55 protein-coding genes and 1 pseudogene (1 of these 56 running past the window's edge) are annotated in these 55,265 nt (G+C 69.6%); 31 read left to right on the forward strand and 25 right to left on the reverse strand.

Annotation, left to right across the window (positions count from 1 at the left end):
* A pseudogene (locus ACWD0F_RS31900) lies at positions 1-204 on the reverse strand (MarR family transcriptional regulator); the annotation flags it as partial.
* A 145-nt stretch (positions 205-349) separates the two neighbouring features.
* Between ACWD0F_RS31900 and ACWD0F_RS31905 the strand changes: the two are divergent.
* Complete coding sequence (locus ACWD0F_RS31905; protein WP_449881958.1) at positions 350-2,392, forward strand: BTAD domain-containing putative transcriptional regulator; 2,043 nt, start codon at positions 350-352, stop codon at positions 2,390-2,392.
* 2 nt (positions 2,393-2,394) lie between these two features.
* Here ACWD0F_RS31905 and ACWD0F_RS31910 read toward each other — a convergent pair whose 3' ends face one another.
* The 5 genes from ACWD0F_RS31910 to ACWD0F_RS31930 form a co-directional block, all read right to left on the reverse strand.
* Positions 2,395-3,120, reverse strand: a complete 726-nt coding sequence (locus ACWD0F_RS31910; RefSeq protein ID WP_449881961.1) for a VOC family protein — start codon at positions 3,118-3,120, stop codon at positions 2,395-2,397.
* Between the two features lie 140 nt (positions 3,121-3,260).
* Positions 3,261-4,961: a hypothetical protein gene (locus ACWD0F_RS31915; RefSeq protein WP_449881964.1), complete on the reverse strand. Its 1,701-nt coding sequence runs from the start codon at positions 4,959-4,961 to the stop codon at positions 3,261-3,263.
* A 536-nt stretch (positions 4,962-5,497) separates the two neighbouring features.
* Entirely contained in the window at positions 5,498-6,070 is a 573-nt protein-coding gene (locus ACWD0F_RS31920) for a hypothetical protein (protein ID WP_449881967.1), read from the reverse strand.
* Positions 6,071-6,396: 326 nt separating this feature from the next.
* A complete protein-coding gene (locus ACWD0F_RS31925; protein WP_449881970.1) occupies positions 6,397-7,356 on the reverse strand; it encodes a hypothetical protein in 960 nt (319 codons plus the stop codon).
* A 292-nt stretch (positions 7,357-7,648) separates the two neighbouring features.
* Positions 7,649-8,809, reverse strand: a complete 1,161-nt coding sequence (locus ACWD0F_RS31930) for an erythromycin esterase family protein (RefSeq protein ID WP_449881972.1) — start codon at positions 8,807-8,809, stop codon at positions 7,649-7,651.
* 273 nt (positions 8,810-9,082) lie between these two features.
* Between ACWD0F_RS31930 and ACWD0F_RS31935 the strand changes: the two genes are divergently transcribed.
* Both ACWD0F_RS31935 and ACWD0F_RS31940 read left to right on the forward strand, forming a co-directional pair.
* Positions 9,083-9,799: a hypothetical protein gene (locus ACWD0F_RS31935; protein ID WP_449881975.1), complete on the forward strand. Its 717-nt coding sequence runs from the start codon at positions 9,083-9,085 to the stop codon at positions 9,797-9,799.
* 2 nt (positions 9,800-9,801) lie between these two features.
* A complete protein-coding gene (locus ACWD0F_RS31940) occupies positions 9,802-10,830 on the forward strand; it encodes a methyltransferase (RefSeq protein WP_449882361.1) in 1,029 nt (342 codons plus the stop codon).
* Positions 10,831-10,884: 54 nt separating this feature from the next.
* Here the strand turns inward: ACWD0F_RS31940 and ACWD0F_RS31945 are convergent, their stop codons facing one another.
* The gene (locus tag ACWD0F_RS31945) at positions 10,885-11,541 is read right to left on the reverse strand and encodes a CatB-related O-acetyltransferase (protein WP_449881978.1); all 657 of its coding nucleotides are present in this window, start codon (positions 11,539-11,541) and stop codon (positions 10,885-10,887) included.
* Between the two features lie 120 nt (positions 11,542-11,661).
* Here ACWD0F_RS31945 and ACWD0F_RS31950 point away from each other — a divergent pair, with 120 nt between their 5' ends.
* From ACWD0F_RS31950 to lexA, 3 genes are all read left to right on the forward strand, one after another.
* Entirely contained in the window at positions 11,662-12,306 is a 645-nt protein-coding gene (locus ACWD0F_RS31950) for a TetR/AcrR family transcriptional regulator (protein WP_449881980.1), read from the forward strand.
* Positions 12,307-12,365: 59 nt separating this feature from the next.
* Positions 12,366-13,022 (forward strand): maleylpyruvate isomerase N-terminal domain-containing protein, encoded by a 657-nt coding sequence (locus ACWD0F_RS31955; RefSeq protein WP_449881982.1) that lies wholly within the window; start codon positions 12,366-12,368, stop codon positions 13,020-13,022.
* A 97-nt stretch (positions 13,023-13,119) separates the two neighbouring features.
* Positions 13,120-13,788: a transcriptional repressor LexA gene (lexA, locus tag ACWD0F_RS31960; protein WP_449882364.1), complete on the forward strand. Its 669-nt coding sequence runs from the start codon at positions 13,120-13,122 to the stop codon at positions 13,786-13,788.
* 420 nt (positions 13,789-14,208) lie between these two features.
* Here lexA and ACWD0F_RS31965 read toward each other — a convergent pair whose 3' ends face one another.
* Entirely contained in the window at positions 14,209-14,685 is a 477-nt protein-coding gene (locus ACWD0F_RS31965; protein ID WP_449881985.1) for a MarR family winged helix-turn-helix transcriptional regulator, read from the reverse strand.
* Between the two features lie 92 nt (positions 14,686-14,777).
* Between ACWD0F_RS31965 and ACWD0F_RS31970 the strand changes: the two genes are divergently transcribed.
* A complete protein-coding gene (locus ACWD0F_RS31970) occupies positions 14,778-15,422 on the forward strand; it encodes an FMN-dependent NADH-azoreductase (protein WP_449881988.1) in 645 nt (214 codons plus the stop codon).
* A 41-nt stretch (positions 15,423-15,463) separates the two neighbouring features.
* Here ACWD0F_RS31970 and ACWD0F_RS31975 read toward each other — a convergent pair whose 3' ends face one another.
* Entirely contained in the window at positions 15,464-16,054 is a 591-nt protein-coding gene (locus ACWD0F_RS31975) for a TetR/AcrR family transcriptional regulator (RefSeq protein ID WP_449881991.1), read from the reverse strand.
* A gap of 94 nt (positions 16,055-16,148) precedes the next feature.
* Between ACWD0F_RS31975 and ACWD0F_RS31980 the strand changes: the two genes are divergently transcribed.
* Positions 16,149-17,354, forward strand: coding sequence for a glycosyltransferase (locus tag ACWD0F_RS31980; RefSeq protein ID WP_449881994.1), 1,206 nt, complete (start codon positions 16,149-16,151; stop codon positions 17,352-17,354).
* 224 nt (positions 17,355-17,578) lie between these two features.
* On the opposite strand, the gene ACWD0F_RS31985 is transcribed toward ACWD0F_RS31980, so the two are convergent.
* The 5 genes from ACWD0F_RS31985 to ACWD0F_RS32005 form a co-directional block, all read right to left on the reverse strand.
* Positions 17,579-18,283: a MerR family transcriptional regulator gene (locus ACWD0F_RS31985; RefSeq protein ID WP_449881997.1), complete on the reverse strand. Its 705-nt coding sequence runs from the start codon at positions 18,281-18,283 to the stop codon at positions 17,579-17,581.
* A 44-nt stretch (positions 18,284-18,327) separates the two neighbouring features.
* A complete protein-coding gene (locus ACWD0F_RS31990; protein ID WP_449882000.1) occupies positions 18,328-18,849 on the reverse strand; it encodes an ABC transporter permease in 522 nt (173 codons plus the stop codon).
* 121 nt (positions 18,850-18,970) lie between these two features.
* Positions 18,971-19,663, reverse strand: coding sequence for an ABC transporter ATP-binding protein (locus ACWD0F_RS31995; RefSeq protein WP_449882003.1), 693 nt, complete (start codon positions 19,661-19,663; stop codon positions 18,971-18,973).
* A 113-nt stretch (positions 19,664-19,776) separates the two neighbouring features.
* Positions 19,777-20,877: a winged helix DNA-binding domain-containing protein gene (locus ACWD0F_RS32000; protein ID WP_449882006.1), complete on the reverse strand. Its 1,101-nt coding sequence runs from the start codon at positions 20,875-20,877 to the stop codon at positions 19,777-19,779.
* Positions 20,874-21,299, reverse strand: coding sequence for a VOC family protein (locus tag ACWD0F_RS32005; protein ID WP_449882009.1), 426 nt, complete (start codon positions 21,297-21,299; stop codon positions 20,874-20,876). Before ACWD0F_RS32005 ends, ACWD0F_RS32000 begins: the two co-directional genes overlap by 4 nt.
* A gap of 104 nt (positions 21,300-21,403) precedes the next feature.
* Here ACWD0F_RS32005 and ACWD0F_RS32010 point away from each other — a divergent pair, with 104 nt between their 5' ends.
* Complete coding sequence (locus ACWD0F_RS32010; protein ID WP_449882012.1) at positions 21,404-22,402, forward strand: helix-turn-helix transcriptional regulator; 999 nt, start codon at positions 21,404-21,406, stop codon at positions 22,400-22,402.
* Positions 22,403-22,467: 65 nt separating this feature from the next.
* On the opposite strand, the gene ACWD0F_RS32015 is transcribed toward ACWD0F_RS32010, so the two are convergent.
* Together ACWD0F_RS32015 and ACWD0F_RS32020 are read right to left on the reverse strand one after the other, a co-directional pair.
* Positions 22,468-22,878, reverse strand: coding sequence for a VOC family protein (locus ACWD0F_RS32015; RefSeq protein WP_449882015.1), 411 nt, complete (start codon positions 22,876-22,878; stop codon positions 22,468-22,470).
* A 10-nt stretch (positions 22,879-22,888) separates the two neighbouring features.
* Entirely contained in the window at positions 22,889-23,323 is a 435-nt protein-coding gene (locus tag ACWD0F_RS32020; protein ID WP_449882018.1) for a helix-turn-helix transcriptional regulator, read from the reverse strand.
* Between the two features lie 147 nt (positions 23,324-23,470).
* Between ACWD0F_RS32020 and ACWD0F_RS32025 the strand changes: the two genes are divergently transcribed.
* Both ACWD0F_RS32025 and ACWD0F_RS32030 read left to right on the forward strand, forming a co-directional pair.
* A complete protein-coding gene (locus ACWD0F_RS32025) occupies positions 23,471-23,896 on the forward strand; it encodes a hypothetical protein (protein ID WP_449882021.1) in 426 nt (141 codons plus the stop codon).
* A 229-nt stretch (positions 23,897-24,125) separates the two neighbouring features.
* Complete coding sequence (locus ACWD0F_RS32030; RefSeq protein WP_449882024.1) at positions 24,126-24,590, forward strand: hypothetical protein; 465 nt, start codon at positions 24,126-24,128, stop codon at positions 24,588-24,590.
* Positions 24,591-24,658: 68 nt separating this feature from the next.
* Here ACWD0F_RS32030 and ACWD0F_RS32035 read toward each other — a convergent pair whose 3' ends face one another.
* Entirely contained in the window at positions 24,659-25,888 is a 1,230-nt protein-coding gene (locus ACWD0F_RS32035; RefSeq protein ID WP_449882027.1) for a serine hydrolase domain-containing protein, read from the reverse strand.
* Between the two features lie 33 nt (positions 25,889-25,921).
* Here ACWD0F_RS32035 and ACWD0F_RS32040 point away from each other — a divergent pair, with 33 nt between their 5' ends.
* From ACWD0F_RS32040 to ACWD0F_RS32050, 3 genes are all read left to right on the forward strand, one after another.
* The gene (locus tag ACWD0F_RS32040; protein ID WP_449882030.1) at positions 25,922-26,089 is read left to right on the forward strand and encodes a hypothetical protein; all 168 of its coding nucleotides are present in this window, start codon (positions 25,922-25,924) and stop codon (positions 26,087-26,089) included.
* Positions 26,086-26,745, forward strand: a complete 660-nt coding sequence (locus ACWD0F_RS32045) for a helix-turn-helix domain-containing protein (RefSeq protein ID WP_449882033.1) — start codon at positions 26,086-26,088, stop codon at positions 26,743-26,745. The genes ACWD0F_RS32040 and ACWD0F_RS32045 overlap by 4 nt, the downstream gene beginning before the upstream one ends.
* 158 nt (positions 26,746-26,903) lie before the next feature.
* The gene (locus ACWD0F_RS32050) at positions 26,904-27,659 is read left to right on the forward strand and encodes an SDR family oxidoreductase (RefSeq protein ID WP_449882036.1); all 756 of its coding nucleotides are present in this window, start codon (positions 26,904-26,906) and stop codon (positions 27,657-27,659) included.
* A 41-nt stretch (positions 27,660-27,700) separates the two neighbouring features.
* Here ACWD0F_RS32050 and ACWD0F_RS32055 read toward each other — a convergent pair whose 3' ends face one another.
* A complete protein-coding gene (locus ACWD0F_RS32055; RefSeq protein ID WP_449882039.1) occupies positions 27,701-29,404 on the reverse strand; it encodes a hypothetical protein in 1,704 nt (567 codons plus the stop codon).
* A 276-nt stretch (positions 29,405-29,680) separates the two neighbouring features.
* On the opposite strand from ACWD0F_RS32055, the gene ACWD0F_RS32060 reads away from it, so the two are divergent.
* A complete protein-coding gene (locus tag ACWD0F_RS32060; RefSeq protein WP_449882042.1) occupies positions 29,681-30,004 on the forward strand; it encodes an STAS domain-containing protein in 324 nt (107 codons plus the stop codon).
* A 43-nt stretch (positions 30,005-30,047) separates the two neighbouring features.
* Here ACWD0F_RS32060 and ACWD0F_RS32065 read toward each other — a convergent pair whose 3' ends face one another.
* From ACWD0F_RS32065 to ACWD0F_RS32075, 3 genes are all read right to left on the reverse strand, one after another.
* Positions 30,048-30,368: a hypothetical protein gene (locus ACWD0F_RS32065; protein ID WP_449882045.1), complete on the reverse strand. Its 321-nt coding sequence runs from the start codon at positions 30,366-30,368 to the stop codon at positions 30,048-30,050.
* Between the two features lie 77 nt (positions 30,369-30,445).
* The gene (locus ACWD0F_RS32070; RefSeq protein ID WP_449882048.1) at positions 30,446-31,702 is read right to left on the reverse strand and encodes an alpha/beta hydrolase; all 1,257 of its coding nucleotides are present in this window, start codon (positions 31,700-31,702) and stop codon (positions 30,446-30,448) included.
* A 30-nt stretch (positions 31,703-31,732) separates the two neighbouring features.
* Complete coding sequence (locus ACWD0F_RS32075; RefSeq protein ID WP_449882051.1) at positions 31,733-31,942, reverse strand: hypothetical protein; 210 nt, start codon at positions 31,940-31,942, stop codon at positions 31,733-31,735.
* 11 nt (positions 31,943-31,953) lie between these two features.
* On the opposite strand from ACWD0F_RS32075, the gene ACWD0F_RS32080 reads away from it, so the two are divergent.
* Positions 31,954-34,344 (forward strand): ATP-binding cassette domain-containing protein, encoded by a 2,391-nt coding sequence (locus tag ACWD0F_RS32080; protein WP_449882054.1) that lies wholly within the window; start codon positions 31,954-31,956, stop codon positions 34,342-34,344.
* Between the two features lie 21 nt (positions 34,345-34,365).
* Here ACWD0F_RS32080 and ACWD0F_RS32085 read toward each other — a convergent pair whose 3' ends face one another.
* Entirely contained in the window at positions 34,366-34,596 is a 231-nt protein-coding gene (locus ACWD0F_RS32085) for a hypothetical protein (protein WP_449882057.1), read from the reverse strand.
* 594 nt (positions 34,597-35,190) lie between these two features.
* On the opposite strand from ACWD0F_RS32085, the gene ACWD0F_RS32090 reads away from it, so the two are divergent.
* The 4 genes from ACWD0F_RS32090 to ACWD0F_RS32105 all read left to right on the forward strand — a co-directional run bounded on the left by ACWD0F_RS32090 (position 35,191) and on the right by ACWD0F_RS32105 (position 38,743).
* On the forward strand, positions 35,191-35,628 hold the full coding sequence (locus ACWD0F_RS32090; protein ID WP_449882060.1) for an ester cyclase: 438 nt from the start codon (positions 35,191-35,193) through the stop codon (positions 35,626-35,628).
* 172 nt (positions 35,629-35,800) lie between these two features.
* A complete protein-coding gene (locus tag ACWD0F_RS32095; protein ID WP_449882063.1) occupies positions 35,801-36,334 on the forward strand; it encodes a hypothetical protein in 534 nt (177 codons plus the stop codon).
* A gap of 52 nt (positions 36,335-36,386) precedes the next feature.
* Positions 36,387-37,406, forward strand: a complete 1,020-nt coding sequence (locus tag ACWD0F_RS32100) for a hypothetical protein (protein WP_449882066.1) — start codon at positions 36,387-36,389, stop codon at positions 37,404-37,406.
* Positions 37,407-37,411: 5 nt separating this feature from the next.
* Positions 37,412-38,743: a Dyp-type peroxidase gene (locus tag ACWD0F_RS32105; protein WP_449882069.1), complete on the forward strand. Its 1,332-nt coding sequence runs from the start codon at positions 37,412-37,414 to the stop codon at positions 38,741-38,743.
* A 16-nt stretch (positions 38,744-38,759) separates the two neighbouring features.
* Here ACWD0F_RS32105 and ACWD0F_RS32110 read toward each other — a convergent pair whose 3' ends face one another.
* Positions 38,760-40,877, reverse strand: coding sequence for a protein kinase domain-containing protein (locus tag ACWD0F_RS32110; protein ID WP_449882072.1), 2,118 nt, complete (start codon positions 40,875-40,877; stop codon positions 38,760-38,762).
* Positions 40,878-41,070: 193 nt separating this feature from the next.
* Between ACWD0F_RS32110 and ACWD0F_RS32115 the strand changes: the two genes are divergently transcribed.
* Together ACWD0F_RS32115 and ACWD0F_RS32120 are read left to right on the forward strand one after the other, a co-directional pair.
* Positions 41,071-42,570, forward strand: a complete 1,500-nt coding sequence (locus ACWD0F_RS32115; protein ID WP_449882075.1) for an FAD-dependent monooxygenase — start codon at positions 41,071-41,073, stop codon at positions 42,568-42,570.
* A complete protein-coding gene (locus tag ACWD0F_RS32120; protein WP_449882078.1) occupies positions 42,567-43,052 on the forward strand; it encodes a VOC family protein in 486 nt (161 codons plus the stop codon). Before ACWD0F_RS32115 ends, ACWD0F_RS32120 begins: the two co-directional genes overlap by 4 nt.
* Before the next feature lie 46 nt (positions 43,053-43,098).
* On the opposite strand, the gene ACWD0F_RS32125 is transcribed toward ACWD0F_RS32120, so the two are convergent.
* Positions 43,099-44,436, reverse strand: a complete 1,338-nt coding sequence (locus ACWD0F_RS32125; RefSeq protein ID WP_449882081.1) for an ATP-binding protein — start codon at positions 44,434-44,436, stop codon at positions 43,099-43,101.
* Between the two features lie 155 nt (positions 44,437-44,591).
* Here ACWD0F_RS32125 and ACWD0F_RS32130 point away from each other — a divergent pair, with 155 nt between their 5' ends.
* Genes ACWD0F_RS32130 through ACWD0F_RS32140 form a run of 3 tightly spaced genes read left to right on the forward strand, consistent with a single transcriptional unit; the run spans position 44,592 to position 47,083 of the window.
* Positions 44,592-46,043, forward strand: coding sequence for an ankyrin repeat domain-containing protein (locus tag ACWD0F_RS32130; protein ID WP_449882084.1), 1,452 nt, complete (start codon positions 44,592-44,594; stop codon positions 46,041-46,043).
* 15 nt (positions 46,044-46,058) lie between these two features.
* Positions 46,059-46,367, forward strand: coding sequence for a muconolactone Delta-isomerase family protein (locus ACWD0F_RS32135; protein ID WP_449882087.1), 309 nt, complete (start codon positions 46,059-46,061; stop codon positions 46,365-46,367).
* A gap of 23 nt (positions 46,368-46,390) precedes the next feature.
* Positions 46,391-47,083: an EthD domain-containing protein gene (locus ACWD0F_RS32140; protein ID WP_449882090.1), complete on the forward strand. Its 693-nt coding sequence runs from the start codon at positions 46,391-46,393 to the stop codon at positions 47,081-47,083.
* A gap of 45 nt (positions 47,084-47,128) precedes the next feature.
* On the opposite strand, the gene ACWD0F_RS32145 is transcribed toward ACWD0F_RS32140, so the two are convergent.
* Positions 47,129-48,211 (reverse strand): IS701 family transposase, encoded by a 1,083-nt coding sequence (locus ACWD0F_RS32145; RefSeq protein WP_449882093.1) that lies wholly within the window; start codon positions 48,209-48,211, stop codon positions 47,129-47,131.
* 298 nt (positions 48,212-48,509) lie between these two features.
* Here ACWD0F_RS32145 and ACWD0F_RS32150 point away from each other — a divergent pair, with 298 nt between their 5' ends.
* The 6 genes in view from ACWD0F_RS32150 to glgX are tightly spaced (at most 6 nt apart) and all read left to right on the forward strand, a layout consistent with a single transcriptional unit that may run on beyond the window.
* The gene (locus tag ACWD0F_RS32150; RefSeq protein WP_449882096.1) at positions 48,510-49,337 is read left to right on the forward strand and encodes a type 1 glutamine amidotransferase domain-containing protein; all 828 of its coding nucleotides are present in this window, start codon (positions 48,510-48,512) and stop codon (positions 49,335-49,337) included.
* A 6-nt stretch (positions 49,338-49,343) separates the two neighbouring features.
* Positions 49,344-50,978 carry a thiamine pyrophosphate-binding protein gene (locus ACWD0F_RS32155; protein ID WP_449882098.1) on the forward strand — a complete coding sequence of 545 codons (1,635 nt, stop codon included), beginning with the start codon at positions 49,344-49,346 and terminating at the stop codon, positions 50,976-50,978.
* A complete protein-coding gene (locus tag ACWD0F_RS32160) occupies positions 50,975-51,529 on the forward strand; it encodes a DJ-1/PfpI family protein (protein WP_449882101.1) in 555 nt (184 codons plus the stop codon). The genes ACWD0F_RS32155 and ACWD0F_RS32160 overlap by 4 nt, the downstream gene beginning before the upstream one ends.
* Entirely contained in the window at positions 51,526-53,325 is a 1,800-nt protein-coding gene (locus ACWD0F_RS32165) for an AGE family epimerase/isomerase (protein ID WP_449882104.1), read from the forward strand. Before ACWD0F_RS32160 ends, ACWD0F_RS32165 begins: the two co-directional genes overlap by 4 nt.
* Positions 53,322-53,666 (forward strand): STAS domain-containing protein, encoded by a 345-nt coding sequence (locus tag ACWD0F_RS32170; protein ID WP_449882107.1) that lies wholly within the window; start codon positions 53,322-53,324, stop codon positions 53,664-53,666. The genes ACWD0F_RS32165 and ACWD0F_RS32170 overlap by 4 nt, the downstream gene beginning before the upstream one ends.
* Positions 53,663-55,265 carry the 5' portion of a glycogen debranching protein GlgX gene (glgX, locus tag ACWD0F_RS32175; RefSeq protein WP_449882110.1) on the forward strand. Its footprint extends 515 nt past the window's final position, so only the first 1,603 of its 2,118 coding nucleotides appear in the window; its start codon is at positions 53,663-53,665; the stop codon falls past the right edge of the window. Before ACWD0F_RS32170 ends, glgX begins: the two co-directional genes overlap by 4 nt.

Here is a 55,265-nt window from a genome sequence, read left to right on the forward strand (position 1 = left end):
CGTGGTCTTGTCCATGTCGCCGATCTCGGCGAGCTGGATCTGCGTCCGCTCCTCCTGCAAGGCGTGGACCAGCACACAGTGCATACGCGCCGTCAACCCGATCTCGGCCAGCGCCGCGGCCATCCGGGTGCGCAGCACATGGCCGGCGTGGTCCAGCAGGAACGACAGGTCCGGTTTGGTGGGAGCTGGTGCCATGGCAGTCATGGCCTCAGTCTACCGAGCAGATCCCGTTCCGGATTATCTGCCAGAAACCTACAGGTGGGAGGCCGCTCTTGCGCCGGCCGGCGTCGGTGATGAACGATACGGATGCTGGACCTGCACATGGGGACCCGGGGGCTGTGAGGTCGTTGTGGTTCGTCTGGAACTGCTCGGTGGTTTCCGCGTCACGATCGGGACTCTGGTCGTCCCCGACGCCACGTGGCGGACCCGCAAGGCGGCTGCGCTGATCAAGTTGTTGTGCCTGGCCCCGCGCCATCGGCTCCGCCGTGAGCAGATCATGAACCTGCTGTGGCCGGAGCTCCCGCCGCCGGCCGCCGCGGCCAATCTCCGCAAGACCGTGCACCTCGTCCGGCAGATGTACGCGGGCAGGTATGAAACCCAGCCGGTGGTGTCACAGGGAGATCTGCTGAGCCTGCCGGTGGGCCACATCTGGGTTGATGTCGTGGCGTTCCGGTCGACCCTTGCTCAGGCCAGGGAAAATCGCGACATCCAGGCGTACGCCGCCGCGATCGAGCTTTATCGCGACGGCCTGCTGCCGGAGGACGGCGACGAATGGGCCGACGCCCCCAGGATGGATCTGCGCAACGACTACGTCGCGATCCTGGACGAATACGCCGGGATTCTCGAAAGCTCAGGTCTGCTCGACGAGTCGGCTCGCGTGACCCGGCTGCTCGTCGCCGCGGATCCGCTGCTGGAGGACGCCCACGTCCGGCTCATGCGGGTGCTGGCTCTGGCGGGGCGGCGGGCGGAGGCGTTGCGCCAGTTCGAGGTGCTGCGTGACCTGCTGGACGGGGAACTCGGGATCGAGCCCGGTCCCGAGGCCCAGCGTCTCCACGAGGAGGTGCGCGCCAGGAGGGTTCCCGAGGCACGGCACACCGTGATGGTGTGGCAGCGCATCGGCGACCTGCGGATGGGCTCCGGCGATGCGACCGGCGCCGTCGCGGCGTACGAGGCGGCGCTGAAGCCGGCGTACGAGGCGGCGCTTGAGCCGGCGCACGGGTCAGTGCCGAAGCCGGCGTCGGCGGCGTCCGACACCGCCCGGCTGCATCGGCTCGCCGCCGCCGCCTACCTGGGCGAACACCGGCCGGACCCGGCCGGCCACCATCTCGTACGCGCGGAGTCGGCGACCGTGGACCCGGCTGAGCGGGCCCGGCTGGTCTGCCTGCGAGCCGAGCAGGCATGGCTGCGCGGCGACCTTGAGACCGCGCTGCTCAGGGCGACCGAGGCGCGTGAGCTCGCGGTGGCGCACGGCACGCCCGACGATGTCGCCCGAGCGGAAGAGGCGATGGCCGTCGTGACCCACATGCGGGGCGAGTGGCGACGCGGCCTGGAGATCGAGATCGGTCGCAGCGGGGACGGCCTCGACGCCGAGACGTTCAGCCGTGCCTTCGACATTCACCAGTGCATCGGTCAATACCATCTGTACTCCGACGAACTGAGCCGCGACGTCGAGCACTACGCGAGGCGGACCCTCAGCCGCGCGACGCATGCGGGGATCGTACGGGCCCAAGCCTTCGCCTGGTGCCTGCTCGGTGAGTCGCTCCTGCTCCGCGCGCACTGGGATGAAGCGGCCGGTTGCCTGCAGCAGAGCGCCGAGCTGCACGCCGGCCTCGGATCGGCGTCCGGTGCGCTGCCCTGGCAGCGACTCGCCGAGCTGGCCGCCTGTCAGCGCCTCTTCGACGAAGTCGGCCCGGCGTTGCGGCGAGCCTCCGCCATCGCCACGGTGTCGCCCATGGCCCGGCACCAGTGGGGACGCATTCATGCGACGGCCGCGTTCGCCCGGCTGCAGCGCGGTGAACCGGACCTCGCGGCGCAGTCGGTCCGGGCCGCCGCGGCGGCAGCGGCCCGCTATGGCGGCTGTCCCACCTGCGGCGCTCTCCTCAACCCGGTCGCCGCTGAGGCGTATGCGGCGCTCGGCGACGCCGAGCGGGCCCGCGCCCATGCGGTCGCCGCGGCCGGCACGGCCGGCGCGTTCGGTGGATCCGCGTGGCGGGCGATGGCCGAGTCGGCCGCCGGCAGCGCCGCCTCGGCGGAAGGCGACCAGGACCGCGCCCGTACCTGCTTCGCGACGGCCGCCGACCTCTACACCAGGGTCGGCCACGTTTACTGGGCCGATCGGTCGCGGCACCAGGCTGACATCCTGGCCGGTACGACCGGGGTGCGCGCCACTTGAGCTCACGCTATTGGGGGCAACACGCAGAACTCGTTGCCATCGGGATCGGCCAGCACCACCTGACCGGCCCCGTGCGGGCCGATGTCGATCCGGGTCGCTCCGAGGGAGACGAGACGGTCGACCTCCGCTTGCTGATCACCGTGCACGGGTGGAGTGAGGTCGAAGTGCAGCCTGTTCTTCCCCGTCTTCGGCGCCACCGGCGGACCGCCCCACGTGATCTTGGGACCGCCGTGCGGCGAACGGATCGCGGTCTCCTGGTCCTGGTCCCAGACCAGCGGCCAGCCCAGCGCCGCGCTCCAGAAGTAGCCGACCTCCTGCGAGCCGTCACACGAAAGCGCGCCGATGAGTCCGCAGTCGGCGAGGAACTTGTTGTCCGGCTCGATGACGCAGAACTCGTTGTCTTCGGGGTCGGCGAGCACCACATGACTGGCGTCCGGGCCTTGCCCGATGTCGATGTGCCGCGCACCGAGCTCGAGCGACCTGGCCACCGTCTGCCGCTGGTCATCGAGGGACGTGCTCGTCAGATCGAAATGTAGCTGGTTGGCGCCGGTCTTCTTCTCCTGAGCCGGAAGAAATCGTATCCGGAACCCCGTGTCATCGCTCGGCAGGAGCACGATGCCGTCGTGGGGATCGTCGGCCGGCTCCCAGCCCAGGACTCCCGCCCAGAAACGCGCGAGGCCGAGTGGGTCGTTCGCATCGAAACAGAGTGCGACGAGCTGAGAAGTCATCCCGCGTCTCCATCTGTTGACCAAAGGCGCAGGCAGGGCAGGTCCTCCCGGCGCATGACGGGAGGAACGCTAACCCACCCGAGGACTGCGCCGCCAACGCTTATCGGTCAGCGGAGGCGCAGCGCGTCCATGATGTCGATCTAGCGGTTCTGGGGACGTAGCCCGTCGAAGGCGACGGTGAGGGCGCCGACGCAGACGCGGCGCCGGTTGTCGGGCTGCGTTGCCCGGCTCGGACCGTGCCAGGGGCCGGCGAGGGCGGCGAGGACCACGTCGAGGACGATGTCATCGCGTACGACCCTGGCCTTCTGAGCGGTGATGAGAAACTCTTCGAGCGCGTCCCACAGAATCTTGGCCGGCCGCGCGGTCAGAACGTCGTTGCGCAGGTTGTCGAGGATCTCGCGCATGTCGTCGAAGGTCTGTTTGTTCGCCGCCTGCTCGACCATGGTGTCAAAGATGGTGGACCACACCGCGGCGGGCGAGGCCGTCGTGTCGCTCGCCGTCTGGGCGAGGCGCAGCGTGAGCTCCGTCCTTCTCCTGTGTGCCACCAGGTCGACCCCGGCATGGCGGCCGTAGAGCGCGGAGAGCGCCGGCGACAACGCCACGTAATGGCCGTTCCCCGTGGCGTCGTGGATCAGGGCGGCCTCGGCGGCGGCGTAGATGAAGCCGCTGTCTTGCTCCGGCCACGTGCCGGGAAGCGGAACCGGGACGGCCTGCACGAGCAGGTCGCGCAGGCTGTCAGAGGGGTTCTTCGCGTATCGCTGCAGCAGGTGCGTCACCAGTTCGTGCGGGGTGAGCAGCACCTGAGGCGGGCCGCCGTGCTGGACCACCACGTAGTCGTCCTGCTTGATGTGGTGGTACCGGGCGTTGCGGTAGACGATGGCGGCCTGATCCGTGAGCAGGTGGTTCAGCGACCAAGACAGGACGTTGAGGGCGCTTACGCCCTTGACCTCTTCGACAGCGCTCTTGCCCAGCAGGATGACGACGGTCAGCTCACCGGGGTCCGCCAGGTTGGCGCCGGCGTCGGCCGCCTGCGCCAGATACTCGGCGACGTGAGCGGCCACGATGCCGGGGGAGGTTTCGGCGTCCGTGTGCGACAGGTAGGACAGGCCGGCGGTCCTGCTCCACATCGCGAGCGCGGCGCAGGTCACCACGTTGGTCGTCCAGGCCATGGTGGCGTTCGGGCTTTCGGCGGGGAAATAGCGGGCCTGGTCCGCGTCTTCCTTGGATTTGGTGCCCATGGCGATGTAGGTGCCGAGCCGCCGCAGGTCGGCGGGCACGGGACGCGTGAGATCGGTCACGTCCACCTGGCGTTCCGGAGTCTCAAGGTTCCGGGTCAGGGCGTCCAGGGAGAGCACTGCTTGGTCGGCGACCGTGAAGTGCACCCTGGTGCCGTTGGGGTAGACGTCGATCAGCTTGTCGGGCAGCGGGACTCGTTCGTGTTGCGTGGTGACGTTCTTCCCTTCGATGATTCCCTCGGATATGCCCTTGTTGCGATACATACGTACGGACCGGAAGGGCGCGGCGGCGGAGGAGCTGCCCGGCATCTGCCGGGGCGCGTTCGTGCCGCCATCAGCGGAAGACAGGACCGGGAACCGCTGGCGCTTGTTCTTGCTGAGCGACGTCCCGCCGCTGTCGGGGGGACGGTCGCGTGGAATCTGCGGGGTCTTGTCGCGCCACGACCCGCCGCTGTCAGCGGGACGGGCGCGTGGAATCTGCGGGGCTTTGTCGCGCCACGACCCGCCGCTGTCGGCGGGACGGGCGCGTGGAGTCTGCGGGCGGGTGTTCTGGTCCGGCGGCCGTAACTTGTTGCGCGGCGGTTGATTGCCGGGGTTCTGTTTCATGTCGGATCCCCTCCAGTCTTCGCGCACACTCGCGCCGTCATCGGGCGCCGGCCGAGGTTCTCATCGGCGGCCACGGTTGCGGAAGACGTTAGGAATCGCGCGTTCCCTGAGCGTTCCTCAGCGAGTTGGAGCAGCTCGGGAGGCCACGGCGCTCGGTGTGCAGCCTAACGATCCGTGCCGGCACGGCGCAGTAGGAGAGTGAGGAAACCCAGCACCTCCCGGTAGCCGCCGAGCCACAGGTCGCGGTGGTCGCGGGCGGCGGCCGCGGCCGTATCCCCGTCGGGGCGGTCGAGGGCCCAGCGGGTCAGCGTGCGACGTCCAGGACCGCTCGTACTCGTCCCACTCGGCCAGGGTGCTGGTATGGCCATAGATCGTGGCGAAGCCGGCGCTCTCCATGCGGGCCACCGTGGTCACCATGGGCGGCATGGCTGATCAGGTCACGATTAACCGGCCCGATCCTGCCGGAGATCGGATGGGAAGCCAACGGTATTTCTGGCGCGTTTCTCCTGCTCGTCGCAGGTGACCTGCCGGTGGGCTCAGCCGCCGGGGCCGGTGGGCTGGATCGGGGCGCCGTCGCCGTCCTCGGGCAGGTCGCCGCGCTCGACCGGCCCCAGCGAGGGAGCGGGCGTCCCGTCGCCGCGCTCGACCTGGCCCGGCGGGGGAGTGGGCGTCCCGTCGCCGACGGCCGGCCGGGCGCCCTCTGCCGCCTGCTTCAGCACGGCCCGGTCCACCTGCCCGGCCGGGCAGGCCAGCCGCACGTAATGGCCGGGGCGCACCGCGACGTACTCCTGCCGGCCCTCGTGCTCGGTGTACCAGCCGCCGCCGTCCCGCTCGCACGTGCCGGCACACGTGTACGGCCCCCGATCGACCCGCATCTCCACCTGCTTGCCGTCGGACGCGGTGTAGAAGGCGCCGAACCCCTCCTCGTTGACCGCGCCCACCGACTGCTCGGCCAGCTCGTATCCGGGCAGATCCACCACGTACATCAGGTCGGGCGCCACGCCCTGCCGGGTGGCCTGGTCGATCACGGCCTGGCTCAGCGCCGAGGCGGAGCCGCAGCCGGACAGGACGATCAGCGCCAGCAGCGCGAGCACAGGACGTAGCGACATCCTCCCAGTGTGTCGGACGCAGGCGCCGTTCAGGTCGCGTACCGGCTGTCGTCGGTACGATCGGACCCACGAAGGTCGACTGCGGTGCCGTAGCTCGCTAAGGTGAGGCGCTCCTCTCGCTCGATCCGCAGGACGGCATCGCCGTCCCGGCGTCCGGGATCCTGCTGACGGTCCGGCCGGCCCGGTCCGCCCACGACCTCGCCGATCCGCACGCCCGAGCGGCTCCGTCCCCGCCGCGGGCTCGGTCGGCCCGCACCGTCCGCTCACGACCCGGCGGCGACCTCAGGGCTCTGCCATGAAACCTCGTGATGACGTGCTGGTCGAGCTCACTGGACGCGCCAGTGCTCCTTCCGCGGCGGGTAGGCGAAGGTCTGGGTATCGGCCCAGTCCTGCCCGGCGACGCGGTAGTCGTGCGCGGCTTCGCTCGCGCTGTGGTCGCGGCCGATGTCGACCGTGTCGGCGGTCGACCAGGCGCCGTTGACCTGGTGCTCCACGGTGTAGTGAAACTCGTTGAAGCCTGAGGAGCCCACGCACGTGTTGACGATGGTGAGCGAGCGTCGCCCCGTCGTCAGATGCGGCGGGATGGCGACGATCTGGTTCCGCCATTTGTAGACGCTGTCCTCAAGCAGTGGGCGCCAACTCGCGGCCGGGGTTCCGTCAACGGTGATGGTGGCATGTTGCAGACCGACGCCTACATCCAGCCGGCGGATCAGCCGTACGCCGGTGTTGGCCGGGTTGACGGTCACGGTGAACCGGCTCGACCCGCCACGAGGGAACGCCCGGCCGTCGTCACTGACGATGTGGGCGGGGCCCACGACGTGGTCCGGCACCTCTTCGGACGGGCCGGGCCGCGGCGTTTCTCCCTGAGCGATGACGCTGAGGCTCACCGCGGCCATCGGTACGGCCACCACGGCGATCAGGACGGCTTGGCGCCACCGTAGGCCGGCGGCCCGGGCGGTTCCCAGGTCGCCGGATGTGGCCATCATCTGGGGGGCGAGCGCTGTGTCAGCGGCGGACTCGACGCCGCGATACTCCGTGGAGCCTGCGGGCATCTGATGGACACGCACCCGCTCCCAGGCCCGTTCCCACGCCGGGAGCTGATGGTCGGGGACGCGACACCCCCGCAGGAACGCCACCATCACCGCCTTCTTGGGAAAGCGCCGACCGGCCAGCATGTCGGCGCAGGTCGTGCGGGGCAACCGCGTTCCGCCTGCTCTGTCCGCCCGTGTCTGCAGCTCTCGAAGGGAGACGTCGGCCCGCGCGAACTGCTCGGCCAGCAGCTTCACCAAATCCTCGTGACAGGTCACCGACGCCGGCCCGCTGTCGGGCGCCTCTCCGGCCGGCCGAGAGTCTTGTCCGCCTTGAGGGGCCTCGCTCGTCATCGCCCAGACCTGACCTCTCCTGACCCTCACCGGTTCGCGTCAGACAGTGTACGAGCGATTGCCGAGCGTGTCCGGGCTGCCGGTGTGGCGGCCGTCTCAGCCGGGATGGGTCAAGGGCCGGGCGTGGCAGCCGGCTCGATCCGGACCGTGACCCGCCGGCCCGCCTCGGCGAGCGTGTCCAAGCCGGTCTCGACGGTCATGCGCCGTTGACGGACTCCTTGAGGAAGACAATGCCGTCGATCATGCCGAGGTGGGCCGGGTCCAGGGGGAAATAGGCGTGGTCCGGCGAGATGCGCGGGCTCGGCCGTGTGACGGCGTCGGCCAGGTGGCGGGCGTCGATGAGGGAGCGGCCCCAGGGGAGTTCGGACAGGATGCCCTCCACCGTGTCCGGGGGCGGGACGTCGGCGTCGAGCGTGCCGATGGCCGAGGCCAGGAAGGCGTACCGGTCGCCCAGGTGTGTCCCGGCGATCGCCCCCGCGCTCCACCACTCCAACGTCTGGTCGTCGCCGAACCGCATCAAGCTCTTGTTCCGCTGCAGGTGGAGGTTGTGGGCGAAGACCAGGGCCGGACCGTGCCCGGCGACGGCACGCAGGTTGCCGGCCATCATCGCGTCCCGCAGGGCCGACAGCCGCATGATCCGTGCCGGGGACGTGTCGGCCATCCCGTGGTGGTAGCGGAGCAGGCCGACGGCGGTGCGTCCGTACAGTGCCGCCCGCTTCCCGTCCGCCGCGCTCAGCCGTGGCGTCTGCATGTCGAGCAGCGCCACCAGGTCGTCGGCGATCAGCCGCAGTCGCCGGGCGTCGGCGGACCGCCCGATCGACTGGGACGGATCCATGACCGTGGCCTCGTTCGACCACCGCTCGTCCGGGCCCAGCAGCGTGTCGAGGGTCTCCCGGGTGCAGGGGAGCGGGCCGTCGAGGAGGCCGTACAGGGCGGTGAGTGCCTGGCGCGGGCTCGCCGCCCAATACTCCAGCGGCCCGTCGAACCCGAAGAACCTGAGCTTTCCGTCATGCTCCTCGTTGTACGCCCGCATCCAGCGGACGAGCTCGCGGTTGGCCGGTGACGCGCCGAAGCCGTGGCTGAAGCCGCGTTCCATGACGTCGTCGAGCGTGCCCGTGCCCGTCGTGACGTAGTCGTCCACGATCAGGCCCATGAGACAGTCGCTCTCGATCGCGATCGACCGGTAACCCTCGTGCTCGACGAGGTGCCGGAGGATCTCGTTGCGCAGCTCGGGCAACGCCGCCACGCGATGGGTGGCCTCACCCAGGCCGAGCAGCAGGGGCCGGGCAGGCAGCGACCGCAGGAACGCCGAGACGCTCGCCCCGTCGAGCGGACGGGCTGTGTCCTTGATGTCCATGGCTTCAACGGTATCGTTGAACTTCCGGTGTGAACTTTTTACGTGAAACCCCGCTTCTACCGCGCTGAACCTTCAATCGCTGATGAGCCCAGCTCAGCATCTGAAGTAAGCGAGGCGAGTCCTTGGCGCTATAGACGCCCGAAGCCTCTAGTCACTATCTGTAGTCAGGCAATTGCTCAAGCCGACATGCGGAGGTGGCACCATGGACGCTCATCTGGCTCGGATCAAGGTCGTGTTCGACGCACTCGACACGAACGCCACGGCTGGAGCCTGATGGCCACCCCCGCGGATCGGCTGGTCCAGGCGGCGCTGGACCCGGACGACGAGGACCGCCTGGACCGACGGACGGCCGAACTGCCGACGCTGACCGGCCTGGGCTTCATGCTCGGCGGAGTGCGTTCCCGCTCTCCTCACCTGGCGGCGATCGACCGGCACTGCCGGCCTGATCATGCTGCGGTGCTGCTGTTTCCGCACGCACAAGGCGATGTCGCGGCGGCTCTGGCCGTCCGAGGTTTCCAGCCGATGCGGACGGCGCCCAGCACGGTTGTCCGCAACCGGCTGGCCGGCCGCTACCACCTGGAGGCCACGGCCCTCGACGTCACCATCGTCCATGCCCGGCACGCCGACCACGGCGCCGGCCTGGAGGTCTTCGTCCTGGTCAATGACGCCAGCCCGGCGATCGCCCAGATCATCGCCGGTGAGCGTGCCCACGAGCACGAGTCGCACTACGCCTTCACCGTCCCCGACGCCGATGAGGTGATCCTGCATGGTCTTCGGGAAACCCTCACCCGAGAATGCGGGTTCATCGCCGACGGCGGCGGGTTCAACCCCCACGACGGTGAGCACGCGGCAGGCAAGACCGTTCTGTACTTCACCCAGCGCACGCCGCCCGATCGCCCGCGGCGACTGGAGCTCACCTGCGGCGGCCACCACCCATCCGTGCTGCGTACGCACCTGAACCATCGCACACCTCACACACAGACCTGGTGACCATGCCGACCGACCACGACCAACATCGGATGCTGACGCTGCTCACCGGCGCCTGGACCACGCAGGCTCTGGCCACCATGGCCCAGCTCGGCCTGGCGGAGGCCCTGCGGAACCGGCGCCTGACCAGCACCCGGCTCGCCGAGGTCAGCGGCACCCACGCACCGTCACTGCGCCGGCTGCTGCGGTTCCTGGTCAGCCATGACGTCCTGGACGGCGATGACAACACCGGGTACGGCCTCACCCCGCTCGGCGAGCACCTGACCGCCGCCCACCAGTGGTCCCAGCGCGATCTGGCCCTGATGTACGGAGGCCCGTTCTACACGGCGTGGGCGGACCTGACCCATGCCGTCCAGACCGGCGATTCGGCCTTCGAGCACGCCTTCGCCGCCCCGTTCTTCGACTATGCCCGCCACAACCCGCAGATCGGCGAACTCTTCGATCGGGCGATGGCCTGCGGCTCCGGCTTCTTCGCCGCGGTGCCGCAGGTCTATGACTTCCGCGCGACCCGCCACGTGGCCGACCTGGCCGGCGGCAACGGCACCCTGCTGGCCGCCGTACTCACCGCACACCCCCATCTACAGGGCACCCTGTTCGACACCGCATCCGTGATCGACCGGGCCCGCACTCACCTGCACGACCTCCGGCTGGACCAGCGGTGCGCCTTCGTCGCAGGCGACCTGTTCACCGAAGTCCCCGCCGGCGCCGACGTCTACCTGCTGTCTCGGATCCTGCACGACTGGGACGATGAACAATGCGCCGTCCTGTTGCGCAACTGCAGGCAGGCGATGCGCCCGGGCGACCGCCTTCTCATTCTGGAACGGCTGCTCCCAGCCGACGGCTCTACCGACGGCTCCACCGCGCTCACCCTGGCCTGGGATCTGCACATGCTGGTGATCAACGGCGGCGGCCGGGAACGCACGCTCACCGAATACCAGAAACTGATCGAAACCGCAGGCCTGCGCCTGACCGACCGCCGGCCCCTGCCCCTGCCCCTGGAGATGAACATCCTGATCACCGAACCAGCCCGCTGATGCCCGAGCGGTACCTTCTGGGCCAGGCCGCCACGGAACGCGGACGGCGCCCCGTCACGTGCGGCGGGTGTCCGGGGCGGCGGCTTCCAGGTCGGCGATGCCGCCCGACATGATCGTCCGCACGTGCTCGGTGATGTGCTCCGCCGGCCAGTCCCACCAGGCCACCGCCAGCAACCGGGCGACGTCCTCGTCGCTGTAGCGGGTGCGGATGAGACGGGCCGGGTTGCCGCCGACGATCCCGTAGTCGGGCACGTCCGAGGCGACCACGGCGCCGGCCCCGAGGATCGCGCCGTGTCCGATCCGTACGCCCGGCAGCACCGTGACGCCGTAACCGAACCAGACGTCGTTGCCGACGACGGTGTCCCCGCGGTTGGGCAGGCCGGTGAGCAGGTCGAAATGGTCGGACCACGAGCCGCCCATGGTGGGGAAGGGGAAGGTCGAGGGGCCGTCCATGCGGTGGTTGGCGCCGTTCATGATGAAGCGCACCCCCGTGCCCAGCGCACAGAACTTGCCGATGACCAGCTTCTCCGGGCCGTAGTGGTAGAGCACGTTGCGCGTCTCGAACGCGGTCGGATCGTCCGGGTCGTCGTAGTAGGAAAACGCCCCGACCTCGATCAACGGGGACGTGACCAGCGACCGGAGCAGCACCACCCGCGGCTGCTCGGGCATGGGATGCACCACGGTCGGGTCGGCTGGAACATGAAGCGTCATGGATCGTTTCCTCTCAGTTCCTGCCGCTTCGGCAGAGCATCAACATCAGCTACTAATGCGACAGTTGCTACATTAAGATGGTGTCATGACGCTGTCTGCTGGGCAAACGGAATCCGGGCGATGACTTCCACGGTGCCACCGTCGGAGGGCGGCCCGCCGGCTCAGCGCCGCCCGGGGGGCCGCACCAGTCGCATCCGTACGCAGGTTCTCGACGCGGTCCGCGCTGAGCTCGGCGAACGCGGCTACGACGAGCTCAGCATGGAGGGCGTCGCGGCCCGGGCGGGCGTGCATCGCGCGACGGTGTACCGGCGCTGGCGGGACGTCGGCGGCCTGCTCGCCGACGTCTTCGAAGCGACGAGCGACGACGACTGGCAACCCCAGGACACCGGTTCCCTGGAGGGCGACCTGGCGGCACTCAACCACGAGAACCAGGCGGCCCTGACCGCGCGGCCGTCGGTCGCCACAGCCCTGATCGCGGCCTCGTTCCGCTCCGCGGAAGCCGCCCGCGGCGTGCGCCGGCTCTGGGAGGACCGGTACGCCCGCTGCGAGGTCATCGTCAGCCGAGCCGTCCGGCGCGGCGAACTCCCGCCGGACACCGACGCGCGGCGCCTGCTCATCGCCGCCACCGCGCCGCTGTACCACCAGTTGGTGCTGCTCCGCCTGCCACCCGACCCGGACCTTCCCGGCCAGGCGGCCAGGACCGCCGTCCTCGCCGCATCCGCCGGCGCCTTCGTCACGTCCCCGCCGGTCGGCGACCCCTCGTAGCGCGCGAGGCTCTCCATCCGCGCTTGTCCGCTGTCGGGGCGCCGCACTACCTTGCCGAGGTGGACCTCTTTTCACGCTCTTGGACGGCATTGCGCACGGCGGTGGCCGAACTCCCGGACGAGGCTTTCGCACAGCCGTCCGGCTGCACCGGCTGGCTCGTGCGCGACCTGGTGTGCCATCTGATCATCGACGCTCAGGACGTGCTGATCACCCTCGTGACCCCTGCGGAAACGGAGCCGACCCGCGACGCGGTGACCTACTGGGACGTCTCCGGAACCCCGCCGACCGGCGACGACCCGCTCGACGCGCTGACCGTCCGCCTGGCCGCCGCGTACGAGGAGCCTCGCCTGCTCAAATTCCACCTCGACGACGTCGGCTCCGCCGCCGGCCGCGCCGCCGAACTCGCCGGCTCTAAGGCCCGGGTCGGCACCCGCGACGAAGTGCTCACCGCGGGCGACTACCTCTCCGCGTACGTCCTGGAGTGGACGCTGCACCACCTCGACCTGGTCGCGTACCTTCCGGACGCGCCGGGACCGCCCGCGCAGGGGCTTGCCCACTCCCGCGAACTGCTGGAGCAGATCGCGGGAACCGCGTTCCCCGCGTCGTTCTCCGACAAGGACGCACTGCTGGTCGGCACCGGACGGCGCGCCCCGACCGGCGCGGAGAACACCGAACTGGGCGAGCTGGCCGCGAGACTCCCGTTCGTCCTCGGATGATCGTCGTACCGGTGACGCCGGGTTCAGTGCGTGAGATCCGGTTCCAGGCCCGGCCTCAGCGGAGTGCTGTACGCCTGCGACCCCGCTGCCCCCTAACATTTCGCACGTGACCACCTACGACGATCCTGACCCGTTCGAGTACCTGGACGTCTCGGCCCTGCCGCAGCGCCAGCAGCGGATCCTCGCCACGATCCGGGACTGGGTGGTCAGGCACGGATATCCGCCGAGCACCCGCGAGCTCGGCCACGCCGTCGGGCTGCGATCGCCCTCGTCGGTGTCCAAGCACCTGAGAAGCCTGGAGGAGCTGGGGTTCCTCCGCCGGGGCGCGGCCATGACCCGGCCGATCGACGTGCGTCTGTTCCTGCGGCCCCCGGCGCCGGAACGGGCCGCGGACCTGGTGTCCGTGCCCGTGGTCGGAGACATCGCCGCCGGCGTTCCCATCCTGGCCGACGAGCACCTGGACGACACGCTGACCCTGCCCCGCGACCTCACCGGGCGCGGCACGGTGTTCGGCCTCCGGGTGCGGGGCGATTCGATGATCGACGCCGCCATCTGCGACGGCGACATCGTCGTGGTACGTCAGCAACCCGAGGCGCACTCGGGCCAGATCGTCGCCGCGATGATCGACGGCGAGGCCACCGTCAAGGTGTACCGCCGGCGCGACGGGCACGTCTATCTCGAACCGCGCAATCCCGTCTACGACGTCATCGACGGCGACGGCGCCGTGGTGCTGGGCATCGTGGTCTCCGTCCTGCGCAGCGTCTGAGCACACCGCGAACAGCGCCGCATTCAGCGATCAGCTCACTCTTCGTGGCCTGACGGCACGGTGGGGGTGGCTGATCGGTGGTCAGGATCAGTCGTACGCCGGGCTTGGGCTTCCCCTGCTGGCCGACACCCTGCCCCACCTCCCTGCACCAGCCATCGGCCGGCCGCCGGTGCGCCCGTGGCCGGATCTGGCCGCCGATCTGGCTGCCGGCCCGCCCGAGCTGCCGCAGGCGTTCGATAACGCGCTGACCCCGCAGATGACCGCGCTGCTGGACCCGCTGCAGGTGGCGGCCGGACAACAACGCACGGCCGGCTCCCATCCCGAACACCATCTGGTGCAGCACGAACGCGGCTACCTGCACCGCGTCGCCGCCGCCCACCATCTGCTCGATGCCGGCGCAGTTTCCGGACAAGCGCCCGTTCACATGAGGTCTTCGGCGACCTGGCAGAGGTCGATGGTGTGGTCGGTGGAGTTGAGATGGCGGGCGAGGGTGCAGAGGAGGGATTGGAAGGTGCCGGCGTCGTCGCCCAGCACGGACAGCAGGCGGGACTCCAGGGTGCGCAGGGCGGTTTGGCGCTCTTCCCAGAGAGTGCGGCCCTTGTCGGTGGCGACGATGCGGCGCTGGCGGCGGTCGGCGGGGTCGGGGCGGCGCTCGACGAGGCCGGCTGCTTCCAGGTCGTCGATGAGGTAGGTCAGGACCGTGCGGTCTATGCCCAGTTGCTGGGCGAGAGTGCCCTGGTTGGCGGGGGTGTCACTGGTCGCCGCGGTGAGGATCTGGTAGCCGCGGGGGCCCCCGGGCACGTCGCTCAACAGGTGGCCCGCGGCTTTGGCGTAGGCGCGGAAGGACGCGCCGAGCATCCAGCCGAGGTCGCCTTCGACCCGGGTTTCGTTCACCATGAGTCGATCATAACATTTTCTGCTTCGCCAATAGTCTGCTATACAACATATCTGTGAAGCCACACGTTAGGTGGCTGTGAAGGGGAGCAGACATGCGCATGTTCAGGATCGACGCGAGCATCCGGGCAGAGGGCTCGGTGACGCGCGAGGTGGCCGACACCGTACTGAGCGCCTGGCGGGAGTCGCATCCGGACGGCACGCTGGTACAGAGGGACCTGCTGGCCGATCCGGTGCCCGCCGAGGCGTGGCAGCGTGCGCTCGGGATATCGGCGTCGTCCGACGAGACGGCGGAGGCCCGGTCACTGGCCGGGAGACTGGCGGGCGAGCTGGTGGACGCCGATGCGTACCTGTTCGCCATTCCGCTCTACAACTGGGGGCCCTCGCAGCATTTCAAGGCCTGGGTGGACATGATCTTCACCGACCCGCGCTTCGCGCCCGGCGGGCCGCGGCCGCTCGAAGGGCGTCCCGCGGTCCTCGTCACCGCGCGCGGCGGCGGCTTCGGGCCGGGCACGCCCAAGTGGGGCTGGGATCACTCCACGCCCTGGCTCGTCCGCGTACTGCAGGACGCCTTCGGGCTGAACCTGCACGTCAGCGAGGCCGAGCTCACCCTGGCCGAGGTGACGCCCGCGATGGCCCCGCTGCGTGGCCTGGCGGCCGAGTCGCTGGAGGCGGCGCACCGATCCGCGCGGCGCCACGGCGAGCTCCTCGCGGCACACGCGCCGGCCGCAGTGGCCTGACCCTGTGTGGTGGTGAGCTGGGCGCCTGAAGGCCGCGCCGGTCACTCCGCGCGGAGGCGCGCCAGGTGGTAGTCGAGTGCCGCCACGACCTCCTCGGATGTGTAGTGCCCGACCAGGGTGGCGTTCACGATGCCCTGCGCGAAGGCGTACAGGATGCTCGCCTCCTTGTCGGCATCCAGGTGGGCGGCGAGCTGTCCGGCGGCCTGGGCGGCCCTGATCTGCTCGGCGAAGAAGGACAGCAGGTGCGGCAGCCCGAGCCGCATCGCCGCCGCCTGGTCGCCGGCCACCACCGAGCTCGCCTGGAACGCCAGCCCGATGCGGTTCAGGTAGCTGCGCTCGTCGTCCAGCGGCAACAACTCCAGCACGGTCTCCCGCAGCAGGCCGAGCGGCGTGGACTGGCGCGCGACCACGGCTGCCACCCGGATCCCGATCCAGACCCTGAAGTGCTCCAGCGCCAGCAGCAGCATCTGGTTCTTCGTCGTGACGTAGTACTGCACCGTCCCCATGGACATGCCGGCCCCGGCGGCGACCTCCCTCAGGCTGACGCTCTCCATGCCCTTGTCGTGGATGATGCGGTGCACGGCCTCGGCGATGTGCCGCCGCCGGGCGTCATGGTCGACGATCTTGGGCATGTCCCGTCACTTTCTCATGCGAGTGCATGGTAAAAGCCGGTCGTCTCGTTTATCGTGCGAGTGCATGATAAACGAGGCGGGCGGGGTGATGAGGATGCGGGTTCTGATCGTCGGGGTCGGCACACAGGGGGACGTGGCACCCTACACGGCGCTGGGGGCGCGCTTACGCGAAGCCGGGCATGAGGTGGCCATCAGCGCGCACGAGCCGTACGCGGAGCTGGTGACCGACGCGGGCCTGGAGTATCTCCCACTTCCCGGAGACCCGCTTCCCGTGCTGACCGGCCGCCTCTCCATCAGCGCGTTCAAGGCGTACGGCGAGCAGGTCATGGAGGGCCTGATCGGGATCGCCGAGCGAGAGGCCGACCTGCTCCTGCTCGGCGTGGCGGGTGCGCTGGGCTCTCACGTCGCCGAGGCGATGGGCGTGCCGAGCATGGGGGTGCACCTGCAGCCGATCGATCCCACGGGGGACTTTCCGCCGGTCATGAGCCTGTTCCACCGGTCGCTCGGGCGGTGGGGGAACCGCAGGGCGGCCCGGCTCGCGTTCGAGTTGCCGCTGCTCGCCGGGGCGAGCGCGAAGCTGCGGGCCCGGCTGGGACTGCCCCCGATGAGCCCGCGTGCCCTCTACCGGCGTCGGGAGCGCACGAACTGGCCGGTCTTCCACGGGGTCAGCCCGCTGGTGCTGCCGCGCCCGGCCGACTGGCGGCCGGGGCTGGAGATCACGGGTTACTGGTGGCCGCTCCGGCCGCGGGGCCGGCAGCCGGATCCGGTGTTGCGCGACTTCCTGACGTCGGGGCCCCCGCCGGTCTTCGTCGGCTTCGGCAGCCTGGCGAGTACGCGGGCCGAGCAGTACACCGAGCTGGCCGTGCACGCGCTGCGGCGGGCCGGGCTGCGCGGCGTGCTGCAGACCGGTCTGCGGGGACACGTCTCGGACGACGTGCTCGCGGTCGGCGACGTGCCGCACGACTGGTTGTTCCCCCGGCTGGCCGCCGTCGCCCACCACTGCGGCAGCGGTACCACGGGGAGCGGGGTGCGGGCAGGGGTGCCCGCCGTGGCCGTGCCGGTCATGAACGACCAGCCGTTGTGGGCGTCCAGGCTGACGGCACTCGGTGTGGCTCCGGCCGCGATCCCGTTCCGCCGCCTGACGCCCGCGCGGCTGGCCGCTGCGCTCACCACCGCGGTCACCGACCCGGCCTATCGGCAGCGGGCCCAGGCACTCTCGGCCCGGATCTCGGCGGAAGACGGCGCGGCGCCCGTCGTCGAGGCGGTGAACCGGCTCCAGGTCACCGGCCGACCAGGGTGACCGGCCGGACTGGAGGGCTCGCCACATGCTGGTGCCGCCGTAGCCGCGTCATTCGGCGTGGCCGGTGACGGGCACCATGCGCGATCGTCGCCTCGGCAGCGGATCCCGGCGCCCAGAGGTCAGGCGGGCGGCTCCGCCAGCCGGATCCCGGCGCCCGGAGGTTCAGCCGGGCGGCTCCGCCAGCCGTTCCAGCCGGGTCCAACTGGCCCAGCCGCGCTCGCGCATCAGGTCCAGCAACCGCTTCGCCCGCGGGTCGTACTCGACGGCGAGTGCGTCCAGAAGGTTGAACGGGAGAGTGTCGTACGCCACCTCGCCGGAGGCGACTGCCTCCTCGGCCAGGCCGGCGGCCATGATGTCGGCGACTTCCTCCAGACGCGGGTCATCGTCTGCGCCACTTTCCGACATCTCCGACAGGACCCGAAGAGCCGAACGAATCGCGGGTCTTGGAGCTGCGCGAGTTTCATGGGCATGACCTCGCGGATGTTGTCGGGCCAGCGAGCCGCAACCAGGATCCACCCGTCCCGCTCACCCTCCACCAGCCGCTCTGACACCCCGATCTCCCGAAGCCGATCCAGGAAGGCGACCACCTCCGGCGGAAGCGCCAGGCTGTCCCCGGCAGCGAGCTGCGCGATCTGCTTGCGGCTGGTGTCCAGCCGTTCGATCTCCTCGCGCAGGTGGCTGTCGATCTTGCGGACCGCTTCGGCGAAGGTCGACGGGTCGGCTTCGAGCATCTGACCGATCCGAGACAGCGGCACGCCGGCGTTGGCGAGGGCACGGATCTTGATGAGGGACACGACTGCCGTCGCGCCATACCGCCGGTAACCCGAGGCATCCCGCTCCGGCTCGGGCAGGAGCCCGATCTGGTGATAGTGCCGCACCGCCCGCACCGTCACGCCGGCATACGCCGCCAGCTGACCGATCGTCAGCATGCCCTGATTCTGCCCTCAACTCACCGTGCCCGGTTGACGCCCGCTCAGGAGAACCGGCGACGGTAGGAGAGGTCGGCGAAGACGTAGGCGACGATGAGGATGCCGACGCACCAGGCGAGGGCGGTCCAGATGTCGGTGCCGACCGGTTGCTGGGTGAGCAGGCCGCGGATCGTGTTGACGATGGAGGTCACCGGCTGGTGCTCGGCGAAGGCGCGCACGGGGCCGGGCATGGTGTCGGTGGGTACGAAGGCCGAGCTGATGAACGGCAGGAAGATGAGCGGGTAGGAGAACGCGCCCGCGCCGTCCACGCTCTTCGCGGTGAGGCCGGGGATGACGGCGAGCCAGGTCAATGCCAGGGTGAACAAGATGAGGATGCCGGCGACCGCGAGCCAGGCCGGCACGCCGGCGCCCGAGCGGAAGCCCATGAGGAGGGCGACGCCGACGACGGCCACGAGCGAGATCACATTGGCGACCAGCGAGGTCAGCACATGGGCCCACAACACGGACGAGCGGGCGATCGGCATGGACTGGAAGCGCTCGAAGATCCCGCCCTGCAGGTCGAGCAAGAGGCGTAATGCGGTGTAGGTGATGCCCGACGCGACCGTGATGAGCAGGATGCCGGAAGCATGTAGTTCACGTACGGGACCGACCCGGTGTCGATCGCGCCGCCGAACACGTAGGCGAACATCAGCATGATGGCGACCGGTGTGATCGCGGTCGTGATGATGGTGTCCAGGCTGCGGGTGACGTGGCGCAGGGTCCGTCCTGTGAGCACGGTGGTGTCGCCGATGAAATGCGTGGCCATGCCTCGGCGAGCTTCTTGACGGCCTGCCACACCTCGATGCGCGCCTGCGGGTCCAGCCCGGCCGTCGGCTCGTCGAGGAAGATGACCGGGGGAGTCCCGACGAGACTCATCGCGATGTCCAGGCGGCGGCGCATGCCACCGGAGTACGTCGCCACCCTCCGGGTGCCCGCCTCGGTCAGCGAGAAGCGCCTGAGCAGGTCATCCGCGATCACGCCCGGGTCCTTGAGGTGCCACAGCCTGGCGACCAGGACGAGGTTCTCCCGCCCGCTGAGGATCCCGTCCACCGCCGCGAACTGCCCGGTGAGGCTGATGGACTCCCGCACGTCGGCGGCCTGCGTCGCGACATCGAAGCCGTCGACCCGGGCGGTCCCCGCGTCGGCCCTGAGCAGCGTGGACAGGATCTTCACCACCGTGGTCTTGCCCGCCCCGTTCGAGCCGAGCAGGGCGAAGATGCCGCCCCGCGCCACGTCGAAGTCCACGCCGCGCAACACCCGCAGCTCCTTGTACGACTTCTCCAGGCCCTGCACGTGGATCGCGGGTCCCTGGGCCTGATGGGTTGCTGGAGGGATGCTCATGGCAGCCAGCATGGAGGGTTGACGCAGCGTCATGGTCAAGCCCGGTGGCGTAGATGGTTGTCGAGGACCTGGGCCGCATGGCGAGGCGTGCGCGTACCCGGCAGCTTCCTTGCTCAGCGGGGAGGCACGGCGATCTGTACGCGGCAGCTGTCGTGGTCAGACATGAACGACGCCAGTTCCCGCCCCTGCTCGGCCACGGCGGCGCGGTCGGCTCGGGAGAAGCGGCGCAGCGGGGTGACGAGTACGGTGTCGGCCGTGACGCTCCAGGTCGCGGCGACCCGGCCGTCGACCAGGACAACGCGAGCGCCGGCGACCGACAGGCCGCGGTGGGCATCGTCGATGATGCGGCTGCGGTCGTGGTAGCCGAGAATCGCGTTGTCGAACGCCGGGAGGAACCGTACGGGGGCGGGGGTGCAGGGGTCGGGGCGCGGTGCGTCAGGGAGGTCGAACAGCGTGCGGCCGCGTTCGTCGCGGAAGGTGACCAGTTCCTCGCGTATGGCGGCGACCGCGGCCGGGAGTCCGGCGAGGCCGCACCAGGCGCGCAGGTCGGCGGTGGCGGCGGGGCCGAATGCGGCCAGATAGCGGCGTACCAGCGCTTGGCCCACAGGATCGGAGCCATCCGAGGGCGGAGGGTCGATCTCGCGGCCCAGCCAGGACGAGAGCAGGACGTTGCGCACGCCCGCCCTCGTGCGCCACAACCCGCGCGGCGGCAGCTGCGCCACGGGGACGAGGGCGGCGATCAGCATTTCGCCCAGCGCCCGCGGCCCCGACGTCGGCCAGCGCTCGGCGAGTGCCCGCACGAGCTCGGTCATCGAGCGCGGCTCGCCGTCGGCCATCACCGCTTTTCCCGCAGCCGCGAGCTCGTCGAGATCTATCCCGTCCAGCTCGCGGCGGTAGTTCCCGAGAACCCGTTGGCGCAGCATGGTGTCGTGGCGGGCCCGCCAGGCCACGGCGTCGTCGGCGGTGACGAGGTGGACGGTGCGGCGCATGAGATGGGTCCGCACCACGCTCCGCCGGATCAGCAGGTCCGAGAGCACCTCCGGGTCGAACGCGCGCAACCGCGACCAAAGCCCGACGAACGGTTCCTGCGGTTCCTGCGCTTGCAGACCGCCGAGGTGCGCGACCGCGTCGAGGACCGGTACGTGGGCAGGATCGAGCAGCAACTGCCGGGCCAGCGTCGCACGATTGAGCGCCCGGGTGTCGAGAACGGTCATGCTGCGGTGCGTTCGCTCACGACGTCGAGGACCCAGGTGACGCCGAACCGGTCCTGCAGCATCCCGTACAGGGGCGCCCACTGCGCGGGTCCCAGCGGCTGCAGGACGGTCGCGCCGTCGGTGAGCTTGTGCCAGTACGCGGTGACCTCCTCGGCCGCTTCGCCGCGCAGCGAGACGAAGAACGCGTTCTCGCCCTGGCTCCATGGCAGGTGCGAGGGCACGTCGTAGGCCATCACGCGAAAACCGTTGCCGGCGGTGACCTGGCCCCACATCACCTGGTCGGCCTCGGACGGCTCCTGGACGTTCCCGGCGTCCTGGTAGGTGACCATGGCCACGTCCCCGCCGAACACCGACTGGTAGAACGCGAGTGCCGCGTGGGCGTCACCTCGGAAGTTGAGGTGGGTTACCGCGTTCACGGACATATTGGGCTCCTTGCCTGTCGATTCATCCCTTGGCCCTGCTCGATGAGCAGAGTCGCAGGAGAAGCGGCCAGGTTGTGTCCGCTTCTTTGGGCAATATGGGGGATGTGCAAAAGACTTCGGCGCGACTGCTGTCGTTGCTCTCGCTGCTCCAGACGCGCCGGGACTGGCCGGGGGCGTTGCTGGCCGAACGGCTGGACATCAGCCCGCGCACCGTGCGCCGCGATGTCGACCGCCTGCGCGAGCTCGGTTACCCCATAGTGGCCGTCAAAGGCCCCGACGGCGGATACCGGCTTGAAGCCGGTACGGAGCTGCCCCCGATGCTGTTCGACGACGAGCAGGCCGTCGCCCTCGCCGTCGCACTCCAGATCGTTGTCACCGCTGGTGCCGGCATCGAAGAAGCGGCGGCACGCGCGCTGAACACCGTCCGGCAGGTCATGCCTGCCCGGCTGCGCCACCGGATCGACACCCTCCAGGTCACCGCCGTCGAGCGGCCCATGAACCCACAGGTCGACAGCGGCGTGCTCGTGGCGCTGAGCGCCGCCGTCCACGCCCGCGAGGCGCTGCGCTTCGACTACGCCCCCGAAACCCCGCCGGGAGGCACCGACGACGAGCGCGCCGAACGCCTTCCGCGCCGGGTGCAGCCCCACCACCTCGTCACCTGGGGTGGGCGCTGGTATCTGGTCGCCTGGGACCTCGACCGGGAGGGCTGGCGTACCTTTCGCGCCGATCGGATCACCCCGCGTACCCCCACAGGACCGCGCTTCGCCCCGCGCGAGCTGCCCGGAGGTGATGTGGCCGCGTTCGTGGCCGGCAGATTCCGAGGCTCCGACGGCTCGGGCGACTGGCCCTGCCGAGGCGAGGTGATCCTCGACCTGCCCGGCGCCGTCGTGTCCCGCTACACCCGCGAGGGAGTCGTCGAGGAACTCGGCCCGAACCGCTGCCGGCTCGTCCTGGGCTCCTGGTCTTGGCCCGGCTTGGCCGCCGCCATCGGCAGGTTCGACGCCGACATCGAGGTCGTCGGCCCGGCCGAACTCAAGGACGCGTTCGCGCACCTGGCCCGCCGCTACGCCAACGCCGCAACCGACGCGCCCCCGACCCCTTGAGTCAAGCGCACCCGCGAAACGGCGCCGGGTGACGATGGCCGGGCGTTGATGTCGCCGGCCGGCGACTACGCCTTGACCGCCTGCTGGATGCGCACCATGTTGCCCGAGGGGTCGCGGAAGGCGGAGTCGCGCGGCCCCCACGGCTGATCGATGGGCTCCTGCAGCACCTCGGCGCCGGAGGCGCGGACCCGCTCGAAGGTGGCGTCGACGTCGTCGGTGCTGAAGACGACCATCGGCAGCACGCCCTTGGTGAGCAGTTCCTGCAGGGTGTCGCCGTCGGCCTGGGAACGGCCGGCGTGCGGCTCCGAGAGCACGATCTCAAGGCCCGGCTGCGTGGGGCTGCCGAGGGTGACCCAGCGGAACTCGCCGGAAGCGACGTCGTTGCGCACTTCGAGGCCGAGCCCGTCGCGGTAGAAGCCGAGCGACTCGTCCAGGTCGTTGACGGTGATGTGGCAGTACTGGAGTGCGATGGTCATATCGCCAAGGTTAGGCGGCGTCGGCGCGGTCCGCTTCTCCGATCCTGCTCGGGCGCGCCGGCCGGGTGCGCACCTTCGCCACGCACGCGGGCATCGCCACCACGGCGCTGTGCTCCTGGCCGCGGTACGCGCTCGGCGTCTGTCCGACGATCTCGGTGAAGCGCGAACTGAACGAACCGAGCGACGTACAGCCGACCTCCATGCAGGCGTCGGTCACGCTCATCCCCCCGCGCAGCAGCGCCATCGCCCGCTCGATCCGGCGGGTCATGAGGTAGCTGTACGGCGTCTCGCCGTAGGCCGCCCGGAATCGCCGTGAGAAGTGCGCCGGCGACATGAGCGCGTGGCGGGCCATCGTCGGCACATCGAGCGGTCGTGCGTAGTCCCGGTCGATCAGATCCCGCGCTCGGCGCAGGTGCGCGAGATTGGCGAGGTCTTCTGGGGTCATGGAACGACGCTACCACCCGTCCGCTGAGCGCGATCGCCGAGATGGGACAACCACTTAAGTCACACGAGTTGTCCTGTTTGTCAGTAAGATCGCGATCTGTCTGCTGGGCGGCGTGCCCAGCACGGCGTTATCGGGGAAGGACTCCTCATGCGTTTCCGCAACAAGCTCGCAGCCCTGGCAGGCATGGCCCTGGCCGTCACCGCGCTGGCCACCCCGGCTGAGGCCGCCGCCGGCGTCTGCGGCTCCAGCTACAGCCTGGTCGGTTCGTACGCCATCCCGGCGACGGGGACCAGAGTGGGCACCCTGGAGGTTTACTACAGCTCCAGCACCGGCAAGAACTGCGCCCTCGCCGTCGGCTACGGCAGCACCTACGGCGTGAAGAACACCAAGGCCGTCTTCATCGGCATCGCCGGCAGCACCACGGGCTGGACGGACAGCGACGACGGCTCCTACGAGTACTACGCGGGCCCCGTGTACGTCTACGCCCCCGGCAAGTGCATCACCGCTCAGGGCGTCATCTTCAAGGGCGACGACCACGACACCCGCCACTTGAACAGCGCGCACTGCGGCTGACCGGCTGACCGCACCGGGGCGCCAGGCCGCGACGAAACGGGCTTCGCGACCTCGATCCGGCAAGGCCGCACAGGCGCGGAGCCGGGCAAGAGGCCGCCCGGCTCCGCGCGACCGCGCAAAAGGGCGTGGTCGGAGCGTGCATTTGGCCACTGACCTGCCCACGCCGCCTGCCGCACTCTGAGATGCCGGCGTTTCAGCATGAAACGCCGGTCAACAGAGGGAGAACGGCATGCGATCTCACAAACTCATCCTCGCGCTCGCCCTGACGGCGGGCCTGGCCGTGTCCGCGGCCGCGCCCGCCGGCGCGACGAGCGCGGCCACCACGTGCCGGGTGGAGCTGGGCTACCTCGACGCCTACGACGTGGAGGAGAACAACGGCGACGAGATCCGGATCAACCTCGCGGGGTACATGTACCCCGGCGGCAACCAGTACGTCGCCATGAACAACGGTGACACCGCCTATTCCGGCAACTTCGCCAACCCGACCACCACCATCGGGACCACCGGGTCGGCGCTGTACAGCCTGCGTGAGGTCACCCCGCCCTCCGTCGGCCAAGGCGACACGCTCGGCTCGGTCACCGCGAGGGGCTCCACCTGCGCCACGTTGTCCACCGGACAGACCGTCAACATCTCGAAGCACATCTTCGGCACCGGCTACTGGTACTACCTGAGCCTGGTGATGACCGGTCTGTAGTCCCGGGCTCGAAGGCCCTGCCGGGACACACGGCGTTCAGCGGCCAGGCCGAGCTCGGCCTGGCCCGGTCAGCTCGCGGCCTGCCCGCCGCAGAACACCTGCTTCAGGAGCTCCTCCTGAAGCTTGGGGAACGCCTGCGCCGCGTCGAACGCGGCGTCCCCCGTGGTGACCGAGCCGGTCAAGGTCTTCTTGCCGTCGGGCGTGCTGTACATGATCGACGCGTAGCCCGCCAGGGCGCTGCCGTTGTGGTGGAGGACGGTGCCGCACTTCGGACCCAGGTCCAGCACGGACACCCCCAGGCCGTAGCCGAGCGGGCCGCTCTTGGGGTGCGGCTTGCGCATCTCCGCCATCAGCGTGGCCGGCAGGAGCTTGCCGCTGTTCAGCGCGGAGAAGAACGTGTGGAGATCCTCGGTGGTCGAGATCATGCCACCGGCGGCGCCCAGGATGGTGGGGTTCTGACGGGTGACGTCCACCACCTTCCACTGGCCGGCGTCCTCGTAGCGGTAGTAGCCGTGGGCGTGCGGCCCGGGGATCCCCGTCTGGGTGCTCGGCGCCACGGTGTGCTTCAGGCCGAGCGGCCGCAGGATCTGCCGCTTCAGCTCCTCGGCGTAGGAGTGGCCGGTGATCTTCTCGATCAGCAGCTGGGCCAGCGTGTAGTTGGTGTTGGAGTAGCTCCAGCCCGTCCCCGGCTCGAACCGCGCCCGCTTGGACAGCGCGAACCGCACCAGATCCTCCTGCCGGTAGCTGCGGAGCCGCTTCTCCACCAGGTCCTTGCCCGGCGCGATGATCCCCGGCACGAACGTCCCGTCGGCGTCGAGTTCGCCGGTGTAGTTGTAGACCCCGCTGGTGTGCTGCAGCAACATCCGCACCGTGATCCGCCGGTCCAGCTTGTACGGGGACAGGTAGCCGGCCACCGGGGTGTCCAGCTTGATCTTGCCCTGGGCCACCAGCCGCAACACCAGGGTCGCGGTGAACGGCTTGGTGGAGCTGCCCAGCCGGAACAGCCCGTCGGCCGGCGGCTTCGCGGCGCTGCCGAGCTTGCGCACCCCGGCGGTGCCGACCCACTCGCCTTGCTCGTCGTTCACCCGCACCTGCACCCCGGCGAGACCGGCATCGACGAACGCCTGGACGGCCTTCCGCAGCTCCGGGCGATCCTGCCCGGCAACGGCGTTCTGCGCGGCCACGCGGCTGTCCGCGGCGGCCACCCCGGGTGCGACCGCCCCGGCCAGCAACCCGGCCGCCAGCGCCGTGACCGCCACCGGACGGAAGATCCTGACGGTGCGGAGAGATTCACTCATCGCCATTCCTCAATTCGCGATAGTACGTGTTCTGTGCAGCTCGAAAGCTATGTTGCATTCGGAATATCGTCAATCGACTGGACGGTCTTCTCCCTGGTCAAAGCCGATAAATTGGTGCAACGAGCTGAGCTCGAAAGCAACACCATGTTGCAATGGCAAGTGGCGAAGGCAATACTGACGGCATGCCAGGAGGACGATTGACCCAGCAGGACCGTGAGCGCATCGCGGCCGGACTCGCCGACGGGTTCTCCTACGGTGAGATCGCCAGGCGGCTCGGCCGGCCCACCTCGACGATCACCCGGGAGATCGCACGCAACGGCGGCGCCGGCGGCTACCGGCCCCAGCAGGCGCACCAGGCGACGATCCAGCGGGCACGGCGCGGCACACCGGCGCCCTCACCCGCGACCACCCCGCCGGACAGCACGATGGAACACGAGACCGTCGAGATGGCGGTCAGAGCGGGGATGCCGCGCATAGCCGCGCGCGTGCACCACGACCTGCTGCTGTCCCAGGACGGCAGGCGCACCGCCGCCGAGCTGACCCACAGGCTGAACGTCAGCCCAGCCTCCGTCTCCGTCGCCGTGAACTACCTGGTCCAGCAGGGATATGCCCGGCGCGAGCGCGATCCGCAACGCCGTCGCGACATCTACGTGATCGACAACGACGCCTGGTACCACTCCATCCTGATCAGCAGGCGGCAGACCCTTGAGACGGTACGGGCCACGATGGCGACCGCCGAGACCTACGGGCTCGACAGCCCCGTGGGGCAACGGCTGGCCAAGACGGCGGCGTTCCTGGAACGCGTCAGCCTGGACATGATCGAGTCGGCCGACCGCTGGCGCAGCCTCCTGACCTGATGCGGACGGTGCTGCCCACCGCCGTGCGCGTTTGGCCCGATTGACACCTTCGCGGACTTTTACCTGCCGCCTACCTCTCGCGCGAAGAGGACGAGGGCAGGGATGGGTAACAGTCCTGGAGAATCGGCAGGTACCCCGGCGAACAAGAAAGGGTTGCCATGAAGATCGTGGTGATCGGCGGAACCGGCCTGATCGGGTCGAAGCTGGTGGCGAAGCTCGCCGAGCACGATCACGAGGCGGTGGCGGCCTCGCCGAAGACGGGGGTCGACACCCTCACCGGCGAAGGGCTGGCCGAGGCGCTGGACGGCGCGCAGGTGGTGATCGACGTGTCCAACTCCCCGTCGTTCGAGGCCAAGGCGGTGCTGGAGTTCTTCGAGACCTCCACGCGCAACCTGCTGGCCGCGGAGACGGCGGCCGGCGTCGGTCACCACGTCGCGCTGTCGGTGGTGGGCACGGAGCGGATGCCGGACAACGGCTACTTCCGGGCGAAGATCGCCCAGGAGCAACTGATCGAGAAGTCGTCGATCCCGTTCTCGCTCGTGCACGCGACCCAGTTCTTCGAGTTCATCCGGAGCATCGCCGACGAGGCGGCGGACGGCGACACGGTACGGATCGCGCCCGTGCTCTTCCAGCCCATGGCCGGCGATGAGGTCGCCCAGGCGGTCGGCAGGGTCGCGGTGGGCGCGCCGCTGAACGGCAGGATGGAGATCGCCGGGCCCGAGCAGGTCCGGATGGACGAGTTCTTCCGCGACGCGCTGGCCGGCTGGGGCGATCAGCGTCAGGTGGTCACCGACGCGCACGCGCACTACTTCGGCAGCGAGGTGGGTGAGCGGACCCTGGTGCCGGGAGACGGCGCCGTCCTCGGCCGGCTCCGCTACCGCGACTGGGCCGGCCGGAACGCCGCCGGAAAGTAGCCCGTCCGCACCCGAGCACCGATCGACGGCGTCGGCCGGTCTCACCGCAGCACTTCGACCTGCTCGCCCAGCTCGTTCACCGCCGACAGCGACGCGTCCTGCTTCCTGGAGACCGCGTACGCGCCGCGCACCGCCCGCCCGTTCAGCGTGATCCGGACGACCCGCCTGCTCCCGGCCGCCACGTAGTAGCTCTTGCCCGACGGCGCCCGCCACCACAGGCCCGCCACGACGTCGCGCCGCAGGCGGCTGCAGTCCCACGAGTTCGTCCTGACGCCGGTGGTCTGGGAGGTCGTGCGTCCGCGCTGGGTGCTGAAGAGCACGCCGCGCACCGAGTTGCCGCCCGACGCGTCCGTGAGGCGCAGGCAGATCCACCGGCCGTGCGCGCCCTCGGGCAGCCCGCCGCTCCAGAACTCCCACGCGGTCGCCGCCTGGACCTCGTTCTCCGGGCGCTCGATCGCGCAGCCGAGCCCCTTCCACGCGGTGAAGCCGCCGGGGACGGTGTCGAGCTCGCTGGGGCCGTACCGGTTGATCCCGGCGGGCGGCGGCGGCTGGTAGTAGGCGTTGGCGAGCGACAACCGGCCGAGGTCCAGCATCGTGTACGGCAGGCCGTGCGCGATCTCCGGCGCCCGCAGCCGCACCACCGGCCCCTGCCAGCACGTCCGGTCGGCCACGGCCTTGATCGGCGCGGTCACGCCCTCCGTGACCGCCACCTTCCGCCAGCTCGGCGCCGAGCCGGCCAGCGGCGCGGCCGACACCTCGCGCACCCACGGCGGCAGCAGGTAGCGGCTGCCCTCGCCGGTGGTGGTGAGCTTGAGCGGGCTGGTCCCGTCGGCCTTGGTGCGCGGCTGCGGGAAGACGGCCAGCGTGCCGTTCCCGCCGGTCTCGGTGTAGCGGGCCACCCGCTCGTCCCGGCGGAGCAGCACCACGGCCGTGCCGTCGAGCCGCCCGGCGTACAACAACTGCCCGTCGCGCTTCCCCCACGCCCGCAGCGCCCGCGTGACGAGGGCCCTGTCGGCGATCAGCCCGCCCCTCGCCTCCCAGGTGTCCAGGTCGAGGTCGGTGCCACCCCGCCAGGCGCCCGGCGGCACCGTGACGGCGGCGGGTGCGGCGGGCGGACGGGGGGTGACGGCCCTGCCCGGCTCGTCGATCAGCAGGGGCACCATGGCCGTGGCCGCCAGCAGGCACACGATCCCGGCCGCGCGCAGCCCCAGCCGCACCCGGCGGTTCGCGGGCCGGGCGTAGCAGCGGGCCAGCGTCGGGTCGGCGGCCGGCCGGAACATCGTCGCGGCCCCGTCGCCGAAGCGCGCCTCCAGGGTGGTGACCGCGGTCAGGGCGGTGGCCGGGTTCGGCACGCCCGCTCCGGCGAGGATGGTGCGTACCTCCCCCTCCGGCCGCCCTTCCAGCCGCAGCAGCGCGTAGGCGGCGCGGGCGGCGGAACGCAGCTTGTTCAGCTCGTCGGTGAAGGCGACGTCCGCGCCCCGGGTGAGCGCGGGCACCGCCTCCATCCTGGACAGCCGCCCCGACCACGGCATGATCAGGATGCGCAGGGTCCTGCGCAGCAGCGCCTGCCGCAGGCGCACCTGATCCCGGCCCGTGTGGCGGGCGAGCTCGGCGGCGGCGAGCCGGTGCGCGAGCACCAACCGGCGCTCCTCGCCGAGGGTGGGGGAGAGGGTCAGGTAGGCGAGCCAGACCAGGTCGCGGTACGGCCGCGCCAGGCTCCGGCTGGCCCTGATGGACCGTCGCACGAGTTGGCCTCACAGGGGGTCACTGGGAGAACGCTTATCGTGACAGCAGGCTAGTTGGCCGCTCTTCCGCGCATCCGCCGGATGCCGAAAATGGTGGGTACGCCGCCACGCCCGGCCATGCGCCGAGGCCAGGCGTGGGCCGGGGGAGGGGTTTCGGCGCCGGCGCGAAAGGTCTATCGTGCGCGCATGGACGCCGGCCGGTCACGCGAACCTTCGCCACCTCCGCGCGGGATCCCCTCGGCGTCGCTGACGCTGAGGCACCAGTTGCTGCCCAGCATGAGCGTGATCGCGATCGGCGGCGAACTCGACCGCGTCACCAGCGCCCAACTGACCGACTATCTCCACCAGTGCCGCCGGCCTGGTGACCACGTGGTGTTCGACCTGAGCGAGCTGTCCTTCCTGGACAGCTCCGGCCTGCACGTGGTGCTGTCCATCGCGCGCACCTGCGGCGACGACGGCGCGGCCGCGCACCTGGCCGCAGCCCGCGACTCGCCGGCCCGCCTCATCGAGATCACCGGCGTGGACGCCCACCTTCCCGTGTACGCCTCCGTGGAGGAGGCCATCACCGCCGTCCTGGCCGCCACCACCCGAGCGGGCTGAATCCGGTCACCCGCTCGTCGTGCCGGCCAGGAAAGCCGGTGTCCTACACGTGCACGTCCTCGCAGCGGACCGCGACCACCGCGAAGAACACCCGCGTCTTCGGATCCTGCGAAGTCACCGACTCGAACACGTCGCACAGCGTGAATCCATGCGCCAGCGCGCCGGCCCTGGCGGCGCTCTCGGCGTTGGCGAGTGCGGTGTCCTCGTCGATGCCCCTGCCCGTCCCGCTGAACAGCGCGCCGCCGGCGGCGGAGGCGGACAGCGGTGCGGCGGAGGCGGGCAGCGCGGCGCCCACGGCGGCGCCGGAGCCGGCCAGCGCCGCCGTGGTCAGGGCGACCAGCAGCTTCTTCGTCAGGTACTTCATGGGATCTCCCCGGTTGCTCCATCGATGATGTTCACCCGATGGGCGTGCCATCCCGTTCCATCTGTGTCGGAGCCGGCTCAGGGCTGGAGGCAGGCGCCCACGCCCGGCCGGTTGTAGGCGTAGACGAGGAAGTCCTTCAGGTTGGCCTGCCAGTCGTCCCACTCGTGCCCGCCCGTGCCGTAGCAGTAGCGGTGGTCGATGCCCTGCGCCCTCAGCTTCCTGTCGAGGACGTCGACGTAGGCTCCGAGCATCGGCTCGCCCTCGACCTGCTGCTCCGGGTGGCCGGGCACGGTGGCGTCGATGTTGTAGGCGCAGGACACAGGGGCGGCCGTGGCGCCGCTCGGCGGCGTCGGGAGTGACGCGCAGCCTCCGGCGTACAGGGCGAAATTCTGGGTGTAGGGGGCGTAGTCGCCCTCTTCGGCCATGCGCATGGGATTGGCCTGCGGCCAGTCGTAGATCGTCTCCAGGTTCGCGTTGGGCGGGACCTCGGTGTGCGCGCCGAAGATCTGGTCGAGACGGTAGAGCAGTTGCCGGTCCTGGTTGACGTCGATGATGCCGTTCGCGTCGTATTTGTTGATCTTGAACTTGCCGTTGGCCGCGTCCAGCAGCGTGATCGCGGCGCCCGACAACCAGGAGCCGCCGGAGATGATGTCCTGCGCGCCGCGTTTGCGCAGCTCGGTGCCCGGGGAGAGCGCGCCGGCCGTGCCGAAGACGCCGGGGTGGGCGGCGGCGTACTTGAGCGCGCCGAAGCCGCCCATCGAGATGCCCGCGATCGCCCGGCCGTCCCGGGTCTTGACCGTGTTGTAGTTGGCGTCGATCCACGGGATGAGCTGGTTGACGTGGAAGGTCTCCCACTTGGGCGCGAAGAATCCGTCGGTGCGGCCGGGCCAGTCGGAGTACCAGCCGGTCATGCCGCCGGTGGGCATGACCGCGATCACCGGATACGGGTCGCCGCCGTTGGCGAGGATGTTCACGATGTCGCCTTTAGTGGTGTAGGCATCGAAATTGTCGCCGCCGCCGTTCAGGAGATAGAGCGACTTGTACGGCGACGCGGTCGCGCTGTACGGGTCGGGCAGATAGACCCGGATCGTGAACGACCTCATGACCGGACTGATCTCCGGGGTGCCTCCGGCGGGCTGGTAGATCGCCGTCGACGTCATCGTGACGTCCCGTAACCTCGGCTGGAACAGGGGGGTCGTCACGCTCTGACAGGTGATCCCGAACCCGGCCGGCACCGTCAGCGTCTCGCACCCCGTCGTTGCCTGGGCCCGCGCGGGCAGGGTCAGCGCGCCCGCGACGAGCACCGCCGCCGCCGCCACTGTGGTTGAACGCATGAAGAACCTCCGATACGAACAAGCGCTTGGTTATCTGAGCATGCCCGGAACGGGGCCTGAAAGGAAGATCGGCCGACGCGGAGTGAGGCAGGCGGCCGGACCGAGCAGGAATCGAGAAGCGCGAGGCACGGTGCCGCCATTAGCCTGACCAAAGCGCGACAAACCAGACATACTCTCGAAGCCGGTCAGATCGAGCCAGGCGACACCGACGGAGGCCGCGAAGATGGTCTCGTCCGACATATGGAGACACGATGAGCAAGGCCCCGAAGACGGATCCGCAGTCGCCTGCGCCGCACGATGCCGACAGCCACGACCTGATCCGCGTGCACGGCGCGCGTGAGAACAACCTCAAGGACATCAGCATCGAGATCCCGAAACGCCGGCTGACGGTGTTCACCGGCGTCTCCGGCTCGGGCAAGAGCTCGCTGGTGTTCGGCACGATCGCCGCCGAGTCGCAGCGGCTGATCAACGAGACCTACAGCACCTTCGTGCAGGGCTTCATGCCGACGCTGGCGCGGCCCGAGGTCGACGTGCTCGACGGGCTGACGACCGCGATCATCGTGGACCAGCAGCGGATGGGCGGCGACATCCGCTCCACCGTCGGCACCGCCACCGACGCCAACGCCATGTTGCGCATCCTCTTCAGCCGGCTCGGGCAGCCGCACATCGGCTCGCCCCAGGCCTTCTCCTTCAACGTCGCCTCGGTCCGGGCGAGCGGTGCGATCACGGTCGAACGCAGTGGCGGCAAGACCGTGAGACAGACCTTCAGCCGCACCGGCGGCATGTGCACGCGCTGTGAAGGCCGGGGCACGGTCTCCGACATCGACCTCACCCAGCTCTACGACGACTCCAAGTCGCTCTCCGAGGGCGCGTTCACCATCCCCGGCTGGAAGTCGGACAGCTTCTGGACGGTACGCGTCTACGCCGAGTCGGGCTTCGTCGACCCGGACAAGCCGATCAGCAAGTACACCAAGAAGGAGCTCAACGACTTCCTCTACAAGGAGCCGGTCAAGGTCAAGGTCGACGGCGTCAACCTCACCTACGAGGGGCTCATCCCCAAGGTGCAGAAGTCGTTCCTGGCCAAGGACCCCGAGTCGCTGCAGCCGCACATCCGGGCGTTCGTGGACCGTGCGGTCACCTTCACCACCTGTCCCGAATGCGACGGCACCCGGCTCAGCGCGGCGGCCCGCTCCTCGCGGATCGGCGGGATCAACATCGCCGACGCCTGCGCGATGCAGATCAGCGATCTCGCCGAATGGGTCCGCGGCCTCGCGGAGCCGTCGGTGGCGCCGCTGCTCGCCGCGCTGCTGCACGCCCTCGACTCGTTCGTGGAGATCGGGCTGGGCTACCTCTCGCTCGACCGGCCGTCGGGCACGCTGTCGGGCGGCGAGGCGCAGCGCGTCAAGATGATCCGCCACCTCGGCTCCTCGCTCACCGACGTCACCTACGTCTTCGACGAGCCGACGGTCGGTCTGCACCCCCATGACATCAAGCGGATGAACGACCTGCTGCTGCGGCTGCGGAACAAGGGCAACACGGTGCTCGTCGTGGAGCACAAGCCGGAGACGATCGCGATCGCCGATCACGTCGTCGACCTCGGCCCCGGCGCCGGCACGGCGGGCGGCACCGTCTGTTTCGAGGGCACCGTCGAGGGGCTGCGGACCGGCGGCACCATCACCGGCCGCCATTTCGACGACCGGGCCACCCTCAAGGAGACGGTGCGCAAGCCCACCGGCGCGCTGGAGATCCGTGGCGCGACGACGCACAACCTGCGCGACGTCGACGTCGACGTCCCTCTCGGGGTGCTGGTCGTCGTCACCGGCGTCGCCGGCTCCGGCAAGAGCTCGCTCGTGCACGGGTCGATCCCGGCCGGCGCGAACGTGGTGTCGGTCGGCCAGGGCGCGATCCGCGGCTCGCGGCGGAGCAACCCGGCGACCTACACCGGGCTGCTCGACCCGATCCGCAAGGCGTTCGCGAAGGCCAACGGCGTCAAGCCGGCGCTGTTCAGCGCCAACTCCGAGGGCGCCTGCCCCACCTGCAACGGCGCCGGCGTCATCTACACCGACCTGGCGATCATGGCCGGCGTCGCCACCACCTGCGAGGAGTGCGAGGGCAAGCGGTTCGAGTCCTCAGTGCTGGAGCACCACCTCGGCGGCCGGGACATCAGCGAGGTGCTCGCGATGCCGGTGACCGAGGCCGAGGAGTTCTTCGGCGCCGGCGAGGCACGCACGCCGGCCGCGCACGCCATCCTCCAGCGGCTCGCCGACGTCGGGCTCGGCTACCTCACCATCGGCCAGCCGCTCACCACGCTGTCCGGTGGCGAGCGCCAGCGGCTCAAGCTGGCCACCCACATGGCCGAGAAGGGCGGCGTCTACGTCCTCGACGAGCCGACCGCCGGCCTCCACCTCGCCGACGTCGAGCATCTGCTCGGCCTGCTCGACCGGCTCGTCGACGCCGGCAAGTCGGTCATCGTCGTCGAGCATCACCAGGCGGTCATGGCGCACGCCGACTGGATCATCGACCTCGGCCCCGGCGCCGGCCACGACGGCGGCCGGATCGTCTTCGAGGGCACGCCCGCCGACCTCGTCGCCGCCCGCTCCACCCTCACCGGGGAGCACCTCGCGTCCTACGTCGGCGCCTGACCGAGGCCGCGCGCTGGGCCGTCACCGGCCGCCGGGGTGGTGAGGACGACGAGCTCGTTGACACCGGGGTGATGATCGCTGGAGCTGCGGGGTACGCAGGCCGGGCACCGTAGCCCGGATGGACAGGTCCAGATCGAGGCGGCTGTTCATGTCCAGCTCGAACCGGCCGTACAGGTTCACATGGGTCCAGAACAGCGGCGACAGCGCCCTGCGGTGCGGGTGCGGCCGCCGTCGAACTTCTGGGCCGCCCATCGGCGGGAGAGCGAACGGCGGGCGGCCCGGTCGGGTGCGGTCAGGGTGTGATCAGGGAGCGAGCACGACCGTTTTGCCGGGCAGCCGCCCGGCGCCGCCGTCCTCATGCACGGCGGCCGGCTCGGCCACCGGGCGGTGGGCGGCGACATGGAGCCGGATGGATCGCTTCGAAGCCCGCGACTGGGTCGCCCGCCGACCCGACCCCAGCGACGGTCGATACACCCTCGCCGCCCTGACCGACGCCGGCCGGCAGAAGCTCATCGAGAGGGCACCGGAACACGTCGCGCAGGTGAAGCGGCTCGTGTTCGATCCGCTCAGTGCCGCCACCTCGAGGTCGCACTCACCTGCATCGCCGCTACCGTGCGCCGGGAACTGGGGTGCCGGTTCGACCTCCTTAACCGCCTGGCCTGCGGCAACATCGAGCTGTCCGAGCTCCGCCGGACCGCTCACGCAGGCCGCACGGCCTGCACCCCGACGCCCAGGGTTGCCCGGTGAGGAACCCCTGCCGCACGGATAAGCGTGTTGTCGCCCTGCTGCCGAGGTCAGCGCCGGTGTCCCTGTAGCGTGGTCCTTAATTTGGATCAAGGAGGGGCGATGTCGGGGGACGAGCAGATCAGCGATGCGCTGACCGACGCCATAACCGAGCACACGCTGGAAGGGATTTTGCGGCTCTACAGCCCGCAGGCGGTGTTTGTGGCGCCAGGAGGCATGGCCGAGGGGCGCGACCAGATCGCCACCTACTACGAGCACATATTCGAAGGCTTCCCGGACGTACGTGCCACGCTCTGGAGGAAGATCACTGCTGGAAGCGTGACACTGCATGAGTGGACGCTGACCGGCACCCACCTCGGCCCTTTTCTCATTCCCGGCGGTGGCACACTCGATGCGACCGGCAAAGGCGTCGCGGTGCGCGCGTGCAGCACAGCCACCATGGACAGCGACCTCATCGTCAGCCACCAGTTCTACTTCGACCAGCTGGAGCTGTTCGCCTCCCTCGGGGTCCGGCTGACGCCCGAGGGACGCGGAGCTTGAGCGACAACAGAACGACCAGGGGCTCTTCGCCTGACCGGTCGTGATGATGCAAGCACGCAACCCTGTCGTGGCCATGGTGCCCGAGTGCCGCCTGACATCCACCATGAGATAATTGGGCTGGTCGGGTCCAATCCAGTCTCCCCCTGGACACGTACGAGGCAGGGGAGTCGGTATGGAGATCACGCCACAGGCGGTCGTCATCCCGAAGGAGACCGGACAGCTGGAGCAGGGCAAGTACGGGCCCGTCTACCCGAAGACCCCGGCCTGCTACGGGTTCACCATCATCGCGAAGGTCAAACCCGGGCGAGCCGATGCGATCCGTGACTACGGCCAGACGCTCGCCGAGGCACTGCAGGAAGATCCGCACCTGCTCGCGCCGCTGAAGCTGCACTATCTGCGCTGGGTGCTCTTCGACGATGACACGCGCTTCATGTATCAAGGGATCTTCGACACCGACTTCGACAAGTACACCGAGGACGCCATCGCGTTGTTCACCCGGGCGGGCGTGAACACTGCTTTTGAGAACCTTGAGGGCTTTCCCGAGGACTGGAAGACCAACCCGGAGGCGTTCGTCAGATTCGTCCGGGAGCACCATTGCCCGAGTTTCATCGAGTACGGCGAGTACCCGTACGTCACCGCCGATGAGATCAAAAAAGCGCTGCGGATCAAGAACGCCCTGTCGGAGATGCTCGATCAACTCCAGTGACATCCGCCAGCCGCAGCCGCACTGACATCCGCCGGCGCCGTATGGAGAGACGATGAACGAGCCCCGAACCGCGCGCACCTACAACCAGAACCACGTTCCACGCCCGTACCGCCCCGGTCGGCGCCGGTTGAGCATCTACGTGGCGTGGTCCTTTCCCGCCGAGGCGGGACGCGACGTGGCCGAGCTGGACAACCGGTTCTCCACCATGACCGAAGTGCGGCGCGTGCAGTGGCCGGCGTATGAGGACCCGCAATGGTCCGATCCGCTGCGCTTCCAGCAAGGCATCGCGGGCGGGCTGGAGTTGTTCTTCTGGGGCTGGCTGCCCTTCCAGCAGTTCGTCGAAGAGGCCACCGGCTATCCCGTGCCCGTGTACCAGCGCGTCGACCAGGCGGGTTTTCACACACCGCTGGACGAGCGGGTGCTGGCCGACACCGACACCCTGTTCGTGTGGGGACTGGATCACATGATCACCGGGCAGGACGCCACGCGCGCGGAGATCGAGGCGCTGCGCGAATGGCTCACCCGCGAAGGAACCTGCCTTGCTCTCGGGCCGCACCACGACGTCGGCGCCGGCGACGACATCGCGGTGCGTGAGGTGGAGTATCACCATCACGGCGACGCGCTGGTGCCCCGCCAGCAACGCTTCGGCCGCTACACCCGATCGCTGATGGAAGGCTTGGGCGTGCCCGTGGAGAACCGCTACGGGCTGCGCCCCGCGGTGACGGCGGGCAACACGAGCGCGCCCCTGTCCATCGCCGAAGACCTGGACCTCAAGGGGTGGCTGCGAGGGGTGTCCCACTTCAACTTCCACATGCACCTGCCGCACTACGCCGTGACCACCGACGACCCGGACGTCATCCAGGTGCTGGGCAGGCAGCCGATCGACACCTCCAGGCCGCCGCACCCGTTCACCGAGGCCGGCAACAGCGAGTTCAACACCTTCCTGTGGATGCCGCCGAGCGGCGACCGGGCCGGTGACGTGATCTTCGCCGACACCACGGTCTTCAGCTCGCTGTTCGGCGTCGACGAGAGCCTGCGCACCTTCTGGAACAACATCGTCTCGGGAGGGTGATTCGCGTGAGCGGGCAGACGCAGGCCGGGCTCGAACTCGACGACATCCAGCGCGGCGTGCTCAGCGCCCGGCCGACACCGTACGCCGCGACCTACATCGTGTTCCGCATCGATGACCGTGAGCACGGGCGGGAACTGATGCGGCGCGCGAGCGCCGTGGTGACCTCGGCCGCCGACACGGTGAGCCCGCTGGGAGAGACCTGGGTCAGCATCGCCCTCACCTACCACGGCCTCAAAGCGCTCGGCGTCGCCCAGCAGTCGCTGGACACCTTCGCCTGGGAATTCCGGCAAGGCATGGCCGCACGCGCCAACACGCTGAGCGACACCGGCCAGAACAGCCCCGAGAACTGGGAGGCACCGCTGGGCACGTCCGACGTCCACGTGGTGCTGGTCGCGCTCGCCCCCGACAACGCGCGGCTGCAGGCCGCCATCGAGCGTGCCCGCCCCGCCTATGACGCCCTCAGCGGCGTGACGGCGATCTGGCGGCAGAACTGCCACGCGCTGCCCACCGAGACCGAGCCCTTCGGCTACCGCGACGGCATCAGCCACCCCGCCATCGCAGGCAGCGGCATCCCCGGCTCCAACACACTGGAAGAGCCGCTCAAGGCCGGCGAATTCGTGCTCGGCTACCCCGACGAGCTCGGCGGCCTGCAGCGTCTCCAGCCCGAGGTGCTGGGACGCAACGGCAGCTACGCGGCCTTCCGCAAACTCCACCAGCGCGTCGGCGCCTTCCGGCGCTACCTGAGGGACAACGCCACCGATCCACAGGAGGAGGAACTGCTGGCCGCGAAGATCATGGGCCGCTGGCGCAGCGGCGCCCCCCTGGCTCTCAGCCCGGCACGCGACGATCCCGGCCTCGACACCGACCCGTACCGCAACAGCTTCCTCTACCAGCAGGACGACCCGGCAGGGTTCATCACTCCCGGCGGCAGCCACATCCGCCGCGCCAACCCCCGGGACGCGGCGGTGGCCGGCGTACCGAGACTGCACCGGATGATCAGACGCGGCACCGTCTACGGCCCGCCACTGCCCGACGGCGTCCTCGAAGACGACGGGGTCGACCGCGGGCTGATGTTCGCCTTCATCGGCGCGCATCTCGGGCGGCAGTTCGAGTTCGTCCAGTCCGAATGGATGAACGACGGCGTCTTCTTCGGCTCCGGCGACGCCAAAGACCCCGTCACCGGCTCCCACGACGGCTCCGGCGACTACACCATCCCGCGCCGCCCCGTACGGCGGCGCCTGCACGCGCTGCCGCGCTTCGTCGTCACACGCGGCGGCGAATACTGCTTCCTGCCCGGGCTGACCGCGCTGCGCTGGCTCGGCGACCTCACCGACTGAGCGGCCGGGACCGCGCTCAGGTGATCGAGGTCGCCCTCCTGCGATCGCCGGCCAGCTCCAGGCGCTGGCCCAGGGCGAAGCCGCGCGCCAGGCTGCCGCGGATCGCGGGTCCCGCGGCGGCGCACTTGGCGCCGTAATGGATGCCGATCGTGATGACGACCAGGATGAAGACGTACGCGCCGATGTCCTTGAGCGCTCCCGTCTGCACGCCGGCCCCGACGACGATGATGACCAGGGCGTAGAGGAGCATGGTCCACCACCACTGCTCATACCCCCGGGCGAACCTCTGGCTCGCCTCAGGGGTCGTCGACAGCAGCCCCTCGCCCCTGACGAGGAGCGAGCGGGCGGTGGAGTAGGCGAGCCAGTTGCACAGCGCCACGGCCAGCGCGCCACCGGCGCAGGTCCACGGCCACACCCAGAACATCGACTCGTCGAACGTCGACAGGATCGTGGTCGGCACCGCGATGACGGCCATCGACCGCATCGCCACCTCGGTGCACCGGGCCCGCAGCCCGGGAATGCCGCGCACGGTGAGGCGGGCCAGCATCGTCTGGTAGAACTTGGCCGCCACCAGCCCCTGCGACAGGGCGACGACGTTGGCGTACAACTCCATGCCGGACGGCAGCCGGTCCGGTTCCAGCGTGACGATGTCGTCGGCTTTCGCCAGCGCGGTCTTGGCGACGATGAACCACCAGGCCAGCGTGGACAGCGCGGAGAAGAACAGGAGATAGCGGTCATAGCGCCCGCGCGCCTCGCCCTCCTGCCGCCAGACCCACCACTGGTCGAACTGGGTTCTGAACTCCCGGGAAGTCGGCGCGATCAGGGCCCACAGATACTTGCCCCTCCGCTGGTTGGCCACCGGCTCCTGCGCCACCAGGTCGAAGCAGGAGTCCAGGTGCCGGCCGAGCGCCTCGAAGGACAGGTCGTCGGCCGGCGGCAGCCGCAGCAGCCGGTTGTCGGGATGCTCCTCGATGAGGTCCTCCAGCGTCCGGCCGAGGATGGGGCTGGCCGTCCAGATCTCCTCGGGCGTCCTGCCGTCCCGTGGCGGCGCGTTGGCGAGCACCTCCATCAGGATGATGCCGAGGGAGTAGACGTCGGCGGTCGGCGACGCCGTGCGGTGGTTCTTGATCTCCGGTGCGATGTAGACGGCGTCGTCGTGTTCGGAGATCCCGACCTGACGGCTGTAGAGGTGGTTGACGCCGAGGTCGATGAACATCAGCCGGCCGCTGTGCTCATCGATGATGATGTTGTTCGGCGACAGGTCGAGGTGCTGCCGCCGGGGATCGCCGCTGTCGACGGCCCGTTCGCCCGCCAGCTCGTGCAGGGCGTCGGTCAGCCTCCGGGCCATCCGCCCGGCCTCGGCTATCCGCTCGGCCATGGCCGGCGGACGCTCCCGGTCCCGGAAGTCCGCCAGGTACTCCCCGAGGGTCCGGCCCTCCTGGAAGGGCATGATCACCCACATCCCGGACGACGCCGTCGGCTGCACGACCCGCGCCGAGACCTCGTCGGTCCCGTACGTCAGCGCGTACTGGTCGGTGGACCGGGAAACAGCGGCGATCTTGTTCCACGGGAACAACACGCATTTCAGCGCCACCGGGCTACGGCGGCCCGCCTCGTTGTCCGCGGCCTTCTTCAGTCCTTTGAGGATGAAGGAGGTGGTGCCGGCTTTGTGATAACGCAGGCCGGTGAAATCCAGCTCCTGCCAGAAGCGTTCCTCCACCGCGTTCTCCGGCCGATAGACGAGCTCGATCGCCCGCCCGATGGAGGTGGTGGCGAAGTAGCGGGCGCATCGCTCGTCGGTGCGGGCCTGCTCGGCCACGTCCGGCGATCTGAACCGCCGGTCGAGTAAGCAGACGTTGAGGGCGATCAGCGCGGCGAATCCGGCCAGCGGGGACGACTCCGCGGCCAGCCGCAGCGCCGCAGCCTCGCAGGCATCGGCGAACCTGCCGCCGGAGCCGCTGTCGAACTCGTACTCGGTGATGTGATCGAGGATGCCTTTGAGCACGGCCCGCGTCCCCGCGGCCAGGTCGGCCTCGCCGCAGGAGGCCAGCTCCCTGGTGCCCGGCTCGGTGCCCTGTCCCGACAACTCCGCCAGCAGCAGATGGACGAACCGTTCCTCCGGAACACCGTTCACAGTCGGCCCCCTTTGACAGGCTCCGACTCGATGGTGCCACAGGAAGTCCCCGCGACATCGTCAAGTCGGCCGGAATAAAAGGGCGGGAAAACACGCCTGGTCATACTTCGTGAGGTTCGCGTTGTGGGGCCGAGCGCTCGCATTCGATCCTGTCGAATGTCGTGAAATATCACCGAGTCGACTTGGAGCAAGCGTGCCCAATTCTTCGGCCCATGACGTCCTGCCGGGCAGCACGGACGTCCTCATCGTCGGCGCGGCGCCCGTCGGCCTCGCCCTCGCCTGCGCCCTGCGGTCCTTAGGCGTGGACACCGTGGTCATCGACCGGCTGAACGAGCCGCTGGTGCACACCCGTGCCGCGGCCATGCAGGCGCGGACCCTCGAATCACTGGCCACCATCGGGGTCGACCAGGAGCTCATCGCTCGTGGCAAGCCCACGCCCACGCTGACGGTCCGGGACGGGAAACACCTCCTGTGGACCACGCCGTACGGGCAGCTCGACACGCCCTATCCCTACATTCTCGTCGTGCCGCAGCCGACCACCGAGGCGGTGCTCGCCGAGCGGTTCACCGAGATGGGCGGCACCGTCCACCGTGACCACACGCTCGTCGACCTGCACGAGCAGTACCCGGGCATGATCGCGACGGTGGCGAGCAGGAGCGGGGAACTGCGCGCCATCGAGGCCCGCTATGTCATCGGCTGCGACGGCATGCACAGCACCGTCCGGCAGCGCATGGGCATCGCCTGGGAGGGGAGCGAGCGGCCGCAGAGCTTCGCCCTGACCGAGGTGGTCATGGACTGGCACGGCCCGGACGAGGGCATCGTCTTCTTCTTCTCACCCGAAGGGCTGCTGGTCGTCGCCCCGCTGACCGGCGAGAACCGCTACCGCATCGTGGCCCTGGAGAGCGACACGACGCCTCCGCAGGACCTGGCCGGCATCCAGCGCCTGCTGGAGACCAGGGGGCCGGCCGACGCCGGCGCCGTCGTCCACAAGATCGAGCGCACCTCGAAGTGGCGGGTGGGCCTGCGCCTGGCCGAGACCTTCGGCGGGACGGGGCCGGTCTTCCTGGCCGGCGACGCCGCGCACGTGTACAGCCCGGTCGGCGGCCAGGGGATGAACACCGGGGTCCAGGACGCGATCAACCTGGCGTGGAAACTCGCGGCGGTCATCGACGGCAGCGCCTCGCCCAAGCTGCTGGAGACCTATACCGCCGAGCGCCGCCCGGTCGCCGAGGGCCTGGTCGGCATGACGGCGCAGATGACCGACGTCTCGTCGATCATCCACCCGGAACGGCTGGCGCTGCGCAACCACATCTTCGCCGCGGTCGGCGGGATCCCGGAGTTCCCGGGCTGGTGGGCGCGCCGGCTCGCCCAGCTGGAAGTGGACTACGGCGGCGCGGCCGCCGAGGCCCCGCAGCCGGCGGTCGGCCGGCGGATGCCCCCGCGACCGGGCATGGCGGACGGGCTCGGCTGGTCCTTGCTGGTCCCCGCCGACGCCGACCTCGTCGCCGTCAAGGAGGCCGCCGAGCAGAGCCGTACGCCCATCACCGTGGCCACCGCCGAGCTGCCGCATGCGGCGCTGGTGCGGCCCGACGGCTACGTGGCCATGACCGCGCCCGCCGCGGACGCGGCGACGCTGCCCGCCCGGTTGCCGGGCTGGCTCGACGACCCGGCCCGAGCACAAGGAGAGAGATGAGCGAGACCTTCAGCCGTCCGAGCGGCGCGGCGCCGCTCATGCACGTCGCCGTGCTCTGCCAGGACGTGGACAAGTCGCTGGCCTTCTACCGCGACGGGCTGGGCTTCTCCGCCCGATACGAGTGGACCAAGTCCACCAGCGAGACCGGGCAGGTCGTCTATGACGACCGGGGGGTCTACCTGGAGCTGGGCGGCCACACCTACATGGAGTTGTTCCCCGGCGGCAGCGCCGACGTGGACTCCTCCTCGGGGCCGATGCACCACATCGCGATCATCGTGCCCGACGTCGACGAGGCGTACCGCAAATGCCTCGAATCGGGCGGCCGGGCGTTCCCCATGGAAGCCTGGACCGGTGAGCCCGCCTCGGTCGTCCTCAACGGCGAACCCGAGGTCAAGTGCCGCGTGGCCTTCATCAAGGGCCCCAGCGGCGAGCTCATCGAGCTTTACGACCAGCGGGGGCCCATTCACTGCAGCATCCGCTGACCCGTTTCTGCTGATCTCGTACGGCCGGTGCGGCGGCCGTACGAGATCAGTCGCATGCGGAGGCCGCGATCGGCAGCACGACCTGGAAGCGGGTGTCTCCCGGACGGGAGAGCACGCAGATGTCGCCACCGTGCCGATCCACGATGATGCGGTGGCAGATGTCGAGGCCCAGGCCGGTCCCGGCGCCGACGGGTTTGGTGGTGAAGAACGGCTCGAAGATCCGGCCGCGGATCTCCGCGGGGATCCCCGGCCCGGTGTCGCCGATCTCGACGGTCACCTGGTCGCCGTCCCCGGTGGTCTTGATGTGCAGCCGGCCACCGCCGTCCATCGCGGCGACGGCGTTGTCGATCAGGTTGGTCCAGACCTGGTTGAGCTCGGCTGCGTAGGCCTCGATGGCCGGCAGCGAGCGGTCATAGGACCGCGAGACCCGCACACCGGAGAGCTTGTGGGCCAGGATCGCCAGCGTGCTGTCGAGCAGGGTGTGCACGTCGACGCGCTGGAGCGGCCCGCGATCCATCTGGGAGTACTGCTTGGCCACGTCGATGAGGTCGGTGACACGGGTGGTGGCCTCGGTCACCTCCCCGAGGAGCTGGTCGATCTCCAGCACGGCGGTCAGCCGGTCGATCGCGCCGGGGAAGTCCGCGGCGTGGGTCCGCTCGAAGGCCGCGGCCCACTCGATGTCCGCGCCCGCGGCCACCAGGATCGGGGCCGCCTCCCACTGGCCGGCCACGCCGCGCTGGGCGAGCCAGCCGGCCAGCTCCTCCTCGCGGTCTCCCATCTCCATGAACGACAACGCCGACGTTCCCGGCAGGTCGCCGGGCAGCTCGCCGAGGACCCCGGCGAGCCGCCGGCGCAGCACCCGGCTCGCCCGCACGGCCGCCGCGGCCGGGTTGTTGAGCTCATGCGTCAGCCCCGCGGTGAGTGATCCGATGGCGGCGAGACGTTCGCGTTCGGCGACTCGCTCGTTGCCGGTGCGGATGCCCCTGCTCATCCCCTTCAGGATGTGCATCGGCATCGGGAACCAGTCGTGCAACGCCTGCACGAGGTCGGTGACGGGGATCGCGAAGACGCGGCAGGGGGCCGTCGCCGTCAGGGTGTGCGGGTAGGTCTTGATCTCCTCGTCGACCACGGCCAGCACGCCGCCCGCGTAGGCGCCGCGATGGTCGCTGCGATTGATCTCGACCTCGGCGCCGCCGCGCACCCGGCGGGTCATCTTGATGGCCCCCGACAGCAGCACGATGAAGCACTGCGCCGGCTCGCCCTCGCGATAGATCCGCTCGCCCTCCGCATAGGTCCTTTCATATCCCCGTGCGTTCAGCCACTCCAGGTGCGGCTCATCCAGCGATTCGAACAGGAACAGGCTCTTCAACTCAATGGTGTCCACAAAGGCAACCCTAGGGAGCGCGGCGGCCGGCGAGTGGATTTCCGGTCGCACTTCGTCAACTTCACGGAGTGTGCGGAGAATCACCGATTCTCTTGCCGCCGGCCGGTCCTGGCGGCTCTACTGGTGCCCATCCATCATCGTCAGAGGGGCTTTTCATGGCCGAAAGCGCAACCACCAGAAAGGTTGTCACGAAGCTTTTCGCGGACGTGCAGAGCGGAAATGTGGAAGGCGTTCTCGCCGCCCTGTCGCCGTCGATCGTGTTCGATCTCCCCGGCAACAAGTTCAATACCGTGGTGCCCAATCTGAAGGTCTGGCGGGGCAAGGAAGGGGTCATCGAGGCCTTCCGGCTCAGGTCGCTCTGGACGGACGTCACGGACTTCGAGCAGCGCGAGATGATCGTCGAGGATGACCGGGCCTTCGTCATCAACTGGCAGACGATCCGCCACAAGGCGACGGGGATGGAGGCCGACTTCGAGTTCTCCATGGTGCTCACCGTCGGCGACGACGGGCTGATCACCCATTGGAAGGCCTTCTTCGACTCCTCGCCCGAAGTGGCGATCTTCCGTTCGGACATCGACGACCGGATGCTCGCCGAGGTCCGCGCGGGCGCGTCCGGCGCCGTCGCCGAGTTGCTGGCCCAGGGGGCCGACCCGAGCCACCGGGACGAGCGCTCCGGGCTGACGGCGCTCATGATCGCCGCCGGGCGCGGGGACGTGGCGACCGTCCGCACCCTGATCGAGGCGGGCGCCGACGTCCTGTCCGCCGACCGCGGCGGCGGCGCGACCGCCCTGCACAAGGCGTGCCAGGGCGGCAGTCTCGCCGTGGTCAGGGCGCTGATCGAGGCGGGCGCGTTCGTGGACTCCGTGGCCGCGACGACCGGGCACACCCCGCTGATGGACGCGCTGTGGTTCAAGTACCCCGAGATCGCCGCGTACCTGCTCGATCAGGGGGCCGGCCTGAACCTGTCCACCCACTACGGGTTCCCGCTCAAGGAGCACTTCGACTACGAGCTCAACGTCAACCTCATCGGCAAGGAGCGCCTGATCGAGGCCGACCGGCACATCAAGGAGCGGCAGCGCCGCGACGAGGAGGCCATCGCCGGGCAGCGGCTGATGGCCGCCGTCACCGAGGGGGACGTGACGACGGTCCAGAAGTTCCTCGCCGAAGGCGTCGCGGTGGACGAGCGCTTCCCGGTGGTGAACGGCTTCAACGACCGGCACACCCCGCTCCTGGTCGCCGCGCGGGACGGGCACACCAAGATCGCCCGGCTCCTGCTGGCGGCCGGCGCGGACGTCAACGCGGTCGAGCCCACGTTCGGCGCGGTTCCGCTGCACAAGGCGGTCTACAACGGCCACCGGGAGCTGACCGGGCTGATCGCGACGTGGCCGGGCGTCGACCTGGACTTCCAGGGCGCCACCAACGGGTACACGCCGCTGCACGACGCCATCTGGCACGGCTACGAGGAATGCGCCCGCACCCTGATCAAGGCCGGCGCGCGGCTGAACCTCCTCGGGCACGACGGCAAGACACCGCTCGACCTGGCGATCGAGATCAACGGCGCAGACGACGCCTTCACTGAGTTCATCCGCGCCGCAGGCGCCGCATAGAGAAAGGGAACTCCCATGTTGTTCTACGTGCAAATGCGGTGGAAGCACGAGGGCCGCATCACCCTCGACGAGTTGTGGGACGTCGAGGCCGAGGAGGCCGAGCACGCCCAGGAGACGATCGACTCCGGCTTCTGCGTCGGCATCTGGAAGGTGGCCGCGCAGAAACGCATCATCGCCATCATCGACTCGCCGGACGCCGAGGAGCTCGACCGCACGGCGCTCGGCCGGCTCCCGATGCGGGAGTATCTCGAATTCGAGGAGGTCTGGCCGCTGCGCGACTATCTCGGCTTCGCCGACGACGTACGCAAGCGCTACAAGGTCTGAGAGCGGCGGAAGGAAGGAACACCGTGATCCATCAGCTTATCTTCGCCGCCCCGAAGCCGGGAATGAGCGACCAGGAGTTCCACGATTACTGGCTCAACGTGCACGCCGTGCGGTACGCCAGCAAGATCCCGCAGATCAGGAAGTACCTGATCGACACCGTCCTGCCGTTCGACGCGCTCGAAGCGCCGAAATGGAGCGGGGTCGCCGAGATCTGGCTGGCCAACGAGGAGGAGCAGCTCGCGTCCCTGCAGACCAAGGAGTTCCTGGAGGGCGCCCGGCTCGACGAGCCGCGGTGGGCGGCCTTCTGGCGGACGGTCGTCCTCGACACCGACGCCTACGAGCTGGTCGGCGGCCCGGAGTCGAGCACGGATCCCGCGCGGGTGAAGCTGATCTCCCTGGTCAAAAGGAGGGAGGGCCTGCCCTTGGCGGAGTTCAGGGAGCGCAGCAGGACCAAGTACGCCGATCTGGTCACCCGGATCCCGGGGCTGCGCCGCTACGTGCAAGGCCACACCCGCGACGGCGCCTACGGGATCGGGGAGGCGGTGCTCGACGGCGCCCACCAGCTCTGGTTCGACGACGGCGACGCCCTGGCGGCCGCGCTGCGTTCGCCGGAGTTCCGCCAGGCCGACGAGGACCTGCGGACCTTCACCGAAGAGCGCTATCTCCATCGCATGGTCGTGCGGGAACACTGGGTCATCGGTCCGGAGCCCCGTTGAGCGGATGCCCCTGAAACCCCTGCCTGGCAGGGGTTTCAGCTTTTTTCAGATCGCGGTGCGCAGGCCCGGGGAGGCGGCGTCGCGCCGCAGGCGGTAGCCCCAGGCGATCGAGGCGAGGGTGACGTGATGGTGCCAGCCGCGGAAGGAGCGGCCTTCGAAGTGACGCAGGCCGCTCTCGGCGGTCATGCGGGCGAGGCCGTCGGCGGCGTTGTGCCGCAGGTTGATCAGCCCGGTGAGGTCGTAGAGGTCGGTATGGGTGAGATTGGTCATCCACATGGACCTCAGCGGGCGGCCACGGTCGGCCCACTCCACGATCAGCTTGCGATCGTTCGACGGCACCGCCCGGCGATGCCGCAGCAGGGCCGAGGTGAACCGCGATCGGCCGGCCCCGTCCCGCCACAACGTCAGGCCCCCGCTCTCGGCCGTCCGCTTCGCCAGGGCGCCCGCGGTCACCCCGCCGGGCAGGGGCGTGTTGCCGGCGACGCGCACCAGGTACGGCAGCCCGCGCTCCTCCAGCGCGTGCACCATGCGCAGGACGTCCGGACTCTGTTCGGCCGGCACGATGACGGGGGCGGGCCGCAGGCCGGCCACCGTCCGCATCTCATCGACGCTGTCGACGATGTGCCGCGGCCGGGGCTGGTGCCGGATCGTGTCGGGGACCCCGGCGAGCGCCCGCCGCTCGGTGTCCTGATCCCACGACTTGGGCAGCAGCAGCCGCCAGTCGACGGGGCAGGCGCCGGCGTCGCCCACCAGGAGCACGGCCAGGGCCAGCTGGCAGTTCAGCCGCCGGCCCTCGCCGGCGGCGAACTGCCGGGTGACGCCCACCGACTTGTCGCCGTTCTTGGGAAAGGCCACCTCTTCCACGACCCAGGCACGAGGGCGCAGGAGACCGGTGAGGCTGCGCGCGAGCGCGTGCCGGACCGCGCCGTGATCCCACGGGCTCTGGTTGACGAACTGCTGCAGGCACTGGTCGGCCGGGCGGCCGGTGACCTGTTCGGCGATCCGGCGGAGCGACTTCCTGCCGGGCACCTCCACGAGGCCCCGGACGTAGACCTCGCCCCAGCGCCGTTGATCGGAGCGGGGTATCGGGGACAGCAGATCACGGCAGAATCGGCCGAGCTCGTCCATGGCAGAGTTCCTCATCATCAGCTTTTCGGCAATTGGCCCCCAAATTTGGTGCGCCCGGCGGGAACGTGGCAATGAGCTGCAGCGGACTTTCAGAACTAGCCGCGCACCCGGCCCGACTAAGTCAGGTGTGAAATGACCACGTGACCGAGCGTGCGTGATCAGCGGCGATCCGACACGTGACTTAGTCCGGCTGCCGGCGGCTCTATCTCGAGAAGTCCGGCCATTCGCATTGCCGCCGGACCCGGCCGTCCTGAAAGCTGGGCGAATCGCCGGCACATTCGATTCTCAGGGGGAATTCATGCCGCCCAGCATTTTGGTGATCCTGTCGGAATACGGTTACTGGGGGGAGGAGCTCGTCGGACCGCTGACCCGTTTCGACGAAAAGGGCTATCGGGTGGTCTTCGCCACGCCGACCGGGGGCCGGGCGCACGCCCTGCCACCCAGCATGGACCCGGGGTACGCCGACCCTCCGCTGGGCCGGTCGGTGACGTCGCCGGAGGTCGCCAAGCTGACCAAGGAGCTCGACGAGTCCACCCGGCTGGACAATCCGCTCAGCCTGGCGGCGATCGTTCCGGAGCGGCCCTACACCGCCGACCCCGGCTACCTGCGGCGGCTTGAGCGGTATCACCACGAGCTCGCCCGGGTCGAGGACGAGTTCGTCGCCGGCTTCGACGCCCTGCTGATCGTGGGCGGCAGCGGTCCCATCGTCGACCTGGGGAACAACGAGCGCGTCCACGCGCTCATCCTGGGCTTCCTCAAGGCCGACAAGCCGATCGCGGCCGAGTGCTACGGCGTGACCTGCCTGGCCTTCGCCCGGGACTGGGAGGACCGCAAGAGCATCATCTGGGGCAAGCACGTCACGGGGCACTGCAAGGAATACGACTACAAGGACGGCACCGGCTTCCTGGGCACCGACTTCGTGATGGGGCCGCCGCCGTACCCGCTGGAGTACATCCTGCGGGACGCCACCGGACCGGACGGCCGTTACCACGGCAACTTCGGCAAGGAGACGTCGGTCATCGTGGACTACCCGTTCATCACCGGGCGCTCCACCCCGGACTCCTTCCTGACCGGCGAGAAGACCGTGGAGGTCCTCGAATCGGGCCTGCGCCGATACGGCTGGTGAGCGGCCGTGACCAGGACCGGCAATGAGGCGATCGTCGAGCAGTTCCTCGCCGACCGGATCACCTGCATGTTCGGCAACCCCGGGACCGTCGAGCAGGGTTTCCTCGACGCGGTGGAGAAGTCCGAGGACATGCGTTACATCCTGACCCTTCACGAGAGCGTGGCCGTCGGCATCGCCGACGGCTACGCGCGGGCCGGCGGCGGCCCCGCGCTGGTTCAGCTGCACAGCGGGGTCGGGCTGGGCAACGGCATCGGCATGCTCTACCAGGCGATGCGCGGCCACGCCCCCCTCGTCGTGATCGCCGGCGAGTCCGGCGTCCGCTACGACGCGATGGACGCGCAGATGGCCGCCGACCTCGTCGCCATGGCCCGCCCGGTCACCAAGTACGCGACCAGGGTGATCGATCCGAACTCGGTGGTGCGCGTGTTGCGCCGGGCCGTGAAGATCGCCATGACCCCGCCGAGAGGCCCGGTCTTCGTCTCGCTGCCCATGGACGTGCTGGATCAGCCGAACGACGAGCCGATCGTCGCGGCGAGCCTGCCCGTGACCGAGGTCCTCCCCGTGCCCGAGCTGGTCGACCAGGCCGCCGGGCTGCTCGCCGGGGCCGAGCATCCGCTGATCCTCATCGGGGACGGCGTCGCGACCGCCCGCGCGCAGTCCCCGCTCACCCGGGTGGCCGAGCAGCTCGGCGCGGACGTGTGGGGCGTCGACTACGCCGAGGTGGGGATCGACGGGCGGCACCCGCTCTATCGCGGGCAGACCGGCCACATGTTCGGCGAGGTGAGCCGGGCCATCGTGCAGCACGCGGACGCGGTCCTCGTCGTGGGCACCTATCTGTTCCCCGAGGTCTTTCCCGATCTGTCCTCGCCGTTCCGGGCCGACGCCCGGATCGTGCACATCGACCTCAACGCCTACGAGATCGCCAAGAACCATCCCGTGACGCTGGGCCTGGTGGCCGACCCGGCGGCGACGCTCACCGCGATCTCGGCCTCCCTCGATCGGCGTCTGACCTCCTCCGACCGGGAGGCGGCGGCGCTGCGGCTGCACACGCTCAGGGACCGCGCCCGCGAGGACGCGGCCCCCTCGCTGGTCTCGGAGTTCGCCGGCCGGCTCGCGGCGCGTGCCCCGGCCGACCTGATGGTCTTCGACGAGAGCCTCACCGCTTCCGGCGCGATCGGGTCCCATCTTCCCCCCGGGCTGCCCGGTCACTGGTTCCAGACCCGCGGCGGGTCGCTGGGGGTGGGCATCCCGGGCGCCATCGGCATGAAGCTCGCCCGCCCCGACAAGGTCGTCGTCGGCTTCACCGGCGACGGGGGCAGCATGTACACCTTCCAGGCGCTCGCGACGGCCGTCCGGGAGGGAGCAGGGGCGAAGTTCGTCGTCTGCAACAACCGGAGCTACCGGCTGCTCGATCTCAACATCGAGCAGTACTGGAAGGAGCGCGGCATCGCGCACCACGCCTACCCGCGCGCCTTCGACCTGTCCGATCTGAGCCTGGACTTCGTCGGCATCGCCCGCGGCTTCGGCGTGGACGGCATGCGGGTGGAGAAACCGTCCCAGATCGACGAGGCGCTGGACCGCATGCTCGCCGACGACCGGCCCTTTCTGCTCGACCTGAAGAGCGATGAGGGGGAGCTGTGACGCGGATCGGCATCCTCATGGAGAGCGACTTCTTCGAGCCCGAGATCTTCTACTACCAGTGGCGCTTCGCCGAGGAGGGCTACGAGGTCGACTTCCTCACCCGGTTGTGGGGGCAGGACGAGCTCACCTTCACCGGCCACGAATACCGGGCGCCGTTCACCGTGCGGCACAGCCTGGAGGATCTCGATCTCGGCCGCTACGCGGCGCTGATCGTCCCGTCCGGCATGGTGTCCGACCGGCTGCGCTACAGCGACGACGTCGACGTCCTCGCCCCTGCCGTCAGCCTGCTCCAGCGGGCCTTCCGCGAGCCGAAGCCGCTCAAGGGGATCATCTGCCACGGCATGTGGCTCGCCGCGCCCATCCCCGAGGTGGTACGCGGGCGCAAGGTCGTCTGTCACAACAACCTCGTCGGCGACGTGCGCAACATGGGCGCCGACTACGTCGACCAGGACGTGGTGGTGGACGGCGATCTGGTGACCGGCCGCACCGGCCGGCACGCCCACCTGTTCGCCAGAACGATCATCGATTTACTGAAGGGAGATCGGCGGTGAACTTCACCTTTTCCGACACGATCGCCGGCCGGGTCATCGACTACGACCGATCCGGCAAGATCATGCGCCTGAGCACCGCCGACGACCGGGAGTTCGCCGTGTCCCTGGCCGGCGCCCCCAGCGCGGAGCTGCTGCGCAACCTCGGCGAGCCGTACCTCGACGCCGGCGGGCACCTGGAGGACCTGCTCGAACCCGGGCAGTTCCTCTTCGCCTACGGCATCTTCTATCCGGGCGGCCGTTTCGACGCCAAGCGGTTGATCTTCCTCGGCCGGCGCGGTGGCCTGGCCAGGTTCGAGGAGCCGAGCTGGTGGGTCAGCCAGCTCAAGGAGATCGCCGCCTTCTACCGCAAGGCGCAGTTCGGCGACGGCCCGGTGGACTTCGCCGAGTACCGCACGCTGATCAGGCTGGGCGGCGAGAAGACCACCAGCCACCGGCAGGAGACCGACACGATCTCCCGCCTGGTGTACGGCATGGCCACGGCCTACCTGCTCAGCGGCGACGACACCTATCTCGACGTGGCCGAACGCGGCACGGAGTATCTGCGCCGGCAGTTGCGGTTCGTCGACGAAGACGAGGACGTCGTCTACTGGTATCACGGGGTCAGCATCGACGGTGATCGGGAGAAGAAGCTGTTCACCTCGGAGTTCTCCGACGACTACCACGCGATCCCGATGTACGAGCAGATCTACGCGCTGGCCGGGCCGGTGCAGACGTACCGGATCACGGGTGATCCCCTGATCAAGAAGGACACGGACGCCACGCTGCGGTTGTTCGAGCGGTTCTTCCTCGACCGCGAGCACGGCGGCTACTTCTCGCACATCGATCCGATCATGCTGAAGGCCGACCACGAGTCACTCGGCCCCAACCGGTCCAGGAAGAACTGGAACTCCGTGGGCGACCACGCACCGGCCTACCTGATCAATCTCTACCTGGCGACCGGCGAGCGGCGTTATGCCGACTTCCTGGAGTCGACCTTCGACACGATCGTCGACCGTTTCCCCGATGACAAGAACAGCCCCTTCGTCCAGGAACGGTTCCACCGCGACTGGACGCCCGACACCACCCACGGCTGGCAGCAGAACCGGGCCGTCGTCGGCCACAACCTGAAGATCGCCTGGAACCTCATGCGCATGCACGCGCTACGCCCCAAGGCGGCCTACGCCGAGCTCGCCGAGCACATCGCGCGGATCATGCCGGCCATCGGCAGCGACCAGCAGCGCGGCGGCTGGTACGACGTGCTGGAACGCACGCGTGAGGAGGACATCGACCGGCACCCGTTCGTCTGGCACGACCGCAAGGCCTGGTGGCAGCAGGAGCAGGCGATCCTGGCCTACCTCATCCTGGCCGGCGTCACCGGCGACGACGGCTTCCTGGCCGAGGCCCGCGCCGCCGAGTCCTTCTACAACGCCTTCTTCCTCGATCACGACGAAGGCGCGGTCTACTTCAACGTCCTGGCCAGCGGCCTGCCGTATCTGCTCGGCACCGAGCGGCTCAAAGGCAGCCACTCGATGAGCATGTACCACTCGGCCGAGTTGTGCTATCTGGCCGCCGTCTACAACACGCTGCTGATCAACAAGGCGCCGCTGGATCTGCACTTCAAGCCCGATCCGTCCGTCTTGCCCAGACGGATCCTGCGAGTCTCGCCGGACCTGCTGCCGCCCGGGCGGATCCGCATCACCGCGGCCGAGGTCGACGGCGAGCCGTACGAGGACTTCGACGCCGAGGCGCTCACCGTGCGGCTCCCGGACCTCTCGCGCCGGGTCAAGGTCAAGGTCCGGCTGGAGGTGGCCCGATGACGGGCGTGACGCTGACCTCGCAGACGGTCGGCGAGTTCACCGTGGTGCGGATCTCCGGAGAGATCACCAGCGCGACCTCCTCCGGTCTCCTGGACCGCCTGCTGCCGTTGATCGGGCGGGGGACGCACCTGCTGATGGAACTGGCCGCCGTGCCGTACATCTCCAGCGCGGGACTGCGCACCATGCTGCTCTCCTACCGGCGGGCGCAGGAGGTCGGCGCCACCATCCGGCTGTTCGGGTTGTCGGACGAGGTCAGGTTCGTGATGTCGGCGACGGGCTTCCTGGCCTTCTTCGACATCGGCGAGGACTTGGCGACCGAGTTGGAGCGTGCCAAGCCATGAGTGTTCAGGACAGCCGGGAGCGCATCGACGCCGAGCCCACCAGGGAGATCTCCGGCTATCACGTCAGGCGCGGCCGGCCGATGCCTTATGGGGCGACGATCGTGCCCGGCGGCGTGAACTTCTCCGTCTACTCCGACCGGGCCACCTCGATCGCGCTGGTGCTCTTCGAACGAGGCGGTCCGAGCCCGACCGCGGTGCTGCCCATCCCGGAGTCGTTCCGGGTGGGCAGCGTCTTCGCGATCACCGTCTTCGGGCTCGACCACGAGAACCTGGAGTACGGCTTCTACGCCGACGGCCCGTACGACCCCGTACGCGGTGACCGGTTCGACGCCTCCAAGGTCCTCGCCGACCCCTACGCTCGCCTGCTGTCCGGCCGGGAGGTCTGGGGCGCGGAGCCGAACTGGGCGGACATCTACCAGTATCGCTCCCGGCTGCTCTATGACGACTTCGACTGGGAGGACGACAGGCCGCCGGGCATCCCCTTCGAGGACCTGGTCATCTACGAGACCCACGTCCGCGGGTTCACCCGGCACCACTCGTCCGGGGTGAGCGCGCCGGGCACCTTCGCCGGCCTGCGGGAGAAGATCCCCTATCTGCGGGAGCTCGGGGTCAACTGCGTCGAGCTCATGCCGATCTTCGAGTTCGACGAGTTCGACAACCCGCGGGCCGACCCGGTCAGCGGCGCCCGGCTGCACAACTACTGGGGATACAGCACCGTCGGGTTCTTCGCCCCGAAAGCGGGCTACGCCGCGACCGGGCACTACGGCATGCAGGCCGACGAGCTGAAGAGCCTGATCAAGGAGCTGCACAAGGCGGGCATCGAGGTCATCCTCGACGTCGTCTTCAACCACACCGCCGAGGGCAACGAGCACGGGCCGACCATCTCGTTCCGCGGCCTCGACAACGCCACCTATTACATGCTCACGCCGGACGGCTCCTACTACAACTTCAGCGGCACCGGCAACACGGTCAACTGCAATCACCCGGTGGTACGCGACTTCGTGCTGAACTGCCTCCGCTACTGGGTGTCGGACTATCACGTCGACGGCTTCCGGTTCGACCTGGCCGCGATCCTCGACCGCGCCCCCGACGGCACGCCCCTGCCCAACCCGCCGCTGCTGGAGCAGCTCGCCTACGACCCCATGCTGCGCCGCTGCAAGCTGATCGCCGAAGCGTGGGACGCCGCGGGCCTCTACCAGGTCGGCGTCTTCCCCTCCTACGGCCGCTGGTCGGAATGGAACGGCCGCTACCGTGACACGCTGCGCCGCTTCATCAAGGGTGACCCGGGCGCGGTCGGCGAGATGGCCACCCGGATGGTCGGTTCGCCCGACCTGTACGGCGGGCGGGGCGCGGCGGCGTCGATCAACTTCATCACCGCCCACGACGGCTTCACCCTGCTGGACCTGGTCTCCTACAACGACAAGCACAACGAGGCCAACGGTGAGGACAACCGGGACGGAGGCAACGACAACAACTCCTGGAACTGCGGGTTCGAAGGACCCAGCAGTGACCCGGCCATCCGGGAGCTGCGCCTGCGGCAGATGAAGAACGCCATGGCCCTGCTGCTCGTCAGCCAGGGCGTACCCATGATCCTTTCGG

The organism is Nonomuraea sp. NPDC002799 (assembly GCF_053592075.1).

Coding starts and splice junctions, on each gene's coding strand:
- ACWD0F_RS32080 (WP_449882054.1), top strand. CDS start 31,954: ATGAGCAAGGCCCCGAAGACGGATCCGCAGTCGCCTGCGCCGCACGAT.
- ACWD0F_RS32145 (WP_449882093.1), bottom strand. CDS start 48,211: ATGGACGAGCTCGGCCGATTCTGCCGTGATCTGCTGTCCCCGATACCC.
- ACWD0F_RS32100 (WP_449882066.1), top strand. CDS start 36,387: ATGAACGAGCCCCGAACCGCGCGCACCTACAACCAGAACCACGTTCCA.
- ACWD0F_RS31985 (WP_449881997.1), bottom strand. CDS start 18,283: ATGCTGACGATCGGTCAGCTGGCGGCGTATGCCGGCGTGACGGTGCGG.
- ACWD0F_RS32150 (WP_449882096.1), top strand. CDS start 48,510: ATGCCGCCCAGCATTTTGGTGATCCTGTCGGAATACGGTTACTGGGGG.
- ACWD0F_RS31920 (WP_449881967.1), bottom strand. CDS start 6,070: ATGTCGCTACGTCCTGTGCTCGCGCTGCTGGCGCTGATCGTCCTGTCC.
- ACWD0F_RS32120 (WP_449882078.1), top strand. CDS start 42,567: ATGAGCGAGACCTTCAGCCGTCCGAGCGGCGCGGCGCCGCTCATGCAC.
- ACWD0F_RS31915 (WP_449881964.1), bottom strand. CDS start 4,961: ATGAAACAGAACCCCGGCAATCAACCGCCGCGCAACAAGTTACGGCCG.
- ACWD0F_RS31945 (WP_449881978.1), bottom strand. CDS start 11,541: ATGACGCTTCATGTTCCAGCCGACCCGACCGTGGTGCATCCCATGCCC.
- ACWD0F_RS32130 (WP_449882084.1), top strand. CDS start 44,592: ATGGCCGAAAGCGCAACCACCAGAAAGGTTGTCACGAAGCTTTTCGCG.
- ACWD0F_RS32170 (WP_449882107.1), top strand. CDS start 53,322: ATGACGGGCGTGACGCTGACCTCGCAGACGGTCGGCGAGTTCACCGTG.
- ACWD0F_RS32030 (WP_449882024.1), top strand. CDS start 24,126: ATGCGATCTCACAAACTCATCCTCGCGCTCGCCCTGACGGCGGGCCTG.
- ACWD0F_RS32070 (WP_449882048.1), bottom strand. CDS start 31,702: ATGCGTTCAACCACAGTGGCGGCGGCGGCGGTGCTCGTCGCGGGCGCG.
- ACWD0F_RS32035 (WP_449882027.1), bottom strand. CDS start 25,888: ATGAGTGAATCTCTCCGCACCGTCAGGATCTTCCGTCCGGTGGCGGTC.
- ACWD0F_RS31980 (WP_449881994.1), top strand. CDS start 16,149: ATGCGGGTTCTGATCGTCGGGGTCGGCACACAGGGGGACGTGGCACCC.
- ACWD0F_RS31975 (WP_449881991.1), bottom strand. CDS start 16,054: ATGCCCAAGATCGTCGACCATGACGCCCGGCGGCGGCACATCGCCGAG.
- ACWD0F_RS32090 (WP_449882060.1), top strand. CDS start 35,191: ATGTCGGGGGACGAGCAGATCAGCGATGCGCTGACCGACGCCATAACC.
- ACWD0F_RS32025 (WP_449882021.1), top strand. CDS start 23,471: ATGCGTTTCCGCAACAAGCTCGCAGCCCTGGCAGGCATGGCCCTGGCC.
- ACWD0F_RS32050 (WP_449882036.1), top strand. CDS start 26,904: ATGAAGATCGTGGTGATCGGCGGAACCGGCCTGATCGGGTCGAAGCTG.
- ACWD0F_RS32020 (WP_449882018.1), bottom strand. CDS start 23,323: ATGACCCCAGAAGACCTCGCCAATCTCGCGCACCTGCGCCGAGCGCGG.
- ACWD0F_RS32060 (WP_449882042.1), top strand. CDS start 29,681: ATGAGCGTGATCGCGATCGGCGGCGAACTCGACCGCGTCACCAGCGCC.
- ACWD0F_RS31965 (WP_449881985.1), bottom strand. CDS start 14,685: ATGGTGAACGAAACCCGGGTCGAAGGCGACCTCGGCTGGATGCTCGGC.
- ACWD0F_RS32075 (WP_449882051.1), bottom strand. CDS start 31,942: ATGTCGGACGAGACCATCTTCGCGGCCTCCGTCGGTGTCGCCTGGCTC.
- ACWD0F_RS32085 (WP_449882057.1), bottom strand. CDS start 34,596: ATGGGCGGCCCAGAAGTTCGACGGCGGCCGCACCCGCACCGCAGGGCG.
- ACWD0F_RS32135 (WP_449882087.1), top strand. CDS start 46,059: ATGTTGTTCTACGTGCAAATGCGGTGGAAGCACGAGGGCCGCATCACC.
- ACWD0F_RS31930 (WP_449881972.1), bottom strand. CDS start 8,809: ATGGACATCAAGGACACAGCCCGTCCGCTCGACGGGGCGAGCGTCTCG.
- ACWD0F_RS32095 (WP_449882063.1), top strand. CDS start 35,801: ATGGAGATCACGCCACAGGCGGTCGTCATCCCGAAGGAGACCGGACAG.
- ACWD0F_RS31935 (WP_449881975.1), top strand. CDS start 9,083: ATGGCCACCCCCGCGGATCGGCTGGTCCAGGCGGCGCTGGACCCGGAC.
- ACWD0F_RS31910 (WP_449881961.1), bottom strand. CDS start 3,120: ATGACTTCTCAGCTCGTCGCACTCTGTTTCGATGCGAACGACCCACTC.
- ACWD0F_RS32015 (WP_449882015.1), bottom strand. CDS start 22,878: ATGACCATCGCACTCCAGTACTGCCACATCACCGTCAACGACCTGGAC.
- ACWD0F_RS32000 (WP_449882006.1), bottom strand. CDS start 20,877: ATGACCGTTCTCGACACCCGGGCGCTCAATCGTGCGACGCTGGCCCGG.
- ACWD0F_RS32065 (WP_449882045.1), bottom strand. CDS start 30,368: ATGAAGTACCTGACGAAGAAGCTGCTGGTCGCCCTGACCACGGCGGCG.
- ACWD0F_RS31940 (WP_449882361.1), top strand. CDS start 9,802: ATGCCGACCGACCACGACCAACATCGGATGCTGACGCTGCTCACCGGC.
- ACWD0F_RS32005 (WP_449882009.1), bottom strand. CDS start 21,299: ATGTCCGTGAACGCGGTAACCCACCTCAACTTCCGAGGTGACGCCCAC.
- ACWD0F_RS31970 (WP_449881988.1), top strand. CDS start 14,778: ATGCGCATGTTCAGGATCGACGCGAGCATCCGGGCAGAGGGCTCGGTG.
- ACWD0F_RS31995 (WP_449882003.1), bottom strand. CDS start 19,663: ATGAGCATCCCTCCAGCAACCCATCAGGCCCAGGGACCCGCGATCCAC.
- ACWD0F_RS31950 (WP_449881980.1), top strand. CDS start 11,662: ATGACTTCCACGGTGCCACCGTCGGAGGGCGGCCCGCCGGCTCAGCGC.